This window comes from Flavobacterium azizsancarii, from assembly GCF_027980145.1.
Taxonomy (GTDB): domain Bacteria; phylum Bacteroidota; class Bacteroidia; order Flavobacteriales; family Flavobacteriaceae; genus Flavobacterium; species Flavobacterium azizsancarii.
Genome location: NZ_JAMZNK010000008.1, coordinates 57672 through 115342 on the forward strand (window position 1 = coordinate 57672; position 57671 = coordinate 115342).

At 33.8% G+C, this 57671-nt stretch carries 51 protein-coding genes and 3 pseudogenes (2 of these 54 cut by a window edge); 29 read left to right on the top strand and 25 right to left on the bottom strand.

Going from position 1 to position 57671, the window contains the following annotated elements; all coding sequences use genetic code 11:
• Window positions 1-780, top strand: partial view of a YncE family protein gene (locus tag NJT12_RS07135; RefSeq protein WP_271335198.1) — the 3' portion only. The gene continues 288 nt to the left of window position 1, outside the view; only the last 780 of its 1068 coding nucleotides appear in the window; the start codon falls outside the window, past its left edge; the stop codon is at window positions 778-780.
• Window positions 781-855: 75 nt separating this feature from the next.
• Here the strand turns inward: NJT12_RS07135 and NJT12_RS07140 are convergent, their stop codons facing one another.
• Window positions 856-2328 carry a S41 family peptidase gene (locus tag NJT12_RS07140; RefSeq protein WP_271335199.1) on the bottom strand — a complete coding sequence of 491 codons (1473 nt, stop codon included), beginning with the start codon at window positions 2326-2328 and terminating at the stop codon, window positions 856-858.
• 170 nt (window positions 2329-2498) lie between these two features.
• Between NJT12_RS07140 and NJT12_RS07145 the strand changes: the two genes are divergently transcribed.
• From NJT12_RS07145 to NJT12_RS07155, 3 genes are read left to right on the top strand one after another with little or no spacing between them, the layout of a single operon-like run.
• Window positions 2499-3008, top strand: a complete 510-nt coding sequence (locus NJT12_RS07145) for an RNA polymerase sigma factor (RefSeq protein WP_271335200.1) — start codon at window positions 2499-2501, stop codon at window positions 3006-3008.
• Window positions 2995-3453 carry a hypothetical protein gene (locus NJT12_RS07150; RefSeq protein ID WP_271335201.1) on the top strand — a complete coding sequence of 153 codons (459 nt, stop codon included), beginning with the start codon at window positions 2995-2997 and terminating at the stop codon, window positions 3451-3453. Before NJT12_RS07145 ends, NJT12_RS07150 begins: the two co-directional genes overlap by 14 nt.
• A 17-nt stretch (window positions 3454-3470) precedes the next feature.
• On the top strand, window positions 3471-3998 hold the full coding sequence (locus NJT12_RS07155) for a DUF4252 domain-containing protein (protein WP_271335202.1): 528 nt from the start codon (window positions 3471-3473) through the stop codon (window positions 3996-3998).
• Here NJT12_RS07155 and NJT12_RS25125 read toward each other — a convergent pair.
• Window positions 3969-4151 (bottom strand): annotated as a pseudogene (locus tag NJT12_RS25125) (hypothetical protein); the annotation flags it as partial. The gene NJT12_RS07155 and the pseudogene NJT12_RS25125 overlap by 30 nt on opposite strands.
• Between NJT12_RS25125 and NJT12_RS07160 the strand changes: the two are divergent.
• The 3 genes from NJT12_RS07160 (at window position 4072) to yiaA (ending at window position 5904) form a co-directional block, all read left to right on the top strand.
• Window positions 4072-4536, top strand: a complete 465-nt coding sequence (locus NJT12_RS07160; RefSeq protein ID WP_414655386.1) for a DUF4252 domain-containing protein — start codon at window positions 4072-4074, stop codon at window positions 4534-4536. The pseudogene NJT12_RS25125 and the gene NJT12_RS07160 sit on opposite strands and share 80 nt — an antisense overlap.
• 283 nt (window positions 4537-4819) lie before the next feature.
• The gene (locus NJT12_RS07165; protein WP_271335204.1) at window positions 4820-5494 is read left to right on the top strand and encodes a TIGR02117 family protein; all 675 of its coding nucleotides are present in this window, start codon (window positions 4820-4822) and stop codon (window positions 5492-5494) included.
• Between the two features lie 14 nt (window positions 5495-5508).
• Window positions 5509-5904: an inner membrane protein YiaA gene (yiaA, locus tag NJT12_RS07170; protein ID WP_271335205.1), complete on the top strand. Its 396-nt coding sequence runs from the start codon at window positions 5509-5511 to the stop codon at window positions 5902-5904.
• Window positions 5905-6882: 978 nt separating this feature from the next.
• Here yiaA and carB read toward each other — a convergent pair.
• Window positions 6883-9738 carry a carbamoyl-phosphate synthase large subunit gene (gene carB, locus NJT12_RS07175; RefSeq protein ID WP_271335206.1) on the bottom strand — a complete coding sequence of 952 codons (2856 nt, stop codon included), beginning with the start codon at window positions 9736-9738 and terminating at the stop codon, window positions 6883-6885.
• Window positions 9739-9884: 146 nt separating this feature from the next.
• Complete coding sequence (gene rpmH, locus NJT12_RS07180; RefSeq protein WP_008464848.1) at window positions 9885-10046, bottom strand: 50S ribosomal protein L34; 162 nt, start codon at window positions 10044-10046, stop codon at window positions 9885-9887.
• Window positions 10047-10212: 166 nt separating this feature from the next.
• On the opposite strand from rpmH, the gene NJT12_RS07185 reads away from it, so the two are divergent.
• Window positions 10213-10728, top strand: a complete 516-nt coding sequence (locus NJT12_RS07185) for a hypothetical protein (RefSeq protein WP_065451088.1) — start codon at window positions 10213-10215, stop codon at window positions 10726-10728.
• Between the two features lie 290 nt (window positions 10729-11018).
• On the opposite strand, the gene NJT12_RS07190 is transcribed toward NJT12_RS07185, so the two are convergent.
• A complete protein-coding gene (locus NJT12_RS07190; RefSeq protein ID WP_271335207.1) occupies window positions 11019-11678 on the bottom strand; it encodes an alpha/beta hydrolase in 660 nt (219 codons plus the stop codon).
• Between the two features lie 318 nt (window positions 11679-11996).
• Here NJT12_RS07190 and NJT12_RS07195 point away from each other — a divergent pair, with 318 nt between their 5' ends.
• Window positions 11997-12281, top strand: coding sequence for a GNAT family N-acetyltransferase (locus NJT12_RS07195; protein WP_414655387.1), 285 nt, complete (start codon window positions 11997-11999; stop codon window positions 12279-12281).
• Window positions 12282-12284: 3 nt separating this feature from the next.
• On the opposite strand, the gene NJT12_RS07200 is transcribed toward NJT12_RS07195, so the two are convergent.
• The 3 genes from NJT12_RS07200 to NJT12_RS07210 are packed head-to-tail and all read right to left on the bottom strand — an operon-like array spanning window position 12285 to window position 16177.
• Complete coding sequence (locus NJT12_RS07200) at window positions 12285-13715, bottom strand: anion permease (RefSeq protein WP_271335209.1); 1431 nt, start codon at window positions 13713-13715, stop codon at window positions 12285-12287.
• 21 nt (window positions 13716-13736) lie between these two features.
• A complete protein-coding gene (locus NJT12_RS07205) occupies window positions 13737-14888 on the bottom strand; it encodes a porin (protein WP_271335210.1) in 1152 nt (383 codons plus the stop codon).
• Between the two features lie 59 nt (window positions 14889-14947).
• On the bottom strand, window positions 14948-16177 hold the full coding sequence (locus tag NJT12_RS07210) for a YML083C domain-containing protein (RefSeq protein WP_271335211.1): 1230 nt from the start codon (window positions 16175-16177) through the stop codon (window positions 14948-14950).
• A gap of 264 nt (window positions 16178-16441) precedes the next feature.
• Between NJT12_RS07210 and NJT12_RS07215 the strand changes: the two genes are divergently transcribed.
• The 3 genes from NJT12_RS07215 to NJT12_RS07225 are packed head-to-tail and all read left to right on the top strand — an operon-like array spanning window position 16442 to window position 19950.
• A complete protein-coding gene (locus tag NJT12_RS07215) occupies window positions 16442-17824 on the top strand; it encodes a TolC family protein (RefSeq protein ID WP_271335212.1) in 1383 nt (460 codons plus the stop codon).
• Between the two features lie 12 nt (window positions 17825-17836).
• Complete coding sequence (locus tag NJT12_RS07220; RefSeq protein WP_271335213.1) at window positions 17837-18790, top strand: HlyD family secretion protein; 954 nt, start codon at window positions 17837-17839, stop codon at window positions 18788-18790.
• Window positions 18791-18792: 2 nt separating this feature from the next.
• Window positions 18793-19950, top strand: a complete 1158-nt coding sequence (locus NJT12_RS07225) for an ABC transporter permease (RefSeq protein ID WP_271335214.1) — start codon at window positions 18793-18795, stop codon at window positions 19948-19950.
• A gap of 69 nt (window positions 19951-20019) precedes the next feature.
• On the opposite strand, the pseudogene NJT12_RS07230 reads toward NJT12_RS07225, so the two are convergent.
• Window positions 20020-20724 (bottom strand): annotated as a pseudogene (locus NJT12_RS07230) (anion permease); the annotation flags it as partial.
• Between the two features lie 427 nt (window positions 20725-21151).
• Window positions 21152-22786, bottom strand: coding sequence for an ABC-F family ATP-binding cassette domain-containing protein (locus NJT12_RS07235; protein WP_271335215.1), 1635 nt, complete (start codon window positions 22784-22786; stop codon window positions 21152-21154).
• Window positions 22787-22988: 202 nt separating this feature from the next.
• Between NJT12_RS07235 and NJT12_RS07240 the strand changes: the two genes are divergently transcribed.
• Together NJT12_RS07240 and NJT12_RS07245 are read left to right on the top strand one after the other, a co-directional pair.
• Entirely contained in the window at window positions 22989-23432 is a 444-nt protein-coding gene (locus NJT12_RS07240) for a PepSY-like domain-containing protein (RefSeq protein ID WP_271335216.1), read from the top strand.
• A gap of 23 nt (window positions 23433-23455) precedes the next feature.
• Entirely contained in the window at window positions 23456-23920 is a 465-nt protein-coding gene (locus tag NJT12_RS07245; RefSeq protein WP_271335217.1) for a PepSY-like domain-containing protein, read from the top strand.
• A 52-nt stretch (window positions 23921-23972) separates the two neighbouring features.
• Here NJT12_RS07245 and NJT12_RS07250 read toward each other — a convergent pair whose 3' ends face one another.
• Window positions 23973-25148 (bottom strand): GlmU family protein, encoded by a 1176-nt coding sequence (locus NJT12_RS07250; RefSeq protein ID WP_271335218.1) that lies wholly within the window; start codon window positions 25146-25148, stop codon window positions 23973-23975.
• A 358-nt stretch (window positions 25149-25506) separates the two neighbouring features.
• On the bottom strand, window positions 25507-25758 hold the full coding sequence (locus NJT12_RS07255) for a type B 50S ribosomal protein L31 (RefSeq protein ID WP_213301759.1): 252 nt from the start codon (window positions 25756-25758) through the stop codon (window positions 25507-25509).
• A gap of 244 nt (window positions 25759-26002) precedes the next feature.
• Between NJT12_RS07255 and NJT12_RS07260 the strand changes: the two genes are divergently transcribed.
• From NJT12_RS07260 to NJT12_RS07285, 6 genes are all read left to right on the top strand, one after another.
• Window positions 26003-26545 carry a DUF4199 domain-containing protein gene (locus NJT12_RS07260; protein WP_271335219.1) on the top strand — a complete coding sequence of 181 codons (543 nt, stop codon included), beginning with the start codon at window positions 26003-26005 and terminating at the stop codon, window positions 26543-26545.
• A gap of 8 nt (window positions 26546-26553) precedes the next feature.
• Window positions 26554-27510: a glycosyltransferase family 2 protein gene (locus NJT12_RS07265; RefSeq protein ID WP_271335220.1), complete on the top strand. Its 957-nt coding sequence runs from the start codon at window positions 26554-26556 to the stop codon at window positions 27508-27510.
• Between the two features lie 130 nt (window positions 27511-27640).
• Window positions 27641-29368, top strand: a complete 1728-nt coding sequence (locus NJT12_RS07270) for a phospho-sugar mutase (RefSeq protein WP_271335282.1) — start codon at window positions 27641-27643, stop codon at window positions 29366-29368.
• Between the two features lie 6 nt (window positions 29369-29374).
• Window positions 29375-30415, top strand: coding sequence for a PDDEXK nuclease domain-containing protein (locus NJT12_RS07275; protein WP_271335221.1), 1041 nt, complete (start codon window positions 29375-29377; stop codon window positions 30413-30415).
• Window positions 30412-32241 (top strand): ABC transporter ATP-binding protein, encoded by a 1830-nt coding sequence (locus tag NJT12_RS07280; protein WP_271335222.1) that lies wholly within the window; start codon window positions 30412-30414, stop codon window positions 32239-32241. Before NJT12_RS07275 ends, NJT12_RS07280 begins: the two co-directional genes overlap by 4 nt.
• A 130-nt stretch (window positions 32242-32371) precedes the next feature.
• Window positions 32372-33073: a hypothetical protein gene (locus NJT12_RS07285; RefSeq protein ID WP_271335223.1), complete on the top strand. Its 702-nt coding sequence runs from the start codon at window positions 32372-32374 to the stop codon at window positions 33071-33073.
• Window positions 33074-33273: 200 nt separating this feature from the next.
• Here NJT12_RS07285 and NJT12_RS07290 read toward each other — a convergent pair whose 3' ends face one another.
• From NJT12_RS07290 to NJT12_RS07305, 4 genes are read right to left on the bottom strand one after another with little or no spacing between them, the layout of a single operon-like run.
• Window positions 33274-33996, bottom strand: coding sequence for a hypothetical protein (locus tag NJT12_RS07290; RefSeq protein ID WP_271335224.1), 723 nt, complete (start codon window positions 33994-33996; stop codon window positions 33274-33276).
• 46 nt (window positions 33997-34042) lie between these two features.
• On the bottom strand, window positions 34043-34693 hold the full coding sequence (locus NJT12_RS07295; protein WP_271335225.1) for a hypothetical protein: 651 nt from the start codon (window positions 34691-34693) through the stop codon (window positions 34043-34045).
• The gene (locus NJT12_RS07300) at window positions 34690-37149 is read right to left on the bottom strand and encodes a TonB-dependent receptor (RefSeq protein ID WP_271335226.1); all 2460 of its coding nucleotides are present in this window, start codon (window positions 37147-37149) and stop codon (window positions 34690-34692) included. Before NJT12_RS07300 ends, NJT12_RS07295 begins: the two co-directional genes overlap by 4 nt.
• Before the next feature lie 11 nt (window positions 37150-37160).
• Window positions 37161-38846, bottom strand: coding sequence for a M23 family metallopeptidase (locus NJT12_RS07305; RefSeq protein WP_271335227.1), 1686 nt, complete (start codon window positions 38844-38846; stop codon window positions 37161-37163).
• A 179-nt stretch (window positions 38847-39025) separates the two neighbouring features.
• Here NJT12_RS07305 and NJT12_RS07310 point away from each other — a divergent pair, with 179 nt between their 5' ends.
• From NJT12_RS07310 to rny, 3 genes are all read left to right on the top strand, one after another.
• Window positions 39026-39316 carry a hypothetical protein gene (locus tag NJT12_RS07310; protein ID WP_271335228.1) on the top strand — a complete coding sequence of 97 codons (291 nt, stop codon included), beginning with the start codon at window positions 39026-39028 and terminating at the stop codon, window positions 39314-39316.
• Between the two features lie 6 nt (window positions 39317-39322).
• Window positions 39323-39616, top strand: a complete 294-nt coding sequence (locus NJT12_RS07315) for a cell division protein ZapA (protein ID WP_056246511.1) — start codon at window positions 39323-39325, stop codon at window positions 39614-39616.
• A 208-nt stretch (window positions 39617-39824) separates the two neighbouring features.
• Window positions 39825-41387 (top strand): ribonuclease Y, encoded by a 1563-nt coding sequence (gene rny, locus NJT12_RS07320; protein ID WP_271335229.1) that lies wholly within the window; start codon window positions 39825-39827, stop codon window positions 41385-41387.
• A gap of 277 nt (window positions 41388-41664) precedes the next feature.
• Here rny and NJT12_RS07325 read toward each other — a convergent pair whose 3' ends face one another.
• From NJT12_RS07325 to NJT12_RS07345, 5 genes and pseudogenes are all read right to left on the bottom strand, one after another.
• The gene (locus NJT12_RS07325) at window positions 41665-43185 is read right to left on the bottom strand and encodes a PAS domain-containing sensor histidine kinase (protein WP_271335230.1); all 1521 of its coding nucleotides are present in this window, start codon (window positions 43183-43185) and stop codon (window positions 41665-41667) included.
• A 145-nt stretch (window positions 43186-43330) separates the two neighbouring features.
• Window positions 43331-44227: a site-specific tyrosine recombinase XerD gene (xerD, locus tag NJT12_RS07330; protein ID WP_271335283.1), complete on the bottom strand. Its 897-nt coding sequence runs from the start codon at window positions 44225-44227 to the stop codon at window positions 43331-43333.
• A gap of 80 nt (window positions 44228-44307) precedes the next feature.
• Window positions 44308-44895, bottom strand: a pseudogene (locus NJT12_RS07335) (porin family protein).
• Window positions 44896-45080: 185 nt separating this feature from the next.
• Entirely contained in the window at window positions 45081-45659 is a 579-nt protein-coding gene (locus tag NJT12_RS07340; protein ID WP_271335231.1) for a porin family protein, read from the bottom strand.
• A 307-nt stretch (window positions 45660-45966) separates the two neighbouring features.
• Window positions 45967-46230, bottom strand: a complete 264-nt coding sequence (locus NJT12_RS07345) for a hypothetical protein (RefSeq protein WP_271335232.1) — start codon at window positions 46228-46230, stop codon at window positions 45967-45969.
• Window positions 46231-46513: 283 nt separating this feature from the next.
• Between NJT12_RS07345 and NJT12_RS07350 the strand changes: the two genes are divergently transcribed.
• The 3 genes from NJT12_RS07350 to NJT12_RS07360 all read left to right on the top strand — a co-directional run bounded on the left by NJT12_RS07350 (window position 46514) and on the right by NJT12_RS07360 (window position 50328).
• On the top strand, window positions 46514-47080 hold the full coding sequence (locus tag NJT12_RS07350; RefSeq protein ID WP_271335233.1) for a porin family protein: 567 nt from the start codon (window positions 46514-46516) through the stop codon (window positions 47078-47080).
• 188 nt (window positions 47081-47268) lie between these two features.
• Window positions 47269-47682 carry a type II 3-dehydroquinate dehydratase gene (aroQ, locus tag NJT12_RS07355; RefSeq protein WP_271335234.1) on the top strand — a complete coding sequence of 138 codons (414 nt, stop codon included), beginning with the start codon at window positions 47269-47271 and terminating at the stop codon, window positions 47680-47682.
• Window positions 47683-47838: 156 nt separating this feature from the next.
• Complete coding sequence (locus NJT12_RS07360; RefSeq protein WP_271335235.1) at window positions 47839-50328, top strand: DUF5686 and carboxypeptidase regulatory-like domain-containing protein; 2490 nt, start codon at window positions 47839-47841, stop codon at window positions 50326-50328.
• Between the two features lie 428 nt (window positions 50329-50756).
• On the opposite strand, the gene NJT12_RS07365 is transcribed toward NJT12_RS07360, so the two are convergent.
• The 4 genes from NJT12_RS07365 to NJT12_RS07380 all read right to left on the bottom strand — a co-directional run bounded on the left by NJT12_RS07365 (window position 50757) and on the right by NJT12_RS07380 (window position 54302).
• Window positions 50757-51632, bottom strand: a complete 876-nt coding sequence (locus NJT12_RS07365) for a cation diffusion facilitator family transporter (protein ID WP_271335236.1) — start codon at window positions 51630-51632, stop codon at window positions 50757-50759.
• Between the two features lie 142 nt (window positions 51633-51774).
• Window positions 51775-53088, bottom strand: coding sequence for a UDP-N-acetylglucosamine 1-carboxyvinyltransferase (gene murA, locus NJT12_RS07370; protein ID WP_271335237.1), 1314 nt, complete (start codon window positions 53086-53088; stop codon window positions 51775-51777).
• 191 nt (window positions 53089-53279) lie between these two features.
• A complete protein-coding gene (locus NJT12_RS07375) occupies window positions 53280-54002 on the bottom strand; it encodes a DUF4290 domain-containing protein (protein ID WP_271335238.1) in 723 nt (240 codons plus the stop codon).
• A gap of 3 nt (window positions 54003-54005) precedes the next feature.
• The gene (locus NJT12_RS07380) at window positions 54006-54302 is read right to left on the bottom strand and encodes a DUF493 family protein (protein WP_271335239.1); all 297 of its coding nucleotides are present in this window, start codon (window positions 54300-54302) and stop codon (window positions 54006-54008) included.
• A 338-nt stretch (window positions 54303-54640) separates the two neighbouring features.
• On the opposite strand from NJT12_RS07380, the gene NJT12_RS07385 reads away from it, so the two are divergent.
• From NJT12_RS07385 to NJT12_RS07395, 3 genes are all read left to right on the top strand, one after another.
• Window positions 54641-55555 carry a carboxylesterase family protein gene (locus NJT12_RS07385; RefSeq protein WP_271335240.1) on the top strand — a complete coding sequence of 305 codons (915 nt, stop codon included), beginning with the start codon at window positions 54641-54643 and terminating at the stop codon, window positions 55553-55555.
• A 387-nt stretch (window positions 55556-55942) separates the two neighbouring features.
• Entirely contained in the window at window positions 55943-56476 is a 534-nt protein-coding gene (locus tag NJT12_RS07390; protein ID WP_271335284.1) for an AAA family ATPase, read from the top strand.
• Window positions 56477-56541: 65 nt separating this feature from the next.
• A protein-coding gene (locus NJT12_RS07395; protein ID WP_271335241.1) for a RecQ family ATP-dependent DNA helicase crosses the window boundary here: on the top strand, window positions 56542-57671 show its 5' portion. The gene runs 766 nt beyond the window's last position; the window shows 1130 of its 1896 coding nt (coding positions 1-1130); the start codon lies at window positions 56542-56544; its stop codon lies beyond the right edge, outside the window.

Here is a 57671-nt window from a genome sequence, read left to right on the forward strand (position 1 = left end):
GGTTCTAATAAAATCGAAGTCGTTAACAGATATACTTTCAAAAGTATTACCACTATTACTACAAACATAAAAAACCCAAGATACATTGCTTTTGCAAATGGAAAAGGATATATAACAAACTGGGGAGATATCGCTATTAAAACAGATGATTATGTAGCGGTTCTTGATCTTGCCTCAAATGCTGTTACTTCTACAATTCCTGTAGTTGAAGGTCCTGAAAAAATAGTTGAGAACAACGGTAAACTTTATGTAGCGCACAAAGGCGGAGGCGGACAAGGAAACTCACTGAGTATAATAAACGCTGCAAATAATACAGTTACATCAAATTTTGTAGTAGGTGATGTTCCTAGTTCATTAGTAAAAGAAAACGGAACTCTATATGTATTGTGCAACGGAAGACCTAGTTATGCAGCGCCGGAAACAACCGGTAAAATCGTTAAAGTTAATTTAAGCACGAATGCAGTAACATCTACTCTTGATTTTCCCGGACTAACGCATCCTGATTTCTTAGATATTGACAATAGCAAAATATATTATACTATTGGAAACAGTATTTATTCTATGGCAACAAACGCAACGGCTTTACCAACAGCAGAAACATTTAAAGCAAAAGAGGTTGGTTCTCTTTATGGCTTTGCTGCAAAAAATGGTAAATTATATGTGGCTGACGCAGTAAACTATCAGGATAACGGAAACATTTATCTTTATTCTTTAACAGGAACGGTTTTAAATAAATTTGGAGTATCTATTTTACCAAACGGTTTCTACTTTAATAACTAATCTAAAAGCAGATTAAGTTTTAGTTCCTGAACATAAAAAAAAGGCTTTCATTTCTGAAAGCCTTTTTTATTGGTCTTATTTTAATGCTCTTAAAAGTCCTTCCGGCGCTTTCTCTATATACATTTGATCTCTTGTTCCGGTCATTGCTTTACTATCTGTAAAGTTCCTTAAAACTATTCCTTTATCTAATTGTACTTTTTTACCCGTTGATCCGGTAATTTTCGAAATGGCAACACTTAGTAATGGCTCTGACGAATCTCCTAAAACACCTAAATTAGTTATGCGCTCTAATTGTTCGTAAGTAGGTTTTAAACCGTCTGTATATTCACCAAAATCAGCAGCATTTACAATTTTCAAAACCAGGGGTTGCATTGCATATTTATGATTAGGATTTCTTTGTGCTTTTCCAAAAGTTGGAGAATCATATAAAGTTATCGAACCTACATTTTTTCCAACAGTAGTCTCGCCTACCTGAATTACAGAAACATAAGGCGCTAATCCGTTTATTACTAATTCACTCGCAGATGCTGTACCGCTTGTTGTTATAATATATATTTTTGACAAGTTTAAGCTATTAATTGCAGCTCCGTCTATTTTGTCAACAAACCTGTTATTCAATGATTCCGGATCTTCGCTTTCGTAAAACTCATTAATTTTTGCATTCCATTTTTCTTTAGCAAAAATCTTATTGGTAAATTGTCCCGTAATCATACTTGCCAAACGTGTTGCTGTTTGTATAGAACCACCTCCGTTATATCTTAAATCCAAAACAAGATCTGTAATTCCTTGTGATTTTAACTCAGCAAAAGCTGCATTAAGCTGTGAATCATAATTGGCATAAAAACCATTGTACATTAAATAACCAATTTTTGAACTTCCTGATGGAATTACTTTATTAATAAAAACTGGATTTTCATTGAGAGTTGTCTTAACCAGTGCAACTGTCTTTCCGTTAGATTCAAAATCAGTTCCGGTATAAGAAGCCATATTTAAAGTAAAACTATCAGCCGCTAAAAGTGCCTGATAATTTGAAACTGTAAGTTGGGTTCCGTTTACGGCTGTAAAAAGATCTCCACGTTTGATATCTTTGTTCGAAGCATCAGAATTTGGAATAATATAACGCACATAGCCCACTAAATTAGTCGCGCTTCCCGGTCTATAGCCCAATCTAAAATCTACACCATTATTTTTTGTAGTTCCCTGAAGTTCTTGTTCCAAAACGCTGTAATCAGAAACAATCCAACTAAAGCGATCGATTGCCTGACCTTTTGGGAATTTACTAATTGGTTTATTCAATAAGTCCTGAAATAAATCTTCCGGTTTAGAATATCCTCTTAAAAAAGAATTTAAAGATTCCTGATTATTAAAACGATCATCTGCTAAATTAGGAACATCTGCTTGCCATAAATAGAATTGATTTAATCCTTTCCAAACAAAATCATTTACTTGCAAAGCCGCAGGAGCCGCCACATCATCCTGATCCTCGCAAGATTGCAAAGAAAAGGCAAGTAAAAATAATAACAGGACGCTCTTTAATATTGTTTTCATATAGTGGGTATATCTAGTACTAACGTAAAAATAGTATCTTTAGTTTTAACAATGATAAATTTAAAGTGTTTTTTGTTATAAAATTTACACATCATCATGTAACAAAAATAATAGTGCTTCGTCTTGACTATATAAGCTAACGAGTAACCAACGAATAACTACCAAATTTTATGAATCAAAATGTGTTTATAGAATTAATAAATCCTTTTAAAGACAAAGTTTTTCGTCTGGCAAAAAGATTATTAACCAGTACCGAAGAGGCGGAAGATGCAACTCAGGAAGTAATGGTAAAATTATGGAATAAAAAAGAGAATTTAAGCGATTATAACAACGTAGAAGCTGTTGCGATGACCATGACCAAAAATTATTGTCTGGATCAGCTAAAATCAAAAAGAGCCGGAAATCTTAAAATTGTTCATAATAACTATACTGATCGGGAACCTTTATTAGATAAAAAACTAGAAGATTCTAATAGTTTAGAATGGGTGGAAAAAATTATAAACCAGTTGCCTGAACAACTGCAAATATTAATTCAGTTGCGCGATGTTGAACAATATGAATTTGAAGAAATTGCGAAAATTGTCAATATGAATGAAACGGCTATTCGGGTAGCACTTTCGAGAGCGAGAAAAAAAATAAGAGAATCAATGCTTAATACACACGGTTATGGAATTCAATAAAATAGAGGATATATTAGAAAAATACTTTCAGGGAGAAACGACTATTGCCGAAGAAAAAGAATTAAAAGAATATTTTTCTTCACCAAATGTTGCGCAGCATTTAGAGCAATACAAACCTATGTTTGGTTATTTCTCTCAGGTAAAAGAACAAAAATCGACGCAGGAAATACCATTACAAACTAAAAAACGAAATGTAGCATGGTTATCAATTGCGGCTTCGGCTGTTGTTTTACTGGGAATTGGGTCCTATTTTTACGTGAGCGAAAAAAATACACCTCCGGTTGTGGCGCAATCAGAATTAGGAACCTACGATAATCCGGAAGAAGCTCTCGCTGCGACGCAAAAAGCTTTGGCCTTATTATCAAGCAATGTTAATGTAGGTATAGAAAGTGTACAATACATTAAGGAATATGAAGAATCAAAAAACAAAATTTTTAAACAATAATTAAAATTCAATCAAAAATGAAAAATTTCATCATAACACTAGTTTTAGCATTTGTTAGCCACGCTTTTTATGCTCAGGGAGCATTTGACAAATTTGATGGCCAGGATGACGTGACATCAGTAATTGTAAACAAAAAAATGTTTGACTTAATGAGTAAGGTAAAAGTTGATGCTTCTGATAAAGAAACGCAACAATACATTAACCTGATTAAAAAATTAGATTACTTAAAAGTGTTTACTACTAAAAACCCTAAAATTGAAGCAGATATGAAAGCTTCTGCTGACAAGTACGTTAAAACAGCTGGTTTAGAAGAATTAATGAGAGTAAATGACAGTGGTAAAAACGTAAGAATATTGGTTAGATCCGGTGCATCTGATACTCAGATAAAAGAATTGCTAATGTTTATGGACGGTGGCAAAAACGATGATACTGTTTTATTGTCTTTAACGGGTAACTTCGATCTAAATGAAATTTCAGTTCTTACGGACAAAATGCAGCTTCCTGGCGGAACTGAACTAAAAAAAGCTTCTAAAAGCAAAAAATAAGATGAAACTGAACATCATTACCTCAGCCCTTTTAGTACTACTAACTTTAATAAGTTGTAATTCTAATCCTTCGCTGCAAAAGTATTTTGTAGAGAACACAGATAATAAAAACTTTATTGCCCTGGATGTTTCACCTGGTATTTTGAACTTAGAAAAAACAAAACTAACTGCTGAACAAAATGAAGCTTTAAAATCATTTGATAAAATGAATATTTTAGCTTTTAAATCAAACGATAAAAATCAGGCAGAGTTCGAAACAGAAAGAGCTAAAGTTAAAGCAATACTTAAAGATCCAAAATACCAACAGTTGATGAGTTTTGGCTCAGGAAAAGACGGTGCATCAATAAGCTATGTTGGTACTGATGATAATATTGAAGAATTCGTAGTTTTTGCCAACAAAAAAGAAAGCGGCTTTGCTGTAGTTCGCGTGCTGGGAAAAAACATGAATCCAAATAATATCATGACCTTAATGTCTGTATTGAAAGAATCAAAAATCGATATGGAACAATTGAAACCTTTGCAACAATTGGTTAAATAATACATCTATCTTACTTTAAAACGAGAAGGCTCCATAATTATGGAGCTTTTTTTATTTATTCTTCTTTTTGAACATAGAAAAAAATAAATATTAACTCAAAAAAGAAACAAATTATCGAGCTATTTTCTTATAATTATTTGAAAGATTATACTGCATAATATTTAGTTCGATTTATTTTGATGTGAATCAAATTTGGTTATATTTGCATCCGATCAAATAAGTTTATTAAATTAAAACTTACGAATTAGCGAAATAAGGAATTAAAAAATAAAACCAATAATCGTTGAAAAAAGTATTAAAAATCACGCTTAAAATATTTCTGGTTCTTTTTGCATTTATTGCAATATACTTAGTAGCTGTATTTTCTCTTTCTAAAATCACAGTAAATCAAGAAGTGAATACAAAACCTGAAGTCGAAATTTATATTTTAACAAATGGGGTGCATACAGATATTGTTATGCCTACTAAAAATGATCAAATCGACTGGAGCCAACAAGTAAAATTTGAGAACACAAAAGCTGCCGACTCAACTTATAAATATATCGCAATGGGCTGGGGAGATAAAGGCTTTTATCTCGAAACACCGGAATGGTCAGATCTAAAAGCTTCTGTCGCATTCAAGGCGGTATCCGGATTAAGCAATACTGCTATTCATGCTACTTATTATAAAAAGTTAAAAGAAGCCGATGATTGCAAGAGAATGATGATCAGTAAAGAACAATATGATCGTTTGATAAAATACATCTCGGACAGTTTTCAAAAAGATGCTTCGGGAAATTTCTTAAACATAAAAACAAATGCAATCTATGGCAAAACCGATGCTTTCTATGAAGCTAACGGAAGCTATAGTTTGTTTCACACTTGCAATACGTGGGCCAATAGCGGCTTAAAAGCAAGTGGACAAAAATGCTGTTACTGGACGGCTCTGGATTCTGGAATTTTTTCGAAATATAAATAAATTTTAATATAAACATGGTACAAAAAACATCGAATGCCTTTATAGCGGCATCTTGGGTAGCTCTTGGAGCAGGAATGGTTGGATACATCGTTGGGCTTGCAAGAGCAGAAATGCTGTTAAATGAAAAAGGATATTATTTTACCGTTTTAATGTTTGGTCTTTTTGCTGTAGTTTCATTACAAAAAAGTGTTAGAGACAGGCTTGAAAAACTTCCGGTAACAGATATCTACTACGGAATTTGCTGGTTCGGAACGCTATTATCAATTGTATTATTAGCTGTTGGACTTTGGAACGCTACAATTTTACCAAGCGAAAAAGGTTTTTATGCATTTGCTTTTTTACTAGCGTTGTTTGGGGCAATTTCAGTACAAAAAAACACAAGAGATAATATGTCATTCTCTAATGAATAACATTAAAAAAAACTAACTAAACCAACTTCCAAATTAACCTTTAAAAGTTCCATGAAAATGGGACTTTTTTTTATTCGCAGCCTTTTCATATCGAATTTTCAAAGTTTATAATAAGAAATTTAAGCTGAACTAATATGTTCGATTATCCCAAAAACAGTATCCCCACTTTAACTGATTATAATGGATAGCATAAAAGAAAAACACGCATAATATTAACTCTAATTCCCTATTGTAACTTTATACAAAAAAAAGAGACTAATCATAAAAGATTAGTAATGGAAAACCAAAATAAACTAAGTGTTTTAAAATTAGCATGGGTGAATTTAGATTTTAGAAAGACCTATGTTGAATACTCCGAATTAAAAAAATTAATACAATTGAATTCAAATTCAATCGTGAAAAAGATTTTTATTATTAGTTTATTTGAATTTGCTCTTTCTATTTTACCCTTCTTTTTAGACGGGAAAGAGTTTTTTACGAAAGAAATACTAGATATTCAAAACAGTAGGATAATGCTATACTTAGATTATTTGTATTACGCTATTTTTATTTTTTTCATAATACAATTCTACCTCAACTTTAAGAAAATTAATGCCAACTCTAACCTTAATGAATTATCAAAAAACATTTTAAAAACAAGAAAATCAGTTTATAACTACATCTATGTCAGTTTAATTATTTTTAATTTAAACTCGCTTGTCTTTGCTTACTTATATTTAGAGAACAATTCTTCTTATAAGCAATTCATCAGCCACGCTAATTCACAAAACAGTCCACTTCTATTTCAGCTTATTTTTTATAGCATTTTAGTTGTTTTTCTTTCCGCGATCACGTACTCAATATGGCTGATATACAAAATACTATACCTAAAATTAATTAAAAAATTAGATCAGAACTTTCATGAATTAAACAGCTGATCCATACTAAAAACAAAAAAGCTCCATTTTCATGGAGCTTTTTTTATATCAGGATTTGAGATTATTTACTCAAATACATTTTTCTTCTAGAGTACAATTCGTAGAATTGATCGTCTTTTAAATCATCAATAAACAAGATACTTTCTCCCGTTGATTTCATCTCCGGTCCTAATGCTTTGTTTACATTATGGAACTTGCTGAAAGAGAAAACCGGTTGTTTGATTGCATATCCTTTTAATTGTGGATTAAAATCAAAGTCAGTTACTTTATTGTGTCCTAACATTACTTTCGTAGCATAGTTTACATAAGGTTCTCCGTAAGCTTTTGCAATAAACGGTACTGTTCGTGAAGCTCTAGGATTTGCTTCGATAATATAAACTGTATCGTCTTTTATCGCAAACTGAATATTGATCAAACCAACTGTTTTTAGCGCTCTTGCTATTTTTGTTGTATGATCTTTTATTTGCTGCATTACGAATTCTCCTAAGTTAAAAGGAGGCAATGTTGCATTACTATCTCCAGAGTGAACTCCGCAAGGTTCGATATGCTCCATAATTCCTATGATATACACATTTCCGTCAGCATCGCAAATTGCATCTGCTTCTGCCTCGATTGCTCCTGCCAAATAATGGTCTAAAAGCAATTTATTTCCAGGAATTGTTTTCAACAAATTGATAACGTGTTCTTCCAGTTCTTTTTTGTTGATTACGATTTTCATTCCCTGGCCACCTAATACATAAGAAGGACGAATCAATAATGGGAAGTCTAAAGTATCTGCAAGAGCAGAAGCCTCATCAGCTGTTTCTGCTATTCCAAATTGTGGGAAAGGAATCTTTAATTCAGTCAATAATTCAGAGAAACGACCTCTGTCTTCGGCTAAATCAAGCGCATCAAAACTAGTTCCAATGATTTTTACTCCGTATTTAGATAATTTCTCAGCTAATTTCAAAGCTGTTTGACCACCTAACTGCACAATTACACCTTCTGGTTTTTCATGTTGAATGATGTCATAAATATGTTCCCAGAAAACAGGTTCGAAGTATAATTTATCTGCTGTATCAAAATCTGTCGAAACAGTTTCAGGATTACAGTTGATCATAATGGTTTCGTAACCACATTCTTTGGCAGCCAAAACTCCGTGAACACAAGAATAATCAAACTCAATTCCTTGTCCAATTCTGTTAGGTCCTGAACCAAGAACGATAATTTTCTTTTTATCAGTTACAACACTTTCGTTATCTACATAACGCTCGCCGTTTGCTTTTTCTATTTCAGCTTCAAAAGTGGAGTAGTAATAAGGAGTTTTTGCTTTAAATTCTGCCGCACAAGTATCTACTAATTTAAATACACGATTAACATTCAAATTCATACGTAAAGTATGCACTTCACTTTCCAAACAATTCACCATGTGAGCAATTTGTCTGTCAGCAAAACCTTTTTGTTTCGCTTCAAGCAAAAGTTCTTTTGGAAGATTCGAAATTTTATAGTTCGAAATTTCTTTCTCTAAAGTATAAAGTTCTTCATATTGTTTTAAGAACCACATATCGATTTTTGTGATTTCATGAATACGGCTCAACGGAATTCCCATTGCGATTGCATCATAAATTACAAAAACACGATCCCAACTTGCAAAAGTTAGTTTCTCTATAATCTCTTCGTAGTTTTTATATCCTTTTCCGTCAGCACCTAAACCGTTTCTTTTAATTTCTAAAGATTGAGTTGCTTTGTGTAAAGCTTCCTGAAAAGAACGTCCGATACCCATTACTTCACCAACAGATTTCATCTGAAGACCTAAAGTTCTGTCAGCACCTTCGAATTTATCAAAGTTCCAACGAGGTATTTTCACGATTACATAATCCAAAGTCGGTTCAAAAAGAGCCGAAGTTGATTTTGTAATCTGATTTTGCAATTCATCTAAATTGTATCCTAAAGCCAGTTTAGAAGCAATTTTAGCAATTGGATATCCAGTTGCTTTAGATGCTAAAGCTGATGAACGTGACACACGAGGATTAATCTCGATTGCTACGATATCTTCTTTTTCGTCTGGTGAAACCGCAAATTGTACATTACAACCTCCCGCAAAGTTTCCGATACTACGCATCATTAAGATTGCATAGTCACGTAATTTCTGGAAAGTGGTATCTGATAATGTCATTGCTGGTGCAACCGTAATCGAATCTCCGGTATGAATTCCCATTGGATCCATATTTTCGATTGAACAGATAATTACAACATTATCATTTTTATCTCTTAAAAGCTCTAATTCATACTCTTTCCAACCCATCAAAGCTTTGTCAATCAAAACTTCATGTATTGGCGAAGCTTCTAAACCACGTGTTAAAAGCTCATCAAAGTCTTCTTTTTTATAAACAATTGCAGCTCCGGTTCCTCCAAGTGTAAACGAAGGACGTATTACAAGTGGAAAACCAAATTCCTGAGCAATCTCTTTTCCTTCTAAATAAGAAGTAGCTGTTTTTGCAGGTGCAGTTGGCACATCAATTTTTTCAAGAAGTTGTTTAAACTGCTCTCTGTCTTCTGTAATATTAATAGCGTTTACGTCAACTCCAATTAATTTCACTCCAAAATCTGCCCAAATTCCTTTTTCATCAGCTTCCAAACATAAATTCAAAGCCGTTTGTCCACCCATGGTAGGCAAAACAGCATCAATTTGTGGATGTGCTTTTAGAATTTCAATAATCGATTTAGTAGTTAAAGGTTTCAAATATACGTGATCGGCCATTGTTGGGTCGGTCATGATAGTCGCTGGATTTGAGTTTATCAAGATAACTTCAATTCCTTCTTCACGAATAGAACGTGCAGATTGAGAACCTGCATAATCGAATTCGCAGGCCTGACCAATAACAATAGGTCCTGACCCTATTATTAAAACTGATTTTATTGATGTGTCTTTAGGCATTTTATTTGTATTGTGTAGTTATATAAAGTACTTTAAAAAACATTCGTAGTCTATTCTAAACTAGAACGTTGAGAATTTTTTACCGACAAGGTATAAAAAAAGGCGATACTAAAAAAAGTAACGCCTTATTTATGTTTATAGAAACATTATTTTTTGTGTCTAGGTTCGCTAGAAACAGTCAATTTATGTCTTCCTTTAGCTCTTCTACGCGCCAGAACTTTTCTTCCATTTGCAGAAGCCATTCTGTCCATAAATCCGTGCTTATTTCTTCTTTTTCTTTTCGATGGTTGAAATGTTCTTTTGCTCATTGCTTTGTATCTTTAAAATGGTGTCTATTTTCTGTTTTTCTGTTTTGAATATCGTTGTTCCAAAACCGAGTGCAAATATACAAAGACTTTTTTTTCTCGCAAGTAGTTTTATAAAAATATTTTTAATTCATTTTACTATATTTGCAATCATAAATATACATCTATTATGTTTCACAAGAATATTAAACTTATTTTGGCCGGACTTCTAGTAGTCGCAGGCGTTTGGCAATTTACAGAGAGTAATATCGGGAACGGAATATTCCTTATTTTATTGACGGCAATTCCAATTTTTCTTTACTTTAAAAATGAATTTATCCTTTTAGCCTTCCTTAAATTAAGAAAACAAGACTTTGAAGGTGCTAAAAAATGGCTGGCATACATCAAAAATCCGGAAGCCGCTTTAGTACGAAAACAACAAGGATACTTTAATTATCTGCACGGAATCATGTTATCTCAAACCAATATCAATCAGGCCGAGAAACATTTCAAGAAAGCAATCGAACTTGGATTGTCTATGGATATGGATTTAGCAGTAGCAAAATTAAACCTTGCCGGAGTTGCAATGTCACGCCGCAGAAAACTTGAAGCGACTAATTTGCTCAACGAAGCTAAAAAATTAGACAAGCAAGGAATGCTGAAAGAACAAATTACAATGATGAAAGATCAAATGAAGAAAATCTAGAACTTTCTCAAATTCCAAAATATTTTAAAATCCCAAATTCCAAAAGAGTTTGGGATTTTTTTGTTTTCAGGCTGGCGAAGTCGAAGTCTCAACCCAATATTACCATTTCGAAGAATGAGCAATCACATAAAAAAACCGACAAAGATTACACATCGAAACCCGACAGGTTTTAAAAACCTGTCGGGTTTACTATGCGCAACTACCTTTGTCAAAGTTTGAGACTTTGAAAAAAGGTTCCCAATCATAACATTTAGAATTTAGTCCCGAAGCTTCGGGATAAAAAATAGTATTTAATCTTCTAGTATAATCGAAGGCAAATTTTCATTCAGCCATTTGTATTTATTCAGAATCATGATGTGAGTCCCTCCTTTTACAACAATGCAACTATTAATATACTTTATAGGAAAAACATCGTCCTGATCACCGTGAATATGAACAACGGCTGCATCAATCTCATTTCTATCCCACCGAATAACAGATTCAACGGCCCATTGCAAATATTTGAGATCACGAACAGCTAAAAACTTTTCGTATAATTTAATCCGTTTATTTACTTTTTCTCCAAAAGAGTATTTAGCAAGATTTTCGATATTCAAGATCAGCTTCATCGGAATCAGCTTGTATGCTTTCGTTTTCTTTCCAATTTTCATTCTTCTCGGAAATTCAGCATTACTTCTGACACTCGAAATAATAATTACTTTTCGCGTCTGGATATGTTTTGATATCTCCTGAACCAAAATTCCTCCAAAGGAAACTCCAATTAAAACAGGATTTTCGTGTTTAATATTTTTTGCAATTCGCAATGCATAATCAGACAAAGACTCTTTTGGAAGTGGAATTTCCCATTCTAACAAACACATTTCAAAAACAGATTCATCTAATTTGATTCTTTCAAAAATAGCCGGACTAGCAGCCAGACCAGGCATAAAATAGACAGGGATTTTACTCATTTGTTCGAAAAAGGTTTATAGTTATAGGTTTTAATTTCAAGATAAAATTAATTTTTTTAGCAATATACACTACAAATGTTACACCATAATTGTTTTTTAGACGAAATAAAATCACAAAAAACACGGCCAACCCAGCTATATATGGGGTTTCAAAAAATAATTTTATATTGAAAATCAAATGATTACCTTTGTAGATACTATAATCATTATTTAAACATCATTCCAAGATGTTTCACATAGTGCTATTAACGTTCTTTTTCTATTATTTTTTAATCCAATACCCCAAAAAACATGACTAATATGGAACCTATTGAAACTATGGAAATCAAAGACAACACTTTTGCAAGACAATTTGAAACCATAGTACCCGAAGGATTACTTTCTGTTGAATATTCATTTCAGGAGAAAAAAATCTTTCTAACTAAAATCAACTCACCAGAAGGTTTTGACAATCAAGCATTAATTGATGTAGTACTTAAAAACATCATGGATATCATTATCGAAAAGAAATTCAAATTAATGCCTATTCATCCCAGAATTGTATTATTTATCAAAAAAAACCCTACTTACAAGGAATTACTTCCTCCCGGAATTAGAATTTAATTTTTAAAAATAACCAATAAGTCTCAGCCACAGTCCACCAATAACCATGTAAATAAGTAACATTGTTAATCCGGTGATGAGTCCTTTGACCCACCAGCTTTTTAAATCGACATAGCCGCTCCCGAAAAAAACGGGTGCCGGCCCATGTCCGTAATGCGTTAAAGTTCCATAAAGCGATCCTATAAAACCAAGCATAAAAGCTAATAATAATCCGGGAATCCCTAGTGAAACACCTACACCAAGTAAAGCCGCATACATCGCTGCTACGTGTGCGGTTGCACTTGCAAAAAGATAATGACTAAAAAAGTATACCAGTATAATAATAGGAAAAGCCATTTGCCAGCTTAATCCGCCAATTTCTGCTTTTACCAAATTACTGAACCAGCCAATAAAGCCCAGTTCGTTGAGCGAACTTGCCATCATTACCAAAACCGAAAACCATACAATTGTATCCCAGGCTCCTTTTTCGGCTTTTACATCTTCCCAGGTTAAAACTGAGGTCAGCAATAAAATCACTAAACCAATAAATGCTGTTGTTGTAGCATCGATAGAGAATAAATCTCCTGTCATCCAAAGAAATAATAAGATAAAAAAAGTCAAAAGCATCAGCCATTCATTACGGCTTATTGGCCCCATTTCTTTCAACTTTTGAGCCGCAATTTGTGGCGCATCTCCAGTTTTTTTTAATTCTGGCGGATAAATTTTATACAACACAAGCGGAATCACAAAAAAGGCAACTAAACCGGGAACAATTGCTGCCGTTGCCCACGAAATCCACGTTATTTTAATTCCTAAGTTAAGGGCAAATTTTTGACACATCGGGTTACTCGCTGTTCCGGTAAGAAACATAGACGAAGCTATTAAATTTGCATTATAACTGCTTAATGTCAGATATGAACCTAATTTTCTGTGCGTTTCCGGCTGGTCAGGCATCGAACCAAAACTCATTGCCATTGATTTCATGATGGGATAAATAATCCCTCCTCCTCTGGCGGTATTACTTGGTACAGCCGGGGCCAAAACCAAATCGGCTAAACCCAAACCGTAAGCTAATCCAAGTGAGCTTTTTCCGAATACTCTAATAAATAAAAACGCAATTCGGTTTCCTAAACCTGTTTTGATAAAACCTCTTGCAATAAAAAATGAAATCCCGATAAGCCAAATCACTTTATCTCCAAAACCTCTTAGCGCCAAAGTAATTGATTTTCCGGCTTCACCGGGAGCCAAAACTTGCGAAAAAGCTGTTAACGCAATCGCAATCATACACATCGTACCCATTGGAGCAGCTTTCAAGATGATTCCTAAAATAGTAGAAACAAAAATTGCAAATAAGTGCCAGGCTTCAATTTTTACACCATTTGGCGCAGGGATTAGCCAAATTGCAATTCCAATTGCAAGTGTAATTAAGGTTTGAGGAATTTTTACTTCTTTCATAAAAACAAGAATTAAATTAGATTAAAGTCGGAGTTGTAACTGAATGATAAATAAATCATCATTGTAAAAAGAGGTGTCAGGAATATTTTTATCGAATCGATCAATCTCAAATCCCATCTCTATACGACCTAAATAAGCTTTCCCAAATTCAAGGCTTATCATTGGTGTATATGTTTTTCTAACATTCGAGTTTACCTTAAAATTATTATCAAAAGATTCAAAACGACAGGATAGCTCAAGAGAGGTCAATTTTTTATAATCAACTACATATCTGAAATTTGGCAAAAAATAAACCCCTCTCATTTGGTAATCATCCAAATTTGGCGTTCTGCCATCAACCGGTAAAGAAAAATACAGATTTTGATTAGTTCCTTGTTTGTATTCAATTTGCAAATCAAATGTAAGCCTGTCAGTTAACTTAAAATCACTTGTTATATCAGCCCCCACAGCAAATACTTTCTGATCTGATCTTTTACCGATACCTCCGTTTAATCCTAAATTTATTTTATGAAGTTTTGACAATTCAAAAACCCATCTGCTCGAATATTGTTTTCCGTTATCATTATCCATTTCCTGATTTCTCCCGTTTCCGTTTAAAATGGAAATCGCATAACTTACAGGATTTTTACCAATATCAAAACTTCCGCTTGCAGAAGCACCAATTTGAAAACTCGTCCAGCCATTTTTTCCAAATTCATAATATTGATTTGAGAAATCAAATGATTTGATAATATCCACCGGGACTAATTCTTCGATACCAAATGCGGGACGAAATTGACCTCCGGTTAAAGCAATATATTTATTAAAAGTATATTTTCCGTAAGCATTTTCAAGTACCTTTCCTTTAGGATCGGATTTAAAATCAGCCAGATTTACTAAAATTACTACTTCAGTGGTGTTGCTTAATTTAGTATTAAGACCAACACGCATTCTTTTAATATCAAACGAACTTTGAGTAACTTCTCCTGTTGAATGCTGCACACCCAAAACATCAACATTTTTACCGGAACTTTCTAAATATCTTGCCTGCAAAAGCCCTTTGAACTGAAACTGAGGATATTTGATAGTATTTTCGGCATCTTCGAGTGCTTGGGTATCAGTAGTTTGCGCCTTTGCAAAAAAGGGCACTATTAAAAGAACAAAAATTAGTTTTATTAGTAAAGTTTTATTCATAAGCTCTGTCTATTAAAAATTCATCCATTACTAACATCTTAAAAATCAATCACCTCTACCTACCTCCTGTTAGAACCGCCATTAGCTGGTCTGGGTGCTGCAGGTCTGGGTGCTGCAGGTCTGGGTGCTGCAGGTCTGGGTGCTGCAGGTCTTGTTACGGGTTGTGTTGGCCTAACAGCAGGACGCGTAGACGGAACAGCCGGGGTAACAGGACGCGTGACTGGCCTTGTTACAGGCTGCGTTGGTCTTACAGCTGGTCGTGTCGATGGATTAGTTGGTGTTACCGGACGTGTTGTTGGTCTGGTGGTTCCTCCTGGTCTGGTCGATGGATTCGTAGGTCGTGTTACCGGTCTTGTTGTATTTCCTGGTCTTGTTGATGGGTTTGTTGGGCGTGTTCCCGGCCTGTTACTGTTTCCCGGTCTGGTTGGTCTTGCTGTAACCGGAGCCGGTCTTTTATAGTCCCTGCCATTATAGGTCGTGTTATAACGTCCGTTAGTTCGGTTATTTCTAACAATAACGGATGTATTTCTTCTGCTCGCATAATTATTATAATACCTTGGGTTTCTTATAACAGCAGTTCTTCGATAATATGGGCTTCTGTAATAATGGCCGTGATATCCCCAATAATCATGATAATAAACCGGACGCCAAGGACGCCAGTAAGGAGGATAATATCCCCAATGCCAAGGAGACCGATACGCAACATATACAGGAGAAAACAAAAATAATATAACCGGCCATGCACTAACACTGGCGCTTACATAACTTGGGCTTGTTGTTGTATTATAATTATTGGTTGTATTATTATTTACAATTACAGTGCTACCTCCTGTATATCCGGGATTTGGTGTTCCGGAAACATTGTTTGCAGGCTCTACAATATAATTTTTGCCATATAAATCTTCATCACCAATAGCCTGAACATGAATATTGTTCTTTTTATCCTTATCAACTTCAATAACAGCAACATCTTGTGTTTCGCTATTATTTACTGCAACCTGAAGTACAATTACATGCGTATTTCCTTCTTTGTGACTTTCTATCTCAATATAATCGATCTCTCCATCATTATTCAGATCTAAATTATTGACCTTATTATCCGGATCATTTAATGCTTTTTCAAAATCCTCAAGGGTTTTAGACTTTTGAAAAAGATCTAAAACAGCATATAAGTTAAGGTTATCTCCAGGCAGCCCCAAAGCAACAGGCTCATTATCAGTTTGAGAAAAAACAGGAAGACTAAATAAGCCAGTCAACACAATAGCTAAAAACAAGGCTTTCTTTTTCATGCTAATTAGTAATTAATTTACAAATATTCCTACTAAGGTATAAAAAAACAAATAAAGTACATCAACATCAAAAATCTTTCTATTTTCTTATTAATAACTACTAAAAAGTTGCAATTCAATCAATCATTCTCTTTTATAATCGTAGAATGTAAGACTAATATGCTTAACTTTGTAAATAGCCGTATTTTATACGTACCTATTCCGTTTGTAATACCTTACAAAAATCTGTTTACGATTTATCATATAATAGAAACAAAAATTACAATGAGAAAACATCTACCATTCCTCTTTTTCTTTCTTTCCATAACTTCCGGATATGCTCAGATAGAAATTTCACCCACTCTTGAAGATGCTATTATTAAAGCTATAGAAAAAAGCGCTTCTTTAAAGAACAAAGATCTGGATATTGAAAAATTAAATCTTCAGGAAAAAGGAGTCTGGAACAAATACATTCCTACTGTAGAAGCCAGTGCGCTGTACTCTTATTTTGACAACAAATTGACTGTCGATCTTCCTACGGCTACCATACCTATTGTAAATTATCCTTTGTTTGATGGAAAAACTGCTTTTAAAAATTACGGAAATATTTTTAATGGAAGCGTAATGGCAAAAACAGTCTTATTTAGCGGTATGCAAATTCCAAACGGAGCAAAAGCAATTCATGAAAAAACGAAAGGAACCGTATTTTTAAAAGAATCAGAAAAGGATCAAATCACAAAAGACGTTATTAATACTTTTGATCAGTTAGAACTCTTAAAAGAAATAGACAGACTCATAAAAGAAAGCGAAAAACGACTTGAAACAGAAACCAAACGTGTTACAAAAGCAATAGAACAAGGACTTGCAATTCCTTATGACCGGGATAAAATAAAACTGGCGTCTCTTGAATTAGCCTCTAAGAAAATTGAACTGGATGGAAAACGAAAATTAGTTTATAAAAAAATCCAATATTTAACGGGATATTCCAATGCTGAAACAGATAATGTCAAATACGATTTAATTCCCTATTTGATTACCGATGAAAAGCTAAGTACCCAAAACAAACAGGAAATAAAAGCTCTGGAGTCGTTTAAAACCGCCTATGAATTTTTATTAAAGAAGGAAAAAGGTACTTATCTGCCAACTTTAGGGGCGTTTGGTGGTGTTTCTTACTCAAGTTTATTTGATGCAAATGCTACAACACCTATCGTTACGGGAATCAATCAGGCACTATATTTAGGCTTAAACGAAGTAACAATAAGCAATAACTGGGTTGTGGGTGCTGCAATGAAATGGGAAGTATTTTCAGGTTTTGAAAGAAAACATAAAGTACACGAAGCTAAGATCAATATCGAACAGGTACAAAACCAAATTGATGATACGAAAGAAAAACTGGAATTGCTTCTTGAAAAAAACCTAGTTGATTATAGTGTCCTGACTCAAAAAATTGACATTACCCAACAACAGGAAAAAGTAGCCGCTAATAATTTAAACTTAGCCATAAAACAGTATAAAGAAGGTCTTATCAATATATCAGAACGTCTTGAAGCTGAAAATGATTCATATAAAGCATCTGTAAACAAGACAACTACCTTAATCGAACAACGATTAGCGGCTATTGAAACTATCATCGCTACCGGCGATTTATCAAAAAAACTATCTAAATAAAAGTTCTGTTCTATGAAAAAAGCAATTATGATAATCAGTTTAATTTTCATTTTTATAAGCTGCCAAAAAGCTAAAAAAGAAAATGTAATTCAGGGAAAAACAGAAAAGGAACAAATTGCAGTTGTCAGTAAAATCCCTGGCAAGATTTTAAAAATCTTTGTTAAAGAAGGTGACATAGTGCAAAAAGGAGACACGCTGGCGCTGCTTGATATTCCGGAAGTAGATGCTAAAAAAAGTCAGGCCGAAGGTGCCGTTATCTCTGCAAAAGCGCAATACAAAATGGCTGTAAAAGGCGCAACCGAAAATCAAATCAAACAGCTTGAGGCTAAAAAAATGGGATTGAAGGAACAATATGAATTTGCTCAAAAATCGATCAGACGATTGAATAACATGCTTAAAGATTCTTTAATATCGCAACAAACTTATGACGAGACTTTTGCTAAATACCAAGGAGCACAAGCGCAATATAATGCGGTTATTGCTGAACTGGATGATGCAAAAAAAGGTGCTCGTATCGAACAGCAAACTATGGCTTTGGGACAACAAGACAGGGCTCTTGGAGCTTTGCAGGAAGTAGAAACTGCCGACAAGGAACGTTATATTATTGCCCCGCAGGACATGAGTATTGAAACTATTACGCTTAATCTCGGCGAACTGGCTTTACCCGGCTATACCTTGTTTAATGGCTATATTGCCAATAGTACTTATTTCCGTTTTACAATTCCTGAAAATCAACTGGCAAAATTCAAAAAAGGGCAAGAAGTTACCGTTCATGTTCCTTATAAAAAAGAAGACATTAAAGGAACTATCTCTACCGTAAAACAACTGGGGGCTTATGGAAATATTGCAACTGCATATCCAGACTATGAAATGCAGGAAAGTTTATTCGAAATAAAGATAATGCCTGCGAATGACGACCAGACAAAAGATCTTATTACAAAAACAACTGTTACCTTATCTCTTTAACTATGCAAAATTTCTTTTCATTGCTTAAACGGGAATTCAAACTATTTTGGAGCAATAAAGTACTCCGACTGCTATTTATTGGCGCACCAATACTCTATGGCGTATTACTAGGATATGTTTATGGAAAAGGCAAGGTAACTGATTTATCCATAATTATTGTGGATCAGGACAGATCTGAATTAAGCTCAAAAGCAATTCAGATGTTTGAAGACAATGAAGTTCTTCATATTTCTTCAATTCTATACGACCAGAATAATCTTTCGCAGATTGCTATCGAGAAAGAAGCTACCTGTGTTGTCATTATTCCTAAAGGTTTTGAGAAATTGACACTTACAAAAAGATATCCTGAAATTACTACTATAGTAAATACATCCAATGTTTTAACTGCCAATTATGCATCAACTGCAATACAGGTCTGTCTTGGAACATTAAAAGCAGGTGTTCAAATTGAGACTTTAAGAAAACAAGGCGTCCCCGAAAATTTGCTCGCCTCACAATACGAACCTTTTAAAACTACTTTCATAAAAAAATACAACCGAAGCACTAATTATATGTACTTTTTATGGCCGGGCGTTTTAGCAACGGTTCTGCAACAAGTACTATTATTAGGACTGGCACTTTCTTTTGCATCGGAATTTGAAAACGGAACTTTTAAAGAATTAGTCAAAAGATGCCCTTCAATTTTAAAACTTCTCGCGGTAAAAATCATTCCTTACATGATCATGAGTTTTGGTATTTGGCTGATATATTGGCTTTTTACTTTATGGTTCAGGATTCCGTTTTACGAAAACTTACTTCCACTTACCTTTATTGCCGGAATATTTGTACTCTCAGTTTCTTTTATTGGTATACTGGTGAGCATTCTGGTTCCAAGTCAATTGAAAGCTACTGAAATTTTGATGGTTATTGCAACTCCAAGTTTTATCTTAAGTGGTTTTACCTGGCCATTAAGCCAGATGCCACAAGCAGTTCAGGCAATTGCAAATGTAATTCCGTTAACTCATTTCCTCAAAGCATTTAGGATTCTGATTATCGAGAACGGAAATTTTTCTCAAACTACTACACCCATTTGGAATATGATAATTATAGGTGCGGTTTGTTCTATTGCAGCATATATCGCTTTATATTTCAAGAAGAAAAAGGCTCTGAAAGAAGCATAAAACATTCCGTTAAAAATAATAAAAAGCACAAGATTTTTCTTGTGCTTTTTGAATTTATATAATGAATTATTAATTCAAATATCCCAAAAAATTCAACCATAAACCACCAATTACCATATAAATTGCCAACATTGCAAGTCCTGTTATCAACCCTTTGACCCACCAGCTTTTTAAATACACATAACCACTACCAAAAAATACAGGTGCTGGTCCGTGACCGTAATGGGTTAATGTTCCATAAAGAGAGCCTACAAATCCTAACATAAATGCCAAAAACAATCCAGAAACTCCCAATGATATTCCAACAGCAAGCAATGCCGCGTACATAGCTGCAACGTGAGCTGTTGCACTTGCAAAAATGTAATGACTAAAGAAATAGACTGCTATGATTATTATAAATGCCAATTGCCAACTCATACCATTCATCTGCCCTTTTACAATTTCACTAAACCAACCAATAAATCCCAGCTTATCCAGAGAGCTTGCCATCATTACTAAAACCGCAAACCATACAATAGTGTCCCATGCTCCTTTTTCGGCTTTTACATCTTCCCAAGTTAAAACAGAAGTCAGCAATAACACTACAAAACCTATGAATGCTGTAGTTGTAGCATCGATAGAAAACAGATCTCCGGTCATCCAAAGAAATAGTAGAATAACAAAAGTAATAAGCATGAGCCATTCGTTTTTAGAGATTGCTCCCATTTCTTTTAATTTCTCTGCCGCAATTTTTGGCGCATCACCCGTTTTCTTCAGTTCAGGCGGGTAAATTTTACCGCATTACCATCCGGATGCTGAAGTCCTGTTGTAGCATCTATTCCATTTGTAAAACCACTTAGATATCGCGCCTGAAAAGTCCCTGAACTTTAAATTGGGGATATTTTACTTCATTTTGAATATTGGACTCGGAAGTTTGTCCATTTAAAAAAAAAAAGGAATAAAAAGATTACAAATATAAATCTCTTTAAAAAAAAATTATTTAAAACATTCATGATAAACTTTAGATTAGTTTTATTTTTAATGCATTTTAAGCTACAAAAAAGCTTTTTTGCTATATTAAAGTTATCGCAACTATTCAGTTGTTAATCTGATTTATATCATGTTTTAAACATTTACTCTTTAATCACTTTATTTTTATTTTAAGCAAAAAAAAGGCGTTAGAATTAACTAACGCCCTCTTTATTATTACATTTTAACTAGATTACTTCTCGATCTCTCTCATAGAATCCATTTTTTTATGCGCAAGGAAACCTGCTACATCTTCAAAATGTTCCTTAACACGTTTGTTTCCAAACTCAAAAACTTTAGTCGCTAATCCGTCAAGGAAATCACGATCGTGAGAAACCAGGATTAAAGTTCCGTCAAAGTCACGCAATGCATCTTTAATAATATCTTTAGTCTTCATATCAAGGTGATTTGAAGGCTCATCGAGAATTAATAAGTTAACCGGTTCCAACAATAATTTTATCATTGCCAAACGCGTTTTTTCACCACCGGAAAGTACTTTTACTTTCTTGGTAATATCATCGCCCTGAAACATAAAAGCTCCAAGAATATTTTTTATTTGTGTACGGACATCTCCAACTGCAATTGCATCAATAGTTTCAAAAATTGTAGCATTTTCATCTAATAAAGAAGCCTGGTTTTGGGCAAAATATCCAATTTGAGAATTGTGCCCTATTTCAACACTTCCTTCATCGATACCAATCTCTTTCATGATCGCTTTGATCATGGTTGATTTTCCTTCACCATTTTTACCTACAAAAGCCACTTTTTCTCCTCTTTCTATAACAATATTAGCATCTTTAAAAACTACATGATCGCCATATGATTTAGAAAGTTCTTTTACCACTACAGGATATTGACCTGAACGTGCTGCCGGTGGGAATTTAAGTTTCAATGCTGAGTTATCTACTTCATCAACTTGTACGATCACTAATTTCTCAAGCATCTTAACGCGGGACTGGACTGCATCTGTTTTAGAAAAAGTTCCTTTGAACCTATCAATAAACGTTCTGTTATCTGCAATCATTCTTTGTTGCTCATCATATGCTTTTTGCTGGTGTACACGACGGTCTTTTCTTAACTCTAAATAGTGAGAATATTTTGCTTTATAATCGTAGATTCTTCCCATTGTAACCTCGATAGTACGATTTGTAATGTTGTCTACAAATGCTCTATCGTGCGAAATTACCACAACTGCTTTTGCTGAATTAATCAAAAAATCCTCTAACCACTGGATACTTTCAATATCCATGTGATTGGTTGGCTCATCTAATAAAATTAAATCAGGTTTACGCAAAAGAATTTTCGCCAATTCGATACGCATTCTCCATCCTCCTGAAAACTCAGAAGTCTGACGTGTAAAATCTTCACGTTCAAAACCTAAACCAACTAAAATCTTCTCAACTTCGGCTTCGTAATTTACTTCTTCAATAGCATAAAATTTCTCGCTTAAGTCAGAAACTCTTTCGATTAATTTCATATAAGCATCGCTTTCATAATCTGTACGAACAGTCAATTGCTCATTGATCTCATCTATTTCAGCTTTCATTTGAAAAATTTCACCAAATGCCTTTGATGCCTCTTCCATTACAGTCGAACCATCTTTAGTTAACAAATGCTGAGGCAAATAAGCTACAACTGCATCTTTTGGAGCAGAGATACTTCCGGTTGAAGGTTTGCTTTGTCCTGCAATTATTTTTAAAAGTGTCGATTTTCCCGCACCATTTTTACCCATAAGGGCAATTTTATCATTTTCATTTATAGCAAAAGAAACATCGCTAAATAATGTAGTTCCACCAAACTGAACCGAAATATCGTTAACTGTAATCATTTAGATTTTTAGATTTTAGACTGCTCAGATTTTACATTTCCGGGCAAGTATTTTTTTGAAAGCGCAAAGATAGATTAATTAGACTATTAGGCAATACTATTTTAGACTACGGACATCTTCTGATTTTTAATTTACACCTATATTCTTACATTTTTTAAAAATTTAGCCTTATCTTGTATAAGAATTTAAAAATCAGCAAAATATGAGAACGAAATTAAAGTTGACTATATGTCTAATTGCAGGATTAATATTTGGACTTTCTGCAAATGCGCAAAAAACTGTAATTAAAAAAGAAGCTTTGCCCGCAAACGCACAAACCTTCCTGAAAACTCACTTTGGGTCGAAGAAACCAAGTTATGTATTGCAAGACAAAGAAATTCTTTCTACAGAATACAAAGTTCAATTTGACAATAAACTTGAAATCGAATTTGATAAAAAAGGAAACTGGAAAGAAGTAGATGCAAAAGGCGCTAAAATTCCCGCATCCATTATCCCTAAAAAAATCGCTTCTTATGTAAAAACCAATTTTCCCAAAGAAAAAATAACCAAAATAGAAATAGGAACTTTTGGTTATGAAACGAAACTAACCAACGATTTAGAATTAAAATTTAATCTAAAAGGAGATTTTACCAAAATCGATAAATAGCATATAACTTAAATAATACAATCATGAAAAAAATAATCTTAACTCTTGTTACTGCTGTATCACTTCTATTTTTGGCCACAGCTTGCGATAGTGGCGAGGACGGCAATCATGACTCTGTAATCAGCGCTGCAGATTTACCAAAATCAGCAAGTGCATTTGTCACCACTTACTTTCCCGGTATCACTTATTTGACCGTAAAAAAACACAATATCCCAGAGAGCGACGGATCTGTTTATGAGGTAAAACTTAGCAATAATTTCGAAATTGATTTTGATGCAAATGGAAACTGGATAGACATTGACGGAAACAACCAGCCGATTCCCGCAGATCTGATTTCTGAAAAGATACAAAACTATCTAACGGCTAATTATCCCAATCAATTTGTAACATCAATCGATAATGAGAAAACCTCTATTGAAGTAGAACTTTCTAACAATATAGAACTCGTTTTTGATCTTCAGGGAAATTTTATTAGAATTGATAAATAACCATATTAAAAACAAAACCCCTCAATTATTAGAAATTGAGGGGTTTGTTTTTTTAGTCTTTTCTCCACTTTTTAGTTTCCTCAAAAATGTGTTCCAGAATTGCTGATTCCGTTTCGTCGAAATCTATATTTCTTCGTCCCATAACTAATTTTGCAGTTTCAAAAGCTTTTTTGGTTACATAAGTTGTAAAACCTGCTGCTCCTCCCCAGGAAAAACTAGGGACAAAATTGCGGGGAAAACCACTTCCAAAAATATTAGCGCTCACTCCTACTACAGTTCCGGTATTGAACATCGTATTAATTCCGCATTTACTATGATCACCCATCATTAAACCACAAAACTGAAGTCCTGTTTTAGCAAAACCTTCGGTTTCATAACTCCATAACTTCACTTCTTCGTAGTTGTTTTTCAGGTTCGAATTATTGGTATCTGCTCCAATATTGCACCATTCGCCCAAAACCGAATCCCCTAAGAATCCGTCATGCCCTTTATTTGAATTGGCGAACAGAACTGAATTTTTAACTTCTCCGCCAATTCTTGATCCCGGACCAACTGTTGTTGCTCCGTAAACTTTAGCATTGAGTTTTACCTGTGCATTTTCGCACAAAGCAAAAGGACCGCGAATTACGGTTCCTTCCATGATTTCGCTATTCTTTCCTATATATATAGGACCGTTGGATGCATTTAGGGTTACAAACTCTAATTTTGCACCTTCTTCAATAAATACATTTTCGGGAGCGATAACATTTACGCTTTTCGGGATTGGCTGTGATTTTCTGTCTTCGGTCAAATAAATAAAATCCTCCCGAATCGCAGCATCATTTTTAGAAAAGATATCCCACGTATGTTCTACAGTTAAAACATTTTCGTTGTACTGAATAATTTCGTACGTATCAAAATCAACTTCTTCCTGATTTTCTGTTGTAAAAAAAGCAATTACATCATCGCCTTTAAAAATTGCCTGATTGGCTGTAAGATCAGAAACCATTTCTGCAAGAGTATCATTTGGTAAATACGCTGCATTGATCATTATGTTTTCTTCTAATTCTACCATTGGAAATTTCTCTGCCAGATAATCTTCGGTAATAGTGGTAATAGTCGAACCTAAACGCGCCTCCCATTTCTGGCGAATTGTCATTATTCCGATTAATATATCAGCAACAGGTCTTGTAAAGGTAAAAGGTAACAAAGCATTCCGGACGGGACCGTCAAAAAGAATGTAATTCATAAATATTAAATTTGGAAACTTGTTAAAATCTTGATTTGGTTATCGCGATCAAAGTTACAAATATTTTTTTTGTTCTATTAAAAGTACTCTTATTCAAAATAAGAAAATAATTGCATTTTTTTTAAACCTATTTTTTATATTGATAATCATTTAACCAAAAAGTGCGCAAAGTTTATATTATTACGTTTTTGCAAAAAAGTAAAGTTCGCAAAGCTTTATATAGATTTAGCTTGCGAACTTTGTGTTTTCTAAATATAATACCAGATAAAAATCTTTGCGCAATTTGCGATTAAATTTTACAATTCCATAAAAAAAGCCTTCCGATTGGAAGGCTTTATATAAGTAAAAACAGCTTTTATTATTTAGCGTGTTTTGCATATTTAGTTTTAAATTTATCAATACGTCCTGCAGTATCGATAAGTTTAGATTTACCAGTATAAAAAGGGTGAGATGTTCTAGAAATCTCCATTTTTACAACTGGATACTCAACTCCATCAACTTCAATTGTTTCTCTTGTATCTGCAGTAGATTTAGTGATAAAAATTTCGTCATTTGACATGTCTTTAAATGCAACTAATCTGTAATTTTCTGGGTGAATTCCTTTTTTCATCTTTTCTTTTATTTATTGTTTAGAGCATTTTTATTTTGAAGCTTTTTCGTGGTTAGAAAAAGGTGTAAACAAAGGATACTCTTTTTTTGTTTAAAAATTTAATTATTTTTGAGTGTGCAAATTTACAATTCTTTTTTAATAAACAAACATTTAGTACACTTTTTTTAGTAAAATTCAAAAAGCTTTTTTTCTCTCTCATTATATTGGGAATTGCTATATTTGTGGATTAATAAATCATCGTTTTATGAAAAAAAATACTTCTCCTGCTAAATCATCAATTATATATGGTGTTTTGTTTGGTGTTATCATGGTTTTAGAATTCGTGGTTATGTATATAATTGGTATGAAATCACTGGTAAATTCTAGTGCCGGCTCAATTGTAAACATTGCGAACTATCTTATTTTACCAATCCTGTTTATATATATAGGTTGTACTAATTATAAGAAAAACGTAAACAACGGATTCATTTCTTTTAGTGAGTGCTTAAAAATTGGAATTTCGATCACGTTTGTTGCTGCTTTTGTCTATGCAGCGTTCAGCGTTATATTTAATTTCATTTTCCCAGAGTTCATCAACGAAATGATTGACATTTCGAAAGAAGGAATGCTGGCTAAAAATCCTGAAATGACGGCCAAAGAAATGGAGATGGGAGTCGAAATGATAAAAAAATTCATGAACCCGTTTATTGTTTTCCCTGTAACACTTGTTATGTACTCTTTCTTCGGATTATTGTATTCATCTCTTATAGGGGCAATTATTAAGAATAACAATCCTCAAAGTTTATAAAAAATTAAATGAATTTATCTATACTTATACCGCTTCTAAATGAGGAGGAATCACTAAAAGAACTCTATTCCTGGATTATTAAAGTGATGCAATCTAACAATTACTCTTATGAAATCATTTTTGTAGATGATGGAAGTACAGATGATTCCTGGAATATTATCGAGAGTTTTTCTAACGAAAACCCAAATGTAAAGGGTATTCGTTTCATGAAGAACTTTGGAAAATCACAGGCTTTACATGCTGGTTTTGCAAAAGCACAAGGTGATGTTATTATTACAATGGATGCCGATTTGCAGGATAGTCCGGACGAAATTCCGGGATTATACGAAATGATTACCAAAGAAAAATTTGATTTAGTTTCAGGCTGGAAAAAGAAACGTTACGACTCTGTTGTAGCAAAAAACCTTCCGTCTAAACTTTTTAACTGGGCAGCCAGAAAAACTTCCGGAGTTGAGTTGAACGATTTTAACTGTGGATTAAAAGCTTACAAAAATACGGTTGTAAAAAACATTGAAGTTTCGGGCGAAATGCACCGATACATTCCTGTTTTGGCAAAAAATGCCGGTTTTAATAAAATTGGCGAAAAAGTAGTTATTCACCAGGCTCGAAAATATGGTGAAACCAAATTTGGAATGGAGCGTTTTATAAACGGTTTCCTGGATTTGATTACGATTTGGTTTTTATCGCGATTCGGAAAAAGACCAATGCACTTGTTTGGTGCAATGGGATCTGTAATGTTCATCATTGGATTTTTATTGGCAGGTTATGTTGGAATTTCGAAATTATACCATATGTATAACGGAATGAAATACAGTTTAATCACCAGTAACCCTTGGTTTTTTATTGCTTTGACAACTATGATTTTAGGAACTCAATTATTCCTTGCAGGTTTTCTGGGAGAAATTATTTTGAGAACTAAAAACAACGAAGCACGTTATAAAGTAGCACGAGAAGTTAATTTTTAACGTGAAGCCCTAGCCCTGATGGAAGGGAAAATCCTTTTTTATCCTCCGCGTTGGATAAAAAAGATTGGAATGACAGCAGGAAATAGCTCCTGAAAATTATTATTATTTTAAATATAAAAATATACGAATGATGAATATAGCACCTAATATTTTGAATGCTGTAAACGAATGGTTGACTCCTACATTTGACAACGATACACAAGCTGCGGTTAAGGAATTAATGACCACATCGCCAAAGGAACTTGAGGAAAGTTTTTATAAAAACCTGGAATTTGGAACTGGCGGAATGCGTGGTGTTATGGGTGTTGGAAACAACAGAATTAACAAATATACACTTGGGAAAAATACTCAGGGATTATCTGATTATTTGCATCAGGTTTTTCCAAATCAACCTTTAAAAGTAGTTATTGCTTACGATTGTCGTCATAACAGTAATACTTTAGCGAAGGTTGTAGCAGATGTTTTCTCTGCAAACGGAATTCATGTTTATTTGTTTTCTGACTTACGCCCTACTCCTGAATTGTCTTTTGCGCTTAAATATTTAGGCTGTCAATGCGGAATTGTTCTTACGGCATCGCACAATCCTCCGGAATATAACGGTTACAAAGTATACTGGGAAGATGGCGGACAAATTGTTCCTCCTGAAGATGCTGCAATTATCAATGTAATCGAAAATTTAAATTACGATAAAATCAAATTCAATGCTAACGAAAAGCTGATTGAATATATTGATACTGAAATTGACAAAGCATTTATAAAATCATCTATCGAAAACGCAAGTTTTAATACTCCGGCTGCTGCCAAAGACAACTTACAGGTTGTTTTTACTTCGCTTCACGGAACTTCTATAAAATCTATTCCTGATACTTTATCTCAGGCAGGCTACACTAATGTGCATATTGTTCCGGAACAAGCTGAACCAAACGGGGATTTCCCAACAGTAAAATCTCCAAATCCCGAGGAACCGGAAGCTTTGACTATGGCTTTGGCTTTGGCAGACAAAACTAATTCAGATATTGTTGTTGGAACTGATCCTGATTGTGATCGTTTAGGTGTTGCCGTTAGAAATAATGATGGGAAAATGATTTTGCTTAACGGAAATCAAACCATGATTTTAATGACTTCTTTTTTATTGAAACAATGGAAAAAAGCGGGTAAAATTAACGGAAAACAATTCGTAGGTTCTACAATCGTTTCGACTCCAATGATGATGGAACTGGCAACTAGTTACGGTGTTGAATGCAAAGTAGGTTTAACCGGTTTTAAATGGATCGCTAAAATGATCAAGGACTTCCCGGAACTTGAATTTATTGGCGGTGGTGAAGAAAGCTTTGGCTTTATGGTTGGCGATGCCGTGAGAGATAAAGATGCTGTTGCAGCTACTTTATTGATCTGCGAAGTTGCGGCTCAGGCAAAAGCAGCAGGAAGCAGTGTTTATAAAGAACTTTTACAACTTTATGTTGAAAATGGTTTTTATAAAGAATACCTGGTTTCGCTAACTAAAAAAGGAATCGAAGGCTTACAGGAAATCACTCAGATGATGATTGATTTACGTGAAAATCCTTTGAAAGAAATCAGCGGACAAAGAGTAATTATGGTAGAAGATTATCAATCTTCTATTGCTTTGAATTTATTGACCGGCGAAGAAACTACAATGGATATCCCAAAATCTAACGTATTGATTTATTATACTGAAGATGGTTCTAAAATTTGTGCAAGACCAAGCGGAACTGAACCTAAAATTAAATTCTACATTAGTGTTAATGCAGAATTAGATTCAGTTACTAATTTTGATGCTGCCGAAAGTTTCTTAGACGAAAAAATACAAAATATCATTGCAGGAATGCATTTGAAATAAAAAATAATGAGTGACAAACCGGAAACGAATGATCAGCCCGAACTATTAAATTCAATCATTGGATTAATAGATCAGACTCGTCATTTTGTTGCCAAAACGGTTAATCAGGAATTGACTTTATTATATTGGAAGATTGGAAAAACGATTAATGAAGAGATTCTAAAAAATGATCGGGCCGATTACGGAAAGAAAACAATTCAAATCCTGAGCTCAGAACTATCAAAAAGATACGGAACCGGCTTTAGTAAAAGAAACATACATAGTTTCATAAAACTAAATACTGTTTTTCAAGACTTTACAATTGTGCAGACAGTGTCTGCACAATTGAGCTGGTCTCATTTATATTCGATACTAGGAATTGAAAATGATATAAAGCGTGAATTTTATATTCAGATGAGCGCTCACGAACGCTGGAGTGTACGAACCTTGCAGGAACGTATTGACAGTATGCTTTTTGAAAGAACTGCGATCAGCAAAAAACCAGAAGACACAATACTCAATGACTTAGCGTTATTAAAAAACGAAAAACAAATAAGTCCTGATTTAACCTTTCGCGATCCTTACTTCCTGGATTTTTTAGGATTACACGATAGTTATTCTGAGAAGGATTTAGAAAGTTCAATTTTAGCCCAATTACAAAATTTCATTACTGAAATGGGCAGTGAATTTGCTTTTCTTGCCCGCCAAAAAAGGATCACTATTGACGATGAAGATTTCTACATCGACTTGCTTTTTTACCATCGCGGCCTGCGCCGATTGGTTGCCATTGACTTAAAACTAGGAAAATTTAAAGCCGGATACAAAGGTCAAATGGAGCTTTATTTGCGTTGGTTAGAGAAAAACGAGCAAAAAGAAGGAGAAAACAAACCAATTGGATTAATTTTGTGCAGTGAAAAATCTCCAGAACAAATAAATTATCTAATGCTTGATAACGATGAACAAATCAAAGTATCAGCTTACTTAACTCAATTACCAGAAAAAAAATTATTGCTGGAAAAACTCGAAAGAGCCATTGCCATAGCAGAAAATAACATCCATAATAAATGAGTAATTTCAAAAAAATAGTTCCTTTTATATATCCGTATAAAAAATACGCGTTCTTAAATATCTTTTTTAATATTTTGTATGCGCTTTTTAGTACACTTTCGTTTGTCGCTTTAATACCAATGCTTCAGGTATTGTTTGACCAAGCAAAAGAGAGAAAAGCAAAACCAATATATGAGGGAATTTTCAAACTCCAGAAATACGGAGAAGAATATCTAAGCTATTACATCACTACAACAAAAGGCGATCACGATCCTGGTTATATTTTAGCCATAATGGTAGCCATTATAATCTCTATCTTCTTATTGAAAAATTTAGCAGATTATCTGGCTATGTTTTTTATTACTTTTTTACGAAATGGGGTTTTAAAAGACATGCGAAATGCTATGTACAAAAAAACACTTGAACTGCCTTTGGCATTTTATTCGGAGAAAAGAAAAGGAGATGTTATCTCAAGAATTTCCGCGGATGTCAACGAGGTTCAAAACTCATTTTTAGCAATATTAGAGCTTATTGTAAAAGAACCATTAACGATACTTTTCACAATAACTACAATGCTAATCATTAGCACCAAACTAACGTTATTTGTTTTTATTTTTATTCCGATTTCAGGCTACATTATTTCATTAATTGGAAAACAGCTTAAAAAACAATCAACAAAAGCACAAGAAGAACAAGGTGCTTTTCTATCTACTATCGAAGAAACTATTGGCGGATTAAAAGTGGTAAAAGGATACAATTCTGAAAACTATTTCAATACCGTTTTTCAAAATTCAACAGAGCGTTTTTTCAATTTATCAAATTCTATAGGCAATCGCCAGAACTTAGCTTCTCCTGCAAGTGAATTTATGGGAATTACTGTTATCGCTATTTTATTATGGTATGGAGGACAAATGGTTTTGATTGACAAGACACTAAGCGGCCCTTCCTTTATCGCTTACATGGGATTGGCTTATAACATCTTAACGCCTGCAAAAGCAATCTCTAAAGCTTCTTACGGAGTTAAAAGAGGAAATGCGGCAGCAGAACGTGTACTTGAAGTTCTTGAGCAGGAAAACACTATCGTTTCTAAACCAAATGCAATCGAAAAAACTACTTTTGATGATTCTATCAATATTCAGAATGTAAACTTTAAATATGAAGACGAAACGGTTTTAAAAGACTTTTCTCTTATTATTAAAAAAGGACAAACTGTGGCACTTGTTGGGCAATCCGGAAGTGGAAAAAGTACCATTGCCAACTTATTGACGCGTTTCTACGATGTAAATGACGGAACAATTTCTATTGACGGAATCAACATCAAAGACATGAATTTACAATCGCTTCGCAGTTTGATGGGATTAGTAACTCAGGACAGCATCTTGTTTAATGATACTATAAAAGCAAATATTTCGTTAGGAAAATTAGATGCTACAGATGACGAAATTATTGAAGCCCTAAAAATTGCAAATGCTTTTGAATTCGTTAAAGATTTGCCTTTAGGAATCTATACTAATATTGGTGATAGCGGAAACAAGCTTTCAGGCGGACAAAAACAACGTTTATCGATTGCCCGTGCTGTATTGAAAAATCCTCCAATTATGATTTTGGACGAAGCTACTTCTGCATTGGATACTGAAAGTGAAAAATTTGTTCAGGTTGCATTAGAGAATATGATGCAAAACAGAACTTCGATTGTGATTGCGCACCGACTGTCTACCATTCAGAAGGCTGACAAAATAGTCGTAATGCAAAAAGGAAAAATCGTTGAACAAGGAACACACGACGAATTAATCGCACAAAACGGAACCTATAACAAACTGGTAACCATGCAGTCTTTTGAATCGTAAATAAAAGAAAAACATCTTTTAGCCACAGATTACACAGATTAACACAGATTCTTTTTTTAACGAAATAAATCATTTTAATCTGTATAATCTGTGGCTATTTTTTTTAAAAAATAAATCTAAAACAAAAAAAATGTATCTCAACAATCAGAATATAAAGCTTCCCGATGATCCTGATACCATTGTTTGGAAATACTTAGACTTATCTAAATTCCTGGATTTATTATTGTCTAAGAAATTATTCATGTCCCGTTCTGATAAATTCGAAGATCAGTACGAAGGCACTTTTAGCGAACCCACTTATGAAGAGATCAAGAAACTGGCCAATGAAAATCCAGACTTTTTAAACTATTACAAAACACATCGGGAAAAAGTCGCTATAAGCAGCTGGCATATTAACGAATATGAATCGTTTGCCATGTGGCAGATTTTTACACAAAACAGCGAAGGATTAGCCATTCAGTCTACTATTGGAAGATTACAGAAAGCACTGAATCCGGAGAATAACTTTGATCAGTATATTGGCGAGGTCAATTATATCGACTATAAAAAAGAATACATCCCGTTTGATGATTCGTTCTTCCCGTTTCTATTCAAACGAAAAAGCTTTCAATACGAGCGTGAAGTCCGCATTATTACGGATACTTCTAAAAGTACCATAAAACTAAATGACGGCTTGAAAATCAATGTTGACCTTAGACAATTAATTGAAAAGATTTACATTCATCCAAAATCTGAAAACTGGTACAAAAAACTCGTTATTGAATTGGTGGAACGTTTAGGATTTGGTTTTGAAATCGAAAAATCAGATCTTGAGAGCGATATTTTGATTTAGACTGCTATTTGTTGTTTTTTGATTATTCGTTATTCGTTATTCTAAACTGGACTAAAGTCCAGCCCTACAATATGGATCGAGCCTGACGGCTCTTTTCTATCGATCGTGATTAAACAAAAAAAAAGACTATTTAAAAAGTGATTTTTAAATGGTCTTTTTTATATCGTTAAGATTGAGATTCTAATTTTTCAATCTAAAATTTATATCGGCTTATAACTTTTAACTTCCCATTTTTTAGCAGCTAAATCAATGTAGTTATAATGTACAACATCATTTTTATCAAACTGTCCGTTTTGGTTCGTATCTTCAATTGTTCTAAAGTACAAACGGTTTTTAGATTCAATTAAACTCCAATCTATTAACTCCTGAAAGTCTTCTGAAACCTTAGTAAAATTTTCACCACTAATATTACTCAAATACAACGTTTTAATATCACTGCTATCAATTTTACCATCTTTATTGGTATCTGCATCTGCCAAAGTATACACCATAATCTGATTTTGCGTTCTCTCTGCAACTGATTTCAAATAAGTAGCAGTTAATATTAAAGCCGGTTTATCAGTTAACGGTCGAATAGAATCTGAATCTACTTTTTGAAATTTCAGGTTTTGCAAATAACCCGTAATTTCATATTCGCCTAAATTAGAAATAGTAAAACTTACATCGTTCACGCTTGAAGATCCATAACGGGATTTCGTTCCTCTTTCAAAAACACGCAAATCCCCAACAGGATGAATCAAATAATTCGTTCCCGTCATCTGAATAGGCAAATCTGCCACTTCAATCTGCGTTGAATCCGTTTTGGTTACAACACTTACTTTATTGGCACCATCATAAATTACTTTTGGTTTCTGCACTTCATCTTTACAACTCACTAATGTTCCGACGATTGCTAAGGCTATATATTTTAAAGAATTTTTCATGTATGCTAATTATATTATAATATCAAATATAGTATTTTTGATTGTATTATCTAGTTTTATTGAATTTTACTAGGGCAAAGATATTGAGAAGAACAAGTCCAAGATAGCCTATAAAAAGTAATTCCCATTTTTGTTTGAAAAAAGAGGCTTGAAAATTAATTATTTCTTCTTCTTTTTTCGCTTTTTGCTCCCAATAAGCCTGTTGCCTCATAATCTCTCCAGTACCACAATTCATTGTATAATGTTCAATAGTATCTTGAACTTTTTTATAATTGTTGCTACTTCCTAAAATATAAATATCATTTTTATTTGCAATCCATGTAGGAGCATTTTCTTCAGTTAAAACATCAAGACTGGTAATAAAAGTTTGATAATTAGATTTTACACCAAAATGTATTTTAATTCCATTTATCGTATCCTTCTCAATTTTTAATTTCCTTAAATAAAGCCTCATTTCTTTCAGCCTATTGTTTTCTAAATGGCTTCCATCAAAATTAAATACTTTATATTTTCTTAAAGTAAGAATTCTATAATCTTCAAACTCGTTTCCAACAGGAACATATAATTCAATACTACGATAAACCTTAAAAGCATCAATTCTATAAAAATAATACAAACACAACAACGGAATAAAAACCAAAGATATTATTCCCGGCACGTAAAAAATATTTTTTCTTTTCTCACGTTTACTTATCATAATCTCGCATTCAGCTTTACATTAAAAACTCTTGAAGTCATATAATTTGGAATTGCATATTGATTTTTAGAATACACATCACGAACCCAGGTATTGGTAATTGCATTTTGATTATTGAAAAGATTAAAAATCTCTAACCCAACAGATAATTCTTTGAAGTTTTTTAGCCATTTTGCTTTTGCTACTTTAGTACTATTATCAACAAAAACCTTTGCAAAACCAACATCTGCCCTACGATAATCATTCAATCTACCCTGATACTGATATGGATCAGAATATGCCGGAGCTCCACCAGGCAAACCAGTATTATAAACCAAATTCAGGTATAATTTGACACTCGGGATATTGGGCATATAATCTTGAAACAACATCGCAAATTTCAAACGCTGATCTGTTGGTCTCGCGATATATCCTTTGTCTGCATAATTTTCTTCGGTTTTCAGATAACCAAAGCTGATCCAGGATTCTGTTCCCGGAACAAACTCTCCGTTCAGCCTAAAATCAAGACCTTGCGCATAAGCTGTAGCATTATTATTGGCGATATAACGAATTCTGACATTATCGATCGAATACACATTGACATCTGAAAGTGACTTATAATACAATTCTGTAACCCATTTGAAGGGACGATTCCACATCTTGAAATTATAATCATTACTCAGAACAATATGTACCGATTCCTGCGCTTTTACATTTGGATTTACCACTCCATCCGGATCACGAAGTTCCCTGTAAAATGGGGGCTGATGATACAACCCGCCGGAAAGCCTGAAAACCATATCCATATCCCAATCGGGTTTTATTGCAAATTGAGCACGCGGACTAAAAACGATTTGATTTTTTCCTTCAACTGCAGCTCCAGAAACATTCCAGCTCTGAAAACGCGCTCCTATATTATACCAAACCTGATTGGATCCTAATGCTGATTTTTTATTATATTGTGCATATCCTGAAAACCTGTTAATGGTATTAAAGTTTGTAGCACGAACATCCTGATAAGGCAAAAGCGGTCCTGTATAAGGATCGTAAGGCTGATTGTTTTTTGGTAAAATAACAATTGGCGGATTTATAGAAAACCCTGCCGAGTCAATCATTTCCCATTCCACAATTCTGTCACGAATAGATTCTCTGGTATATTTTAAACCAAACTCTAACTGGCTGTCATTTTTCCACTCTTTAAAACCCTTAATCTCAGCATTTGCAATAAGGGCATCCAAATCGTTTCGGGCATGATTCAATTGCGAGCCTATTGCTCGGGTAAAATCGACAGAAGTTGTTTGATCATTACCTACATTTCCTAAACGATATTGTGCCAGAATATCAAAATACTCTTGTTCTATCGTATGAAATAAAGAACCTATAAACTTTAGGGTAAAGGTGGGCGAAACTTTATAAGTTGTTTTGAAAGCACCAAAATAAGTGTCGTATTTATCTCTTTCCCTTCCTTCATAATACACAGCAAGCGCCATTGGCTTATCTACCGTTCCAAACTTCGTCTCACGTGTTAACGGCTGATATAAATATTCATTTTTAGCAATATTACCTAAAAAACTTACTTGCCATTTATTCGAAATGTCGTAATTTATATTAGTTTGAATATCTGCAAAAGTGGGCGTATAATTGGTTTGTGTATCCTGACTGTTTACCAGCAAACTATTATTTCGATAACGAACACCTGTCACGGCAGACCATTTTTTATTTTTAGAAACGGCATCGACAGCAACACTTCCGCCAAGTAAACTAGCCTCTAAAGAAACGCCAAACTGAGTAGGTTTTCTATAGGTAATATCTAAAACAGAAGATAACTTATCGCCAAATTTAGCCTGAAATCCTCCAGCCGAGAAATCAACATTCTGAACTAAATCCGTATTGGTAAAACTCAACCCTTCTTGCTGACCGGAACGAATTAAAAACGGACGATAGACTTCGATTTCGTTTACATAAACTAAATTTTCGTCATAATTACCACCACGAACCGCATATTGCGTGCTTAGTTCATTATTTGAATTGACACCGGGTAATGTTTTCAGAATATTTTCTATTCCTGCATTGGCACCCGGAATTTTCTTAATGGTTGCCGCATCGATAGTTGCAATTCCCTGAACACGTTTTTTATTTCCGGAAGACACAAAAACTTCTCCCATTTGTTCCTCATAATTACTCATTACAGGATTAAAAATAAAAACTTCGTTAGATTCCAGATTTACCGTCAAACTCATCATCTTTAATGAAATATGAGTAAAAACTAAAGAAGTTTTTTTATTTGAAGGCACATCGACTTCAAAAAAACCATTTGCATCTGATTGTGTTGTTTTACCCAGTGATGTAATATTAACATCGGCCACAGGACGATTTTGACTATTTAAAATAATACCTTTAACATAAGCGTTTTGAGCAAATGAAACACAAGAAATGCATAAAAAAAGAAAAACGAATATTATCCTGCTACTGTTCAAACGCTTTGGTTTTATTTTTGTTGGCTTCTAAAAAAATGAGCTTCAAAGATAGCAGAATTGCCCACATTATCAGTGACTTCAATTTTTAAATCGTTGGCTCCTTCTGCAAGTAAGGACTCATCAAAAGTATGTGTGATTTTTTTCGTTTTATTTTCATATTCAAACAAAATCCATTTTCCGTTCAAATAACCATTATAAGATTTAATCCCTGAAGAAGAATCATTAATAACAAACTCAATTTTTTTCTGGTCACTAATCCATTTATCCTCAATAGGCTTTAAAATTTTAATTGTTGGTGCAATCGTATCGAGCACAAGTCCAAATTGCCCTAATACTTTTGATTTGGCTGTAAAAACATCTCCTTTTCTAATTGTGCCATTATAACCAGAACCATTTCTACCAATAAAAAGCTTATCTCTCAATGCTTCAGGATACGAATCATCTTTTATCGTTATGGTAAAATTAGAATGAACCGGCACAGTATCGTCGTGAATATATATTCGATTATTTCTGACATCAAAATTCAAATTAAAATCATCATAAAAAGTTCCTGCAGGAAAGAACACTGACATATTATCTTTTTCGAAATTAGAATCTTTATTGACTTTAATAAAATACTTTGACGTTATTGGTTCTGCTTTTACAATTGGCGTTGCAGCATCATATTCAATAGGAACTGTAATAGAACTTAGGTTTCCGAAATAATCCGAAACTTCAATTCTGTACGTCGAAGCTAAATTTGGTTTAACCGGAACAATTCCGCGAAGAGAATCCGTTTTAATAATGCTTAATGCAAAAGGCGTTTTCATAAAAAGTTTCTGAACGCGCTGACCTGATTTTTTATATTTAGCATAATCAATCAGAGCATTTACATAACGCATCTCATCAAATGAATAGGTATTGAACTGATAATTATAATTTTGATTTCCGTTAAAAAAAGTAGAGACATTAAAAACCCCGTTTTTATTAAACGAAACATTATCATAATCTACCGCAGAGATTCCAAAACCAATTTTTCCGTTTGCTTTTACTTTACTTGCCAGATAGGTTCCGTCTTTTTGCAATGCGAGATTCAGCAGCAAAGGCAGTTTAGACTGATTGACTGTCGAATTATCTAACGGATATACATAAACACTTGAAACAGTAGGTTTTTTCGTGTCTTTTATATTTTTATCAAACCCGAAGAATATCGGATTAATAACAAATTCTGTTTTAGAATCGCGAATTTCAAAATGCAAATGCGGTCCTTCAGAAGAACCTGTGTTTCCGGAAAGTCCAATTATTTGTCCTTTTGTAACCGGCAATTCACCTGGCTTCAGAAACATTTCGATTTCATATGCTTTTTCTTTATAATGCGTTTTTTTTACATAATCCTGAATTGGACCAACGGCAGTTTGCAAATGTCCGTAGACCGAAGTATATCCGTTTGGGTGTGTAATATAGATGCATTTTCCGTTTCCGAAAGTAGAAATTTTTATTCTCGAAACGTATCCATCCGCAATTGCATGTACACTTAATCCTTCTCTTTGATTGGTTTTCAAATCGAAACCTGCGTGAAAATGATTGGGTCTCAACTCCCCGAAATTACCGGAAAGCTGCATAGGAATATCAAGCGGAGCGCGGAAATCATCTTTAGGATATTGGGTTTGAGCAAAAATAAACGGACAAAAAAATAGGGTGAGTAGTGAGAATTTCATAAGCAACATTTTTGCTAAGATAAAAAATAAAGAAGCCAAATCCGAGTATAAAGCTACAAAAATACAATTGATTGAATTTCATTTATTTGGTTATTTTTAATGTAAAAAAATCGATAAAAAATTGCATTAATAAAAAGGAATACTAACTTTGTATGATTAAGTAATGAATAGGATTTACAATGAGTGTAATTGCAGAAATAATTGATACTCTTGAATATAAAGTTGAAAAGCTTTTTGAGAAATCAAAAGGCCTGGAGAAAAACAATCAGGTTTTACAATTAGAACTAACCAAAGCTGCGCAAATTATCCAGAAACAATCTGAAGAAATGGAGGCTTTGAAGAAGCAATATGAAACCCTTAAAATCGCTAATTCATTACTTGGCAGCGACAATAACAAGAGAGAGACAAAGCTTAAAATAAATTCATTAATTCGCGAAATCGATTACTGTATAGCGCAACTATCAGACTAGAAAGACATGGACGGAAAGCTTAGAATTAAAATATCAATTGCAGACAGAGTTTATCCATTAACGGTTGAACCAAGTCAGGAAGAGGGACTTAGAAGTGCTTCTAAAAAAATTGATGCTATGATCAAGCAATTCGAAGAAAGTTACGCGGTTCGTGACAAACAAGATGTTCTGGCTATGTGTGCCTTGCAATTTGCATCACAAGTAGAGCAAAAACAAATTGATAACGCAATCGATGGAGAAGAAACCATTGAAAGAATTAAAAGATTAAATTCGCTATTAGATCAATATCTCGAAAATTAAACGTTCTTTACAGAAACTAAGATACTGCCTACATTAGTTCACAATTGGTAAACTCAACACTAACAAATTAAAGTGAGTGAATCTTCGCTACTATAGTATGCCATGCTTCGGCAAGGAAACTTGAACAGTGAGTTAGCTCAAAACTTGTCTTTACGAGTTTATTCAAGCAATTAATGTAGGCTTTTTTTATATATAAATTTTAACAAACATGGACATAATAACGATCATTATTTCAGGTATTATAGGGATTGCAGCAGGTTTTGCAATCGCTAAAATTATCGAAAAGAGCAATATTTCTAATCTAATCAAGAACGCAAAAAAAGAGGCTTCTTCAATTTTAAAAGATGCTAATTTAGAAGCCGAGAACATTAAAAAAGATAAAATCCTTCAGGCGAAAGAAAAATTTATCGAATTAAAATCTGAGCACGAGCAAGTTATTTTATCAAGAGATAAAAAAGTAGCAGAAGTGGAGAAAAGAGTTCGCGATAAGGAATCTCAAATCTCAAATGAATTATCGAAAGCTAAAAAAGTAAACGATGATTTTGAAGCTAAAACAGCAGAATACAACAACAAAATCGAGGTTTTAGACAAAAAACAAACTGAAGTTGACAAATTACATAAAAGTCAATTACAACAACTTGAAGTAATCTCAGGACTTTCTGCCGAAGAAGCAAAAGAACAATTAGTAGAAGGCTTAAAAGCCGAAGCTAAAAGTAAAGCAATGTCTCATATTCAGGATACGATTGAAGAGGCTAAACTTACTGCACAACAAGAAGCTAAGAAAATCATCATTAATACAATCCAGAGAGTTGGAACTGAAGAAGCAGTTGAAAATTGCGTTTCAGTATTCAACATTGAATCTGATGATGTAAAAGGTAGAATTATTGGTCGTGAAGGTCGTAATATTAGAGCTCTTGAAGCTGCAACAGGAGTAGAAATCATTGTTGATGATACACCGGAAGCTATTATTCTTTCTTGTTTTGATCCGGTTCGTAGAGAAATTGCCCGTTTGGCATTGCACAAACTGGTAACTGACGGACGTATTCACCCGGCAAGAATTGAAGAGGTTGTTGCTAAAACTGCCAAACAAATTGATGACGAAATTATCGAAGTTGGTAAACGTACTGTTATTGACTTAGGTATTCACGGTTTACACCCTGAATTGATTAAAGTTGTTGGTAGAATGAAATACCGTTCATCTTACGGACAAAACTTATTGCAACACTCCAGAGAAGTTTCTAAACTTTGTGGTATCATGGCTGCCGAACTTGGCTTAAACGTAAAACTGGCTAAAAGAGCAGGTTTACTTCATGATATTGGTAAAGTTCCGGATACTGAAAGTGATTTACCTCACGCATTATTAGGAATGCAATGGGCAGAGAAATACGGTGAAAAAGAAGAAGTTTGCAATGCCATTGGAGCTCACCACGACGAGATCGAGATGAAATCATTACTTTCTCCTATCGTTCAGGTTTGTGATGCTATTTCAGGTGCAAGACCAGGCGCAAGACGTCAGGTTCTGGATTCATACATTCAACGTTTGAAAGATCTTGAAGAAGTAGCTTACGGATTTAGCGGTGTAAAAAATGCATACGCAATTCAGGCAGGTAGAGAACTTCGTGTAATTGTAGAAAGTGAAAAAGTTTCTGATGATAATGCAGCAAACTTATCTTTTGAAATTTCACAAAAAATTCAAACTGAAATGACTTACCCGGGTCAGGTTAAAGTAACAGTAATTAGAGAAACAAGAGCTGTTAATATCGCTAAGTAATCTCAACATTATATAAAAACAACAAAGGCTATCCTAACCGGATAGCCTTTATTGTTTTGCACCAAAGGCAACGTTGCCTATATTTTATAAATAAAAAACCTGTGGAGAGAAAAAAAATTACCACAGGGATTGCAATTTTTTTTAAATATGCTACGTTAAAACCACGAAGCTTTGCGAACTTAGATTGCGTAAACACAACTTAAATCTTAGGTAACTCTGCGAAAAACCTTTGTGCTTTCTTCGTTAAAACCAGTATTTCTATGTCTTTAAATAAATTTTAAAGATCATTAAAGACAATTTTAAAACTCGTCCCTACTCCAACCTCGCTTTCTACAGAAATACTTCCTTTCATGGCCTCAATTTGGTTTCGGGTAATATACAAACCAATTCCCCGGGCCTCCTGATGTTTATGAAACGTTTTATACATTCCGAATAACAACTCTCCGTAAACACTCAAATCTATTCCCAAACCATTATCTGTAATTTTTAATGATTTATAACCTTCCGGCTCAATGGCAAAATCAAAAACAATAACCGGATCACGATCAGGATGTGCGTATTTTATGGCATTCGTCGCAAAATTCAACAGCACACTTTCCATATACGCCGGATTAAAATTTACAGTCAAATACTTCGGCACATTATTTATAATCGTTACATTCTTCTGTTTGTCAAATCCTTTTATTGTAGAGATTGTTTTATCGATATAATCAGAGAGCTTTAACGGAGTAACCGCTATATTAATATTACTCTGCGTTTTTACAATCTGCGTTAGATTAGCTATTGTATCATTCAAATCATTAGAAACTGTTCGTAAATGCTCCAACATTTCGCTAACAGTTTGTTTATCTACATCTGCATCAATAAAATCTAAAATAGACTTTATATTCCCTGCCTGAGTATTTAGATTATGCGAAACGATATGCGAAAAATTAACCAGTCGGCTATTTTGATCACTATATAATTTCATCGTTTTTAAAAGCTCTAATTCTTTTTCCTTTTGCAAAGAAATATCGGTATGTGTACCTATTACCCGTAATGGTTTACCATTTTCGTCTCTTTTAATCACTTTTCCGCGATCCAGAATCCATTTATAATTACCACTGGAAGTCATTACACGATGATAATTTTCGTAGTACGGAATCTTATTGTCAAAATGTTCCTGAATATCTGAGTAATATTTTGGCAAATCATCAGGATGAACAATCTTGTCCCAGCGTTCAGGATCATCAAAAATATCTGCTGATTCTAATTCTAAAATTTTTAATGATAATGAAGAGTAAAAAACAGTATTGGTAACCATGTCCCAATCCCAAATTCCTGCTGTCCCGGCTTCAAGAGCAAACTGAAAACGTTCTTCGGATATACGAAGTTTTTCTTCTTTTTCCTTTAGCTCCGTAATATCAGAAACGTGTCCATAAAAACTAACACAACCATCGTGAGCCAATTCAGTTTTAGACGAAATTTTAAACCAGCGCAATCCTTTCTTAGGCAAAACTGCCCTAAATTCAATATCCCATGGCTTTACTTCTTTTCTTGCTTTTACAAGGGACTGGAAAAAGAAATCGCGATCCTGAGGAAAAATCCTGTCATAAATAATTAGCTTGGGATTATTTGAAAACATATCAGCTGCAAGCTCAAAGATTTCGTCAGCCGATTTACCGACTAAAGGAAAAGTATAATTGTTATCACAATCAATAACAAACTGAAAAAGTAAATCAGGCATTTCTGCAAACAACTTTTTATAAAAATTATTTACTTCTAAGCAATCCTCATTTCCATATAAATCAAAAACCATATATCACTTATTTAGTAGATTCAATTATTTCGAATAATATCTCAACGAAAAAGAACCACTTTATGCCTCTCCTATTTAAAGATTAACACAAAACCTTACACAATATATTAAATTTTCACTTAAAAAGGCAGGTCTTCACATAAAATTATTTTCTGGGATGATAAGAATGCATTACTTCTTTTAAAAAACTTCTGTCTAAATGAACATAAATTTCAGTAGTTGTAATCGATTCATGCCCTAACATTAACTGAATTGATCTTAAATCAGCGCCATTTTCGAGTAAGTGCGTTGCAAAAGAATGTCGCAACGTATGCGGACTTATATTTTTATTTAGATTAATCTTCACAGCCAGGTCTTTTATAATCGTAAAAATCATAGCCCGTGTGAGCTGACTTCCTCTTCGGTTTAAGAATAAAGTATCTTCAAAACCTTTCTTTATCGTTAGGGTTCCCCGAATATTTTTTTGATAAATCTGCATGTATTTTTGGGTATATTTTCCTATTGGTACAAAACGTTCTTTGTTTCCTTTTCCCGTAATTTTAATAAACCCTTCGTCAAAAAACAAATCGGAAATCTTTAGCGAAACCAACTCCGAAACCCGAAGTCCGCAACCGTATAATGTTTCTATAATAGCACGATTTCGTTCGCCTTCGTTTGTACTTAAATCAATAGCTGCAATAAGCGAATCTATTTCCTGAACAGATAAAGTATCGGGGAGTTTACGTCCTGTTTTTGGAGTTTCGATTAATTCTAATGGATTATCATTTCTATAATCTTCGAAAACAAGATAGCCAAAAAAACTTTTTAAACCTGAAATAATACGGGCTTGCGAACGTGGATTCACTTCTTTTGCAACAGCATATATAAATTGTTGAACGGTTTCATCTGAAATTTTCAAGGGAGAAACCTCTATTTGATTCGTTTCTAAAAAAAAACATAATCGTTCGATATCAAAGCCATAGTTCTCGATTGTATTTTTCGACAATCCTCTTTCGATTCGCAAATACGACTGATAATCTTTAATATAGCTGTTCCAATTCATACTTACAAAGTAAAACATTTTTAGGCATAAAAAAACCTTCCGTATTAGAGAAGGTTTTATAAAGTATGTTGCTGTAAATATTAAATTTTATATGCTAATGACAATGCAAAATTGCTATTTTTAAAGCTTGCATTATAAACAAATGGATAATCCTGAATGTCATCAGGAACATCTGCTATATCTGACAATCCTATTGTATAACGTACGCCCAGAGCAAAATTTTCCGTAAAGTCGTACCCGATTCCCAAATTAAGGCCATAATCTGTTGATTTAAACAAATCCTTAATATCTTCCCCTCTACTTTTGGCTGACAACAAAAACCCAATCTGTGGTCCAGCCTCAACACTAAAAGCATCTGTAATATAATATTTAGCCAAAACCGGAATATTTAAATAATTCACTTTGACATTTGCATTCGAATTACCACCTTAACCTTCGACAGTAGTACCCTGAGTCGAGAACAAAAATTCAGGCTGAATCGCAATTTTTTTCGCCACTTTAATTTCAGCGAATCCTCCAACATGAAAACCAGCTAAAGATTTAACATCTTCCTGATAACCTGTAAAATTCGAGATATTCAGTCCGCCTTTTACTCCAAATCTAGTAGATTGGGCACTTGCAAATCCAAATAACATACATGCCATAATTGGTAAAATAATTCTTTTCATTTCATAGATTTTAAATTAAAGAAAAAGAAACACAACAATAATGACAGAATATTCTTATACAAATATAGAAATTTATTTTTGATACAATTCATTTAGACGATTGTTTTTCAACAACTTAAAAATAACAAAATAAAAAAAACCTTCCTGATTAGGGAAGGTTTTGAAAATTTATTTTCTAGAAGTAATTAGAATTTATAAGCTAAAGATAAAGCAAGGTTACTATTTTTAGCACTATCATAATAATCTTCTGTATTATCAATTTCGTTATCTGTAATAGGAGACAATCCTATAGTATAACGAAGACCTACAGAAAGATTATCTGTAAAATTATATCCTGCACCAATATTAAACCCAAAATCTACAGACCTTGTATAGTCTTTAAAATCGCTACCATTTGCTTTTGCAGATAACAAAATACCTAATTGTGGACCAGCTTCAACGCTAAATTTATCCACGATATAATATTTAGCTAAAACCGGAATATTCAAATAATTTAATTTAAGATCTGCATCAGTCCCTAAAGGACCATCAACCTTAGTTCCTTGAGTTGAATACAAAAGCTCTGGCTGGATAAAGAATTTGTCAAAAATTTTGATTTCAGCAAAACCTCCAACGTGAAAACCGACTAACGATTTAGTATCTTCAACATCTCCTCCAACTAAAGTTGAAATATTAAGACCTCCTTTTATTCCAAATCTTGTTTGCTGTGCATTAGTAAATCCAAATGCCATTACCGCTATAGCAGCTAAAATAATTTTCTTCATAATATTTGTTTTGGTTAAATTAATAATCAAATATAAAAATTTACTTCATAAAAAATAATTTTTATTTTAACAAATAAATTGGTAATTAGAAACTTAATCCTGTTAAAAAATTAATTAACGAATCACAATTTGTTACACATTAGGCATACTAAATTAAAAAAGCCTTCTCACATGTGGAGGGCACTGAAAAAGTAACCGTTTATCAAAAGAGGTTGTTTTCAAATATGACAACGGCTTCTTTTTCTCTGATATTCTCGGATAGGTGACGGAGAACACTTTAATACAGACGATTTTCAGAGCCTCTATTTTACTTATAATCTTCTCCATTATCACCATAACCTAATCCTACTTTTACAGCTAAATTATCCATTACAAAATAACCACCCTCAGCACCAACATTCCAAGAAGTAGTACCATCTTCTGAACGCAATGCAAAGCCTGTGTTACCAGTTCCCGTTGCTCCAAAAGAAGTATTACCTTCAATAAGATACTTTCCTTTTTTAGTTTGCTCTTGTGCACTTGCAAAACCAATTGTCATTACTGCAATAGCAGCTAAAATATTTTTTATCATGTTTGTGTTTTTATTTATTACCTAACAAAACTAATCTTATACTTGTTAAAACAAGTACATAATAAAAACAAAAAGCATTAAAATAAGACAGAATTTAATTACAAACAAAAAGCTGAATTTCAACAGATTAGCCAATGAAGTAAAAAACGAAGGTTAATAAAAAACATAAATACGTGAGATTTTTGTTAATTATTTAAAGCTATATATAAAACAATAAAATTAAAATAATGTAGTTTTGACTAATAGATAACATTAAAAAAATACCAAATTTAAAAACACTTTTATGAAAAAAATAATTTTAGCGGCTGTTCTGTTCATCGCAACATCAGCTACAATTCAGGCACAATTACTAAAAATTGGGGTAAAAGCAGGGGTTAACTTTGCTAGCCAAACTGGAGACGCATTTCCAAGTCAGAATATTGACAAAGAAGGAATAACAAACTTTCATGCAGGTTTAGTTGCTGAAATTAAATTATTAGAAAAATTCTCTATTCAACCTGAACTTTTATACTCTACTCAAGGAGCATCTTATAAATTTAAAGATGTGAACCAAGAAGTAAAAAATGACTTGGGATATATATCTATTCCGGTAATGGCTAAAATTTATTTAAGTAAATCATTTAGCTTAGAGGTGGGACCACAAGCTCAATTTTTAGTAAGCGACAAAGATAATGTTAACCTTGGAGACACTAAAACATTCGATTTCGGACTTAATGCTGGTTTAGGTCTAAAACTTACAGAAAGTATTTTTGTGCAAGCTCGTTATGGAATCGGACTTACAGAAGCATCAAAAGATGCAAATGTAAGAAACTCTGTTATACAACTTTCAGCTGGAATAATGTTGTTCTAAAAAAATTTATCACATACTTTTAAGAAAACCGTTCTATTAATTAGAACGGTTTTTTTATTTTTACCAAGTTCTATGACAATTTCAAAAACAATTTCAACCAATAAAATTAATTTAGCTTAATTGAACTTCTATTTCTTATATGGTTTAAAAAACTAAATGTTTTAAATCGCACAAAATATCTTTAAAATATGAAAATCGCTATAATCAACGGCCCCAATTTGAATCTATTAGGAAAAAGAGAACCGGAAGTTTACGGAAGCCAAACTTTTGAAGATTATTTTGAAACGCTGCAAACTAAATTCCCTAACATAGAACTTTCTTACTACCAAAGTAATATAGAAGGTGAGTTGATTGGAAAAATTCAGGAACATGGTTTTACATATGACGGAATTATTTTGAATGCCGGTGCTTATACTCATACTTCAATAGGTTTAGGCGATGCTATAAAAGCGGTTACAACTCCTGTTATCGAAGTACACATTTCGAATACTTATGCCCGCGAAAGTTTCAGACATCAATCGTATTTGTCCGGAAACGCGAAAGGTGTAATTTTAGGCTTTGGATTAAAAAGCTACGAATTGGCCATTCAGTCATTCCTGTAAATACTTATAACTTTCTAACCGAATGTCACCCTGAGAGAAGTCGAAGACTATTGAAAATGAGAGAGCTTTCAGTCCGCTCAGCCTGACAAACAATTTAACAAATAATTAATAGGCTCGTTTTTAACTTATTCTATTTTTGTGAGAGAAACCACTTTCATGAAAAACTATACTTTACTAGCCTTTTTATTTTTTTCGATCTCCAATTTTGCTCAAATAAAGGGAACTATCACTGACGAAAAGTGTAATCCGCTGCCTTTTGTTTCTGTCTTTGAAGAAAACACTTATAGCGGAACTACTTCTAACGAACAGGGAAAATATCAACTTAACGTAAAAGAACCGGGCAAGAACAAGATTACTTTTCAGTATTTAGGCTTCAAAACACAAAAAATCTCAGTTTCTCCTGATTCGAAAACTTTTACGTTGGATGTAAAAATGCATGAAGAAAGTTTTGCATTAAACGAAGTCGTAATTGATCCCAAAAATAATCCGGCAATTGCAATCATAAAAAATGCTATTGCGAACAAAAAAGACAATTCAGATAAAACAGCACGATACACGGCTGATTTTTATTCTAAAGGAATGTTTAAAGTCAAAGATTTACCTAAAAAAATTCTTGGCAAAAAAGTAGATCTTGGAGTTGACATGGCATCAAATCTGGACTCTACGGGATCGGGGATTTTATACTTATCTGAAACCATATCTAAAATTATTTTCGAAAAACCGGACAAATTAAAAGAGAAAATCATTGCTTCTAAAATATCCGGAAACAACAAGGGTTATAGTTACAATACCGCTTCATTATCGACTTACGATTTTTATGACAATACGCTGGACTTTGACGTTAAGCTGATCTCCCCTATTGCAGATAATGCTTTCAGCTATTACAAATACAAACTTGAGGGGAGTTTTTATGACGATAATAATCAACAGATTTACAAAATCAAAGTAATTCCTAAACGTGATAAGGAACCTGTTTTTGAAGGTTACATTTATATAGTCGATGATAGTTTTGCCATTTATGCCATAGATTTAGTCATAAAAGGATACCGCATGAAAAATGAATTCACTGAAGTAATGAACTTAAAACAAAGCTTTAGTTATAATCCAAAAAACAAAATTTGGACAAAAAATGCGCAAACCCTGGATTTTAGTGCAGGTATTTTTGGTGTAAAATTCTCGGGGAAATTCAATTATGTATATTCAAACTATGAGTTCCCTGCTTCGTTTGAAAAAAAGACTTTTGGAAATGAAGTTGTTGCGTTCGAACTTAATGCGAATAAAAAAGACGATGCTTTTTGGAATCAAATCAGACCCATTCCGTTAACGATTGAAGAAAGTACGGATTACACAAAAAAAGACAGTCTTCAAACAATTAGAAAATCCCAAAAATATACTGATTCGCTTGATGCAAAAAACAACAAGTTTAAGGTTTTGGATATATTAATGGGCTATGATTACAAGAATACTTTCAAGAAGCATTCTTTTGAATACAAAGGTTTATTGAATATCACATCATTGAGTTTTAATACTGTTCAGGGGTTTAATTTAGATTCTGGTTTTTCTTTTAAAAAGTGGAATGAAGAACAAGGAAAAAGCACTTCGATCAGTACTACTTTTAATTACGGTTTTTCAGACGAACGTTTTAGGGCGGTTGGAGAATTCAATCATAAATTTAATAATATCAATTATGCTACTATTGGAGTTTCAGGAGGAACAAAAACAGCGCAATTCAATAGTTTCGAACCTATCAGCAAGCTTATCAATTCTATAAGTTCTTTATTTTTTAAGGACAATTACATGAAGCTGTATAATCTCGAATTTGCCCAGATCAATTACTCGCAAAACATTCTGAATGGCGTTAATATCGTTGGAAAAGTAGCATACGAACAACGAAAAACCCTTTTTAATACAACAGATTACTCTTTCTTTAAAAGAGACGATGTCTATTCTTCTAATAATCCGTTAGCGCCAAATGATTTTACAACGCCGGCATTTGATCCTCATCATTTATTTAAAGCCGCTCTAAGTACCAGAATCAACTTTGGCAATAAATACATTTCAAGACCTGATGGAAGATATAATATTAAGGACGAAAAATATCCGACAGTATTTTTAGCTTTTGAAAAAGCATTTGCGGCAAGCGAGAAAAAGTACGAATTTGAACGAATTGGAGCTTCTGTTCTTTACGATTTATCGTTAGGAAACAAAGGAATTCTTGGCATGAATTTAAGAGCGGGAAAATTCTTTAATGCCGAAAATATTTCTTTTATCGACTACAGACATTTTAACGGAAATCAAACTCATATTGGCACAAGTGAGCGCTACCTAAACGTTTTTAACCTAATGCCTTATTACGCCAATAGTACAAATGACAGTTATTTTGAAATGCATCTGGAACATAATGATACGGGATTTATCATGAACAAGATTCCTTTGCTGAATCTTTTAAAATCAACGATGAATCTTGGATTTCACTCCCTGGCAATTCCGGACAGGAAACCTTATACTGAATTTACTGTTGGTTTAGACAATTTAGGCTTTGGAAAATTCAAGATATTCAGATTGGATTATGTTCATTCTTATCAAGGCGGAATTCAGCAAAATGGTGTTGTTTTTGGCTTGAAGATTCTAAATGTATTGAATTAGGCTTCTATCTAAATAAGCACAATCTTGTCATTTCGACGAAGTAGAAATCACATCACGATTTTCACGTCTTGTACATAATCACAAAGGAATCAATTATGATTTTTCTTCAAAATTTTATTATTGGAGTCGAATTTCTTTATGTGACTTCTACTTCGTCGAAGTGACAAAAAAACCGCAAATGTTATCATTATCCCGGATCGCGTTAGAGGGAGAAGCGATATCCTTTTGCTTTTTTCTTTAAAAAGTAAAAGATATGGCGGATAGCCCGTTCGCCACGGCGAAAACGACTATAAAAAAATCCGCTTACTCTCTGAAAGAATAAGCGGATTTGAGATTTTATCTTTGACAAGTTTTGAACTTTGACAGCGGTTCATAACATATTACAAGCCTTTGCAACTACTTTGAAACCTTGTCACTTTGAAGCTCTCCTAGTGATAATCATCCGGTTCAATATGTATTAAGACATTCCCCAATTGAGGTATTTTTTCTTTTAAAGTATCTTGTAGTTTGTGTGACAAATCATGTCCTTCTTTTACCGAAATTTTGGCTGATACAATAGCATGGAGATCGACATGATATTTCATTCCGGCTTTACGGATAAAACATTTTTCAGTTCCCAGAATACCAATAACGGTTAGAGATTTTATTCGAATCTCTTCAACTAAGTCATCGTTTAAATTTTCGTCCATAATTTCGCCAAGTGCCGGCCTGAAAATCTTATAGCTGTTATATAAGATAAAAAAAGCAGCAAAAAGTGCCGCCCAGTCATCTGCTGATTCATACCCTTTTCCCATAATAAGTGCAATCGAAATCCCGACAAATGCCGCTACAGAAGTAATGGCATCACTTCGATGGTGCCATGCATCAGCTGCCAATGATGAACTATTGGTTTGCTTACTGCGTTTCATCACTAAACGAAACGAATATTCTTTCCAGACAATAATAGCTCCCAAAACATATAAGGTCCAGGATTTTGGCAAATCATGCGGATTTTGAATATTGGCAATACTTTCGTAACCAATAATGGTCGCAGAAGTAATTAAAAAACCAACTACCAAAAAGGTAATCAGTGGTTCTGCACGACCGTGACCGTAAGGATGGTTTTCATCTGCGGGTTTGTTTGAATATTTTATTCCGAACAAAACCAGACAAGACGAAAATATATCTGTAGTCGATTCGATTGCATCTGCAATCAAGGCATAGGAATTGCCAAAAAAACCTGCCAAACCTTTTATAACGGCCAAACAGGTGTTTCCAACTATACTAAATATAGTAGCTTTTATAGCTTTTTGTTCATTTGTCATGTGAGACTTTTAACGGATTTTAAAATCAAGTTTTAAGATATAAAAACCATTAAGATATTAAGTTTCATTAAGATATTGCAATCTTAATTTTCCTTAACCTCCTAATGGTTTATTTTGAATATTTATTTGACTAAATATTTATTTATGCTCTTATAATTTTTGCTCCAATCGCTCTCAAACGCTCGTCGATACGCTCATATCCACGATCGATTTGTTCAATATTCTGAATTGTACTTGTTCCTTTTGCAGATAATGCAGCAATTAATAATGAAATCCCCGCACGAATATCAGGAGATGACATTGTTGTAGCTTTTAATTGAGATTCAAAATTATGTCCCATAACAACTGCTCTGTGCGGATCACATAACATAATTTTAGCTCCCATGTCAATTAATTTATCTACGAAGAACAAACGGCTTTCAAACATTTTTTGGTGAATCAAAACATCTCCTTTCGCTTGTGTTGCCACAACCAAAACAATGCTCAATAAGTCAGGTGTAAATCCTGGCCATGGCGCATCTGCAATTGTCAGAATAGAACCATCAATATCTGTTTTTACTTCATACCCATCAACGTGAGCAGGGATATAAATATCGTCTCCGCGTTTTTCGATTGTAATACCTAATTTTCTAAAAGTATTCGGGATCAAACCTAAGTTTCCCCAGCTTACATTTTTGATCGTGATTTCGCTTTTTGTCATAGCCGCAAGACCAATCCAAGAACCAATTTCAATCATATCCGGTAAAATTCTATGCTCGCATCCGCCAAGGCTTTTAACACCTTCGATGGTCAATAAGTTAGATCCAACTCCTGTGATCTTAGCTCCCATTGAGTTTAACATTTTGCATAATTGTTGCAAATAAGGTTCACAGGCAGCATTATAAACTGTCGTTTTTCCATTTGCTAAAACAGCAGCCATTACGATATTTGCTGTTCCGGTAACTGATGCTTCGTCAAGCAGCATATCTGTTCCTTGTAATCCTTCTTCCGGAGATTCAACTCCGTAAAAGTGATCTTCTCTATTGTATCTGAATTTCGCTCCAAGGTTAATAAAACCTTCAAAGTGTGTATCTAATCTGCGACGTCCAATTTTATCTCCTCCCGGTTTTGGAATATATCCTTTTCCGAAACGTGCTAATAGTGGTCCAACAATCATAATAGAACCACGTAATGCTCCACCTTCTTTTTTGAAAGCTTCGGTTTCTAAATATCCAACATTAACCTCATCGGCCTGAAACGTAATCGAACCCGGTTCATTTCGTTGAATTTTCACTCCTAAATTACCCAACAATGTGATTAATTTATTAATGTCAATAATATCGGGAATATTATTAATTTTTACTTTATCCCCCGTTAGAAGCACGGCACATAAAATTTGTAATGCCTCATTCTTTGCTCCTTGCGGAGTAATTTCTCCCTTTAAAGGAGTTCCTCCTTCGATTTTAAAAATTCCCATATTTCTTTTTTAGGTTCTGAGTTACTGAGGTTCTAAGGTTCTAAGTTTTTTTTGAGGTACTTAGTAGATTAGCTGCTAGCAACTTTTTATTTCTGATTGTTTTTTTTAAGGTTTTGAGTTACTAAGGTTCTGAGTTACTAAGTTTAAGAAAGACCCAGCAACTTAACATCTTAGACAACTAGCAACTTTTTCTACTTTTGATTGTTGTTTTTCTGAAAAGGTTTTGGTTTTCCGCCTTTAATATTGTTTTTATTACTTTGGATTTTTGGAGGTCCGGCTGGCGTAATTTTATTAGACATGCGTTTGTTGGTACGCAATAAATCTGTTGTATTCAAAAGCTCTTCTGTGCTTTGTAATAAATTAATTTTACCTCCTGACAATTCATATAAATGCTCAAAAATCACATCATCTTTTACTGTGTCTTTGTTCCAGCTTAAATATGATTTTTTCATATGATTGGCAATTACCAATATCAATGCATTTTTCATTTCACCATCTTCCCATCTATTAGCAACATCAATCATGTATTTGATATTGTTACCATAAAATCTGTATTTAGGAAAATTTTGCGGATACTGTAAAACATCCGGTTTTAGCTGCAATACATCTCTCGACGGAATTGGATATGGCGATTCTACATTTAATTTAAAATCAGACATAATAAATAGCTGATCCCATAATTTATGTTGAAAATCCGGTACATCACGCAAATGAGGATTCAGACTTCCCATAACCTGAATAATGTATTTCGCAGCTTTGTTGCGCATTTCATCATCTTCAATAATAGTTGCCTGATCAATCAGTTTTTGCAAATGACGACCATATTCCGGAATAAGTAAACGCTGTCTTTCAGAATTATATTCTAAATTGAAAACAACGTCATTCGCTACTTCTTTTTTATATTTTTCGACCATAACTTATAATGAAACTATACCTTCTATTGTAGAAACTTCAATGTATTTGCTAATCACATGATCAGCACTATGCATTGTAACATCTATAGAAACACTGGTAAATTTACCTGTTTTAGATTTTGTTGTTTTAATTACCGCGCCCATACTGTCAAAAGCTTTTTCAACTCGCTCCACATTATCGTCTACCGAAGGCATTATAAATTTATACAAATATTCTGCAGGCCAAGTATTTGAGTTATCTAACTCAACCTTTAATCTTTCGTAAAATTCGGCGGTGTTTTTTTCTTTATCGTTCTCCATTTGCACTTTAAAATAGAAAGCAAATATACGTTTTTGATTTCAGATTTCAGATTTTCGGTTTTAGATTTTTTTCATTGAAGAAAGCATCGATTCTTTGCCACGAATTTCACTAATTTACACGAATTATATTGTGGTAAATGTATCCTCTGCTTTCACTCTTTTTTGATTAATCCTAAAGTTAAAATCCGTAAAAATTCGTAAAACTGGCGGCAAACTTTTATATTTGAGAAACTTTGCTTCTAAATTTGCAACAAAGTCACGAAGGCGCAAAGCTTAAACAGTCATAAGTTAAAAAACTTTGTTCCTTCGCTACTTTGCGATTCAAAAAAAACATTACAATGAAAAAAATTCTCTTATTTTTTATCGCACTTACAATCAATAACATTCACGGACAGGAAATCAAAACGATGACTTATTTTCAGAATGACACCATCAAACTGGATCTGGATTTATACTTACCTCAAAAGAAAACAAACGAAAAACTTCCGTTAATTATTTTTGCATTCGGCGGAGGATTTTCTGGCGGAGAACGTACGAGCGAAAAAGAATTTGGAATGTTCATGGCAAAAAATGGCTATGCGGTTGCGAGTATTTCGTACAGCTTATATATGAAAGGAAAAGATTTTGGTTGTAAAGGAACGTTGACCGAAAAGATAAAAGCAATCCAGATTGGCGTGAGCGATATGTGGCAGGCAACTTCGTTTTTGATCGAAAATGCCAATAAATACAATATTGATACTTCTAAAATATTCATCTCAGGAATTAGTGCGGGAGCCGAAATTGGTTTTCATGCTTCGTTCTGGGATTATAAACTCATGAATTTATACAAAAACAATCTTCCGGAAAACTTCAAGTACAAAGGTTTTATTGGAGGATCAGGCGCCATTCAGGATATTAATTTAATTACAAAAGAAAAAGCGATTCCAATGTTGTTGGCACACGGAAATAACGATGATACCGTTCCGTATAGTGCTGGTTCGCATCGCTCCTGCCCTACAAATGCATCGGGCTGGATGATTCTTTTTGGATCTTATGCGGTTTACAATCATATGAATGATCTACACAAAGACATTGAACTAATCACTTTTTGCGGCGGCGGACATGAATTATCAGGTTATCTTTTCCACCAAGGTCAACAATATGTTCTGGATTTTGTAAATGATGTGTTGAAAGGAAAGAAATTTGAGTCCCATATTATTATTCCTTCGCAAAAGAAAGGTGTGGGTTCTGAGAAATATTTGTTTTGCGAATAGGCCTTACAGGACATTTTCGCCAACCCATCTTTGTTTTTCTACCGACCAATATAAACTGGACTAAAGTCCAGCCCTACAATATTTGCCGAGTCTACGACTTTTTTTTTATTTAGTTCCGGAGGAACGATCTATTTTACAGAGCTGGACTTTAGTCCAGTTGCGATAACATTTGCATAGGATTATTTTCATTTTTGAACTGTTTTGTTTCAACGTTCCGAAGCATGAAGAAAAAACCTCTCGTTTTTTTCTTTAAAAAGCAAAAGATTGCAACGAATAACTGATTCCAAACCTCCTAATTCACATAAAATTGCGAAATCGTTCGCTCAAGGCAAAATAATCTTTTTAAATACAATAAGTTTAGGTAAATTTGCGCTTTATTTTAAGAAAGTGCAAAAACAAATCATAGTTCTCATTGGTGGCCCGGGAACGGGAAAATCTACTCTTATTAACGAATTGGTAGCTCGTGGCTACTGCTGTTATCCTGAAATTTCAAGACAAGTTACACTCGAAGCACAACAACGGGGAATTGACCAATTGTTTCTGGAACAACCTTTATTATTTAGCGAAATGTTACTTGAAGGACGCATTAAACAATTCAAAGATGCTCTTGAAGAACCTGATGATGTAGTTTTTATAGATCGCGGTATTCCAGATGTTGTCGCTTATATGGATTATATTGGTGATGATTATCCAGCACATTTTGTAAAGGCGTGCGAGGATTTTAAATACACCAAAACTTTTATTTTACCACCTTGGGAAGAAATTTACGAATGCGATACAGAGCGTTACGAAAATTTTGAACAGGCACTAACAATTCAAAAACACCTTGTTGAAACGTATAAGAAATATGGCTACGACTTAATTGAAGTACCAAAAGATACGGTTGAGAACAGAATTCTTTATATCTTAGATAAAATTTAGGCAGGTGTTTAAAGTTGCAAAACTAGAAACTGATTTCTAAATTTTTTAACTTTAAAATGACACCAATGCCAGAAGCGCAAGAAATTCTTTTAAAATATTGGAAACACGACAGTTTTAGACCGTTGCAAAAGGAGATTATTGACTCGGTTTTGGACGGCCAGGACACTTTTGCCTTACTACCAACCGGTGGCGGGAAATCGATTTGTTTTCAGGTTCCGGCCATGATGCAGGAAGGTATTTGTTTGGTCGTTTCGCCTCTGGTCGCTTTGATGAAAGACCAGGTAGGGAATTTGCAGAAGCGGGAAATTAAAGCCATCGCCCTTACAGGAGGAATTCACACGGAGGAAATCATTGACCTTCTTGACAATTGCCAATACGGAAATTACAAGTTTCTATATCTTTCTCCCGAACGATTACAATCCGACTGGATTTTGGAACGTATCAAAAATCTTCCAATAAACTTAATCGCCATTGATGAAGCACATTGTGTTTCGCAATGGGGACATGATTTTCGTCCTGCTTATTTGAAGATTTCAGAACTTAAAAAACACTTCCCGAAAATTCCATTTTTAGCTTTGACCGCCACAGCAACTCCAAGGGTTATTGAAGATATTAAAACTGAATTAGGACTAAAAGACCCTATACTTTTTCAGCAATCTTTTGAAAGGAAAAATATTGCCTACATGGTTTTTGAAGTTGAAGACAAATTGTACCGTGTAGAGCAAATTTTAAAGAAAAATCCGCAGCCTTCTATTATATATGTCAGAAATAGAAAATCTTGCCTGAATATGTCGACGCAATTGCAATCGTTAGGATTTAAGGCGACTTATTATCACGGTGGACTTTCATCAAAAGAAAAAGACAAAAACATGCAATTGTGGATGTCACAACAATCTCAGGTTATTGTTGCCACGAATGCGTTTGGAATGGGAATCGACAAAGACAACGTAAAAACGGTTATTCATACTCAGCTTCCTGAAAATATAGAAAACTATTACCAGGAATCCGGAAGAGCAGGACGAAATGGAGAAAAAGCATTTTCGGTTGTTTTGACCAACTCATCAGATGGGAATCAAACAGAACAACAATTTTTAAGTATTCTTCCTGATAAAAAATTTCTGAATGCGATGTATATCAAACTTTGCAATTATTTTCAGATTGCTTACGGCGAAGGTCTGGACGAATCATTTTCGTT

Bases quoted from the DNA above. Each gene is read 5' to 3' on its own strand.
- NJT12_RS07215 (WP_271335212.1), top strand. From the start codon at position 16,442: ATGAGAAAACATCTACCATTCCTCTTTTTCTTTCTTTCCATAACTTCC.
- NJT12_RS07265 (WP_271335220.1), top strand. From the start codon at position 26,554: ATGAATTTATCTATACTTATACCGCTTCTAAATGAGGAGGAATCACTA.
- NJT12_RS07345 (WP_271335232.1), bottom strand. From the start codon at position 46,230: ATGATAAAAAATATTTTAGCTGCTATTGCAGTAATGACAATTGGTTTT.
- NJT12_RS07205 (WP_271335210.1), bottom strand. From the start codon at position 14,888: ATGAATAAAACTTTACTAATAAAACTAATTTTTGTTCTTTTAATAGTG.
- NJT12_RS07255 (WP_213301759.1), bottom strand. From the start codon at position 25,758: ATGAAAAAAGGAATTCACCCAGAAAATTACAGATTAGTTGCATTTAAA.
- NJT12_RS07235 (WP_271335215.1), bottom strand. From the start codon at position 22,786: ATGATTACAGTTAACGATATTTCGGTTCAGTTTGGTGGAACTACATTA.
- xerD (WP_271335283.1), bottom strand. From the start codon at position 44,227: ATGAATTGGAACAGCTATATTAAAGATTATCAGTCGTATTTGCGAATC.
- NJT12_RS07240 (WP_271335216.1), top strand. From the start codon at position 22,989: ATGAGAACGAAATTAAAGTTGACTATATGTCTAATTGCAGGATTAATA.
- NJT12_RS07310 (WP_271335228.1), top strand. From the start codon at position 39,026: ATGAGTGTAATTGCAGAAATAATTGATACTCTTGAATATAAAGTTGAA.
- NJT12_RS07380 (WP_271335239.1), bottom strand. From the start codon at position 54,302: ATGGAGAACGATAAAGAAAAAAACACCGCCGAATTTTACGAAAGATTA.
- NJT12_RS07365 (WP_271335236.1), bottom strand. From the start codon at position 51,632: ATGACAAATGAACAAAAAGCTATAAAAGCTACTATATTTAGTATAGTT.
- yiaA (WP_271335205.1), top strand. From the start codon at position 5,509: ATGGTACAAAAAACATCGAATGCCTTTATAGCGGCATCTTGGGTAGCT.
- aroQ (WP_271335234.1), top strand. From the start codon at position 47,269: ATGAAAATCGCTATAATCAACGGCCCCAATTTGAATCTATTAGGAAAA.
- NJT12_RS07270 (WP_271335282.1), top strand. From the start codon at position 27,641: ATGAATATAGCACCTAATATTTTGAATGCTGTAAACGAATGGTTGACT.
- murA (WP_271335237.1), bottom strand. From the start codon at position 53,088: ATGGGAATTTTTAAAATCGAAGGAGGAACTCCTTTAAAGGGAGAAATT.
- carB (WP_271335206.1), bottom strand. From the start codon at position 9,738: ATGCCTAAAGACACATCAATAAAATCAGTTTTAATAATAGGGTCAGGA.
- NJT12_RS07195 (WP_414655387.1), top strand. From the start codon at position 11,997: ATGGAAATCAAAGACAACACTTTTGCAAGACAATTTGAAACCATAGTA.
- NJT12_RS07140 (WP_271335199.1), bottom strand. From the start codon at position 2,328: ATGAAAACAATATTAAAGAGCGTCCTGTTATTATTTTTACTTGCCTTT.
- NJT12_RS07225 (WP_271335214.1), top strand. From the start codon at position 18,793: ATGCAAAATTTCTTTTCATTGCTTAAACGGGAATTCAAACTATTTTGG.
- NJT12_RS07200 (WP_271335209.1), bottom strand. From the start codon at position 13,715: ATGAAAGAAGTAAAAATTCCTCAAACCTTAATTACACTTGCAATTGGA.
- NJT12_RS07210 (WP_271335211.1), bottom strand. From the start codon at position 16,177: ATGAAAAAGAAAGCCTTGTTTTTAGCTATTGTGTTGACTGGCTTATTT.
- NJT12_RS07145 (WP_271335200.1), top strand. From the start codon at position 2,499: ATGAATCAAAATGTGTTTATAGAATTAATAAATCCTTTTAAAGACAAA.
- NJT12_RS07325 (WP_271335230.1), bottom strand. From the start codon at position 43,185: ATGGTTTTTGATTTATATGGAAATGAGGATTGCTTAGAAGTAAATAAT.
- rny (WP_271335229.1), top strand. From the start codon at position 39,825: ATGGACATAATAACGATCATTATTTCAGGTATTATAGGGATTGCAGCA.
- NJT12_RS07250 (WP_271335218.1), bottom strand. From the start codon at position 25,148: ATGAATTACATTCTTTTTGACGGTCCCGTCCGGAATGCTTTGTTACCT.
- NJT12_RS07375 (WP_271335238.1), bottom strand. From the start codon at position 54,002: ATGGTCGAAAAATATAAAAAAGAAGTAGCGAATGACGTTGTTTTCAAT.
- NJT12_RS07155 (WP_271335202.1), top strand. From the start codon at position 3,471: ATGAAAAATTTCATCATAACACTAGTTTTAGCATTTGTTAGCCACGCT.
- NJT12_RS07260 (WP_271335219.1), top strand. From the start codon at position 26,003: ATGAAAAAAAATACTTCTCCTGCTAAATCATCAATTATATATGGTGTT.
- NJT12_RS07280 (WP_271335222.1), top strand. From the start codon at position 30,412: ATGAGTAATTTCAAAAAAATAGTTCCTTTTATATATCCGTATAAAAAA.
- NJT12_RS07275 (WP_271335221.1), top strand. From the start codon at position 29,375: ATGAGTGACAAACCGGAAACGAATGATCAGCCCGAACTATTAAATTCA.
- NJT12_RS07385 (WP_271335240.1), top strand. From the start codon at position 54,641: ATGAAAAAAATTCTCTTATTTTTTATCGCACTTACAATCAATAACATT.
- NJT12_RS07340 (WP_271335231.1), bottom strand. From the start codon at position 45,659: ATGAAGAAAATTATTTTAGCTGCTATAGCGGTAATGGCATTTGGATTT.
- NJT12_RS07245 (WP_271335217.1), top strand. From the start codon at position 23,456: ATGAAAAAAATAATCTTAACTCTTGTTACTGCTGTATCACTTCTATTT.
- NJT12_RS07285 (WP_271335223.1), top strand. From the start codon at position 32,372: ATGTATCTCAACAATCAGAATATAAAGCTTCCCGATGATCCTGATACC.
- NJT12_RS07315 (WP_056246511.1), top strand. From the start codon at position 39,323: ATGGACGGAAAGCTTAGAATTAAAATATCAATTGCAGACAGAGTTTAT.
- NJT12_RS07150 (WP_271335201.1), top strand. From the start codon at position 2,995: ATGGAATTCAATAAAATAGAGGATATATTAGAAAAATACTTTCAGGGA.
- NJT12_RS07220 (WP_271335213.1), top strand. From the start codon at position 17,837: ATGAAAAAAGCAATTATGATAATCAGTTTAATTTTCATTTTTATAAGC.
- NJT12_RS07305 (WP_271335227.1), bottom strand. From the start codon at position 38,846: ATGAAATTCTCACTACTCACCCTATTTTTTTGTCCGTTTATTTTTGCT.
- NJT12_RS07290 (WP_271335224.1), bottom strand. From the start codon at position 33,996: ATGAAAAATTCTTTAAAATATATAGCCTTAGCAATCGTCGGAACATTA.
- NJT12_RS07360 (WP_271335235.1), top strand. From the start codon at position 47,839: ATGAAAAACTATACTTTACTAGCCTTTTTATTTTTTTCGATCTCCAAT.
- NJT12_RS07185 (WP_065451088.1), top strand. From the start codon at position 10,213: ATGTTTCACAAGAATATTAAACTTATTTTGGCCGGACTTCTAGTAGTC.
- NJT12_RS07190 (WP_271335207.1), bottom strand. From the start codon at position 11,678: ATGAGTAAAATCCCTGTCTATTTTATGCCTGGTCTGGCTGCTAGTCCG.
- NJT12_RS07350 (WP_271335233.1), top strand. From the start codon at position 46,514: ATGAAAAAAATAATTTTAGCGGCTGTTCTGTTCATCGCAACATCAGCT.
- rpmH (WP_008464848.1), bottom strand. From the start codon at position 10,046: ATGAGCAAAAGAACATTTCAACCATCGAAAAGAAAAAGAAGAAATAAG.
- NJT12_RS07295 (WP_271335225.1), bottom strand. From the start codon at position 34,693: ATGATAAGTAAACGTGAGAAAAGAAAAAATATTTTTTACGTGCCGGGA.